This is a genomic window from Actinocorallia aurea, assembly GCF_054783995.1.
Window position 1 is genome coordinate 1185020 of the sequence record NZ_BAAGPQ010000002.1, and the last position, 56730, is coordinate 1241749.

Genomic DNA, 56730 nt, shown 5'->3' on the forward strand with positions numbered 1-56730 from the left:
TACCCGAGAGTAGGGTTCGGCGGCCGCCCGTTCAAGAGTCCGCCGATCACGCCCGAAGGAGTCCCTGAGCGGTGTCCGGCCCCTCCTATAAGGTCGGCCCCGTGACCGATCGCTCCACGTACGCGCCTTTCGTCTTCTTCGAGTACGACCACCGGCCGGGCACGTACTGCCTCATGCTCAGCGACGACTGCATGGCCGAGACCGCGCAGGTCTTCAAGGAGTGCGACCGCGAAGGCGACGGCACCGGCTGGAACGGCGTGGCCCGCTCGACCTTGGAGTCCCGCTCCCCCGACCTCGCCCCCCTCATCGCCCTGGAGTCGGAGCCGACCATGTTCGTCGCGCTCTCCGACGACCCCTTCGCCCTCCAGACCCTCGCCCGGTACCTCCAGGAGGCCTTCCAGACCCCGCCCATCCTGCGCGCCCTGATCAACACAGCCTCCCCCGCCTGGTTCGCCTGACCGACGCGCCAGGCGGGGAGCGGCGCGCGTCAGAGGTCGAGGACGTGCGGGAGACCGCGGGAGAAGCGGCGGGCGTCGAGGCGCTTCAGGCCGTCGAGCTGGGGCGGCTGGTAGAGGGGCCAGAGGGTGGGCGCGGACGCGGCGGAGCCGGCCTCTTCGAGGAGCGCCGCGACGGCCCTGCGCGCCGATTCGTTGGCCGACTCCATCGTGGCCAGGTCGGTGTGGGTGCGCAGGTAGTCGCCCGCCAGGAAGAGGTTCGGCACGCCGACCCGGGCCTCGGGCCTGTCGCGCCAGCTCCCGATCGTGTTGACGGTGAGGAGTTCGTCGTTGGCGTTCTGCCCGGTCGCGGCGTCCCAGGAGATCGCCGGGTCGATGAACCAGGAGTGCAGGATCGCGTCGGGCAGGACGGACGCGCCGGTGTCCTCCAGGTGCGCCTTCATCTGCGCCCAGCACTCGGCGATGATCTGCGCGGGAGAGCAGCGTTTGGCGGGCTTGCCGTAGACGATGCCGGGGGTGTCCCAGTCGGAGACGTCCAAAGACAGGCAGTCGGCTACCGAGCCGTCTCCGTAGTCGGCCTTGAAGTCCCTGTCCCACAGGCTGCTCTGGAGCACAGCGGTGATCTGCCACTGCGAGTCCATGAAGCTGAGCAGTTCGCCCAGGCCCCGCGGGCTCTCCCGCAGGTAGAACTGGACCCCGTTCATCCAGTCGGTCCTCAGCCTGCCGACACCCTCCAGCGAGGGCGCGAGCCGCAGCAGCTCCGGCGACCAGAGGCGCACCGCCCGGTCCGGGGGCACCGCGCACACGAACCAGTCGGCGTCGATCCGGTGCCGCCCGCCCGTCCCGTCGACGGCCCTGGCGGAGGTGATCCGGCCACCCGCGAGGTCGAAACCCTCGGCCGTCCGGTCCAGGACGAACCTGACGCCGCGCTCCTTGAGGAACCCCACCCAGGGGTCGATCCAGGCCTCGTTCGTCGGCCCGTTGAGCATCCGGGCGATCGCGGCGTCTTCGCCGTCCCTGCCCAGGCCGACAGCGGACAGGAAGAAGGCCTGGCCCATGTTGCCCACGGTGCGGGTGCTCGCCACCTCCTCCTTCACCGCGACGAGCCCCCGCGTCAGGAACTTCGCGACGATCGCCCGGTAATCGGCGGACTTGCCTTCTGCGCGCACGAACTCCCACCACGGGACGTCCTCCCACTGGCCGAACCGCCGCTCATCGCTACTGGTCAGGAACACCAGGTACCGGTTGACGAAGAAGGCGATCTCGGCCGCGGGGAGCGCGCCGATCTGCTGGACGAGACCCGTCAGGGTCTCGCGCAGCCAGGCGAGGTCCAGCCCTCCGTTCGGCCCGCTCAGGTCCGGGACGCCGAGGTCGGCGCGGCCGCCGCTGCGCGAAAGACGGCCGGCGGAGACGCCCACCAGGTTCCCCGCGACGTTCCCGCCGCCTTCGAGGGGGATGCGCCGCATCGTGTCGGTGACGTGCCGGTAGAACCCGGGGAAGAAGCGGAACCCGTGCTCGGCCGGAAGCGGCCCGCGTCCTCCCGCGCCCGTCCCGGGAACGGGGATGCTGCGCGCCTTTCCGCCGAGGGCCTTGCGCTCGTAGACCGTCACTTCGAAGCCGCGCTCGACGAGTTCGTGCGCGGTCGCCAGGCCCGACATCCCGCCCCCGAGGACCGCGACCCGCTTGCCGGGCGCCGCGCGAAGAGGAACGGGAGCGAAAGCCAGGGCGCTGGAGGCGAGGACTTGCCTTCGCGTCGGGCCGGTCACGGGTTCACCCGCCCGGCAAGGGTCCGGATGTGCTCGATGAGCCCTAGAGAGCCCGGACTGGTGCGTCCCAACGACTCCGGTAGCGCGAGCAGCCCTACGTCGAGGATGAACGGGTCCACCACGTGGAAGTCGACGTCGACTCCGGGGAGCTCGCCGACCAGGCCCTCGGGGGTGGCGAGCAGGGCCGTCGGGCACGACGCGTTCGTGGTGCCCGGGTAGGAGAACAGCCCCTTGGTCTTCCAGTCCGACAGCTTCAGGGTGGCCATGCACCCGTAGGTCTTCTCCGGCGTGGCCCGGCCGACGACCCCCTGCCAGGTGCCGTCGCCCTTCACGACACCGCCGAGGAGCGTCGCGGAGCCGTCGGGTTCGTGGGAGACACCCCATTCCCACCCGCTGTAGCGCTGGTCGACGACGTTGAAGTCGCCCCAGTTGTGGTCGTGGTAGCCGCGCCACCCGTCCACGCTGATGCGCTTGCTCGTACCGGGCGGCTTGAGCCAGCCCTGTGCCTTGCTCGTCGCGACCGGGGAGCTCCAGTACATCGTCTGGCCGCCCTCGTACTCGATCGGGCCGCCCGTGACGCCCGGGACGGCGTCGGTGAACCAGATGTCGGCCTCGGCGAAGCCGCCGTGCCACACCAGGTGGTACATGCCCTCGGCCTCGTCGTACACGAGGCTGCCCGCGCTGCTGTCCACGACGGGGCCGTCCGTGGCCGTCACCTTGGCCGTCAGGGCCGGGACGACGGTCTTCTGGCCCTTCTCCGGGTACCAGAAGATGAGCCCGGTCGGCACCGGCGCGGTGAACAGCATCGCGATGAACGTCCGCTGCGTGGCGGGGTCGACGACGTGGGCGTACCACCATTCCGTCTTCGAACCCGGGTGCGGGCCGTCGTCTGACGGCTCGGCGAGCTTGCCGGGCACGAGCGACAGGTCGGAGCGCTTGATGTCGGTGATCGGTATCTCGGGCGCGGCGGCCGCGGGCGCGGCCTGGCCGGGCACGAGCGCGGCGAGCAGGACTGCGGCCGCGGCGGCGGTGAGGCGGGTCGCCGTCGTGCGGCGTGCGGAACCCATCGGGCACCTCCTCGGATCGCCCGCCATTGGGGGGAGGGACGGGCGCCGCTCGGAGTGTCCGCCGACTCGGCCACACTGTCAACACTTCGTCGACACAGTGTCCGACGATGTGCCCGAGCCGGGGTTACACTGCGTCCGTGCCCTCCACCACGCGTTCTCGCGCGGCCCGCGAGCGCCGCGACGAGGTGGCCCGCCGGGTCCTCGCCGCGGTCCACGCGCTGGTCGCCGAAGGGACCCCGTACACCGAACTTCCCGTCCAGCGCATCGCCGAGGCCGCGGGCGTCGCCCGCTCGACGTTCTATCTGCACTTCCCCGACAAGAGCCGCCTGCTCATCGCCCTCGCCGCCCAGGGCGGCCAGGCCATGTTCGACGCCGCCATCACCTGGTGGCGCGGCGACCACTCCGACGGCCCCGCGGGCGTAGAGACCGCGATGGTCCGGATGCTCCAGGAGTACCGCGCCAACCGCTGGGTCCTCCTCGCGCTAAGCGAAGTCTCCGCCTATGACCCCGACGTCGCGGCCTTCTACCACGCCCGCCTGGAACGCTTCACCGAGTTGACCCGCCACCGCCTGGAGTCCGACCAGGCGTCCGGCGCCGTCCCCTCCGACCTAGACCCTTCGACCACCGCCTCCCTCCTCACCTGGATGGTCGAGCGGTCCATCTCCATGCACTGCCGTACCGAGCCCCCCGCTTCCGACCCCGCCCTCGCCCGCACCCTCGCCCGCTCCATCTGGCTCACTGTCTACGCCACGACCCCCTGATCCCACCTCCGACGGCGCTGACAGCCGCGTGAACACCCCGGGCACGGCGGAAGGCCGCCGGCGCCCCCCTGCGCCGACGGCCTTCTCCTACGGCGGACGCGGGACCAGAGTGGCGCCCCGCGTCCGTCGGTCTCCTACATCGGCGGGCGGAGCGGGCGGCCCGACGGGTCGAGGGACGACGGGTCGCCGTAGACCACCGGGTCGCCGTGGACCGGGTCGATGGTGCGGTCGGGGAATTCGGTGGCGGGCGGGAGGTGGCCGTTCGGGTCGTGCGGGACGGCGCCGCGGGCGTCGGGGTACGGGATCTCACCGCGCCAGGCGCCCGTCGCTCCCTCGCGGGACTCGATGAACTGCTTGAAGCGCTTCAGGTCGCCCTTGACGCGGTGCTCGACCAGGTGGAGCTTGTCGGCGGCCTGCTCGGCGAAGCCGTCGGGGGAGAACTCCATCTGCACCATGACGCGGGTCGTCAGCGGGTCGAGGCGGTGGAAGGTCACCACGCCGGCCTGCTGGGGTTCGGCGACGGACCTCCACGCGACGCGCTCGTCAGGGCGCTGCTCGGTGATCTCGGCGTCGAACTCGCGGTGCACCCCGGCGATGCTCGTCTCCCATCGGGTCCAGGTCGGCGTCACCTGCTCGATCCTGTCGACGCCCTCCATGAACCGCGGGAACTCCTCGAACTGGGTCCACTGGTCGTAGGCCGTCCGGACGGGGACCTCGACGTCGATCGACTGCTCGATCGTGCCCATCTGCTTCCCTTTCCTTTCGCTCGACTTCGTGTGCCGCATCCCCTTTCCTCGACAAAACTGGGCAAACAACATCACACGTGCGACGTGACGGCGTTCACTAAAACCGGCGCCCCGGGCCTAACGCGTGCGCCGACCCTGCGCGGACGGCGCACGCCCAGGTCAGAGCAGGGATTCGATGATGTCCGCGGCTCGTCCGGTGCCGCCCTCGGCTCGGCTGCGGGAAGCGAGGTCGCCGGAGCGGGCCCGCAACGCCGGGTCGCCGGTGAGCGACAGGAGCGCGGCTCGCAGCTCGTCCGGCGTCGCCGTCTCGGAGTCCAGCCGGACCGCGACGCCGAGTTCGACGAGCCGGTCGGCGTTGGCGGGCTGGTCGACGGCCTGCGGCACGGCGATCATGGGCGTCGCGGTGTGCAGGCCCTCGCTGCATCCGCCCATGCCGGCGTGCGTGACGAACGCGTCGGCCTGCTCCAGGACGGCGAGCTGCGGCACCCACGGGTGCACCTCGACGTTCGCGGGGACCGGCCCGAGCTCGGCGGGATCGACGTACCCGCCGATCTGCAGCACCACGTGCCAGCCGGGCAGGCCGCCGAACGCGGCCAGGCAGCGGCGGTAGAAATCCGGCCGACGGGTGTAGGCCGAGCCCAAGGAGACCAGCAAGACGTTCTCGACGCCTTCCGGACGGGTCCAGGAGCCCTGGGCGGCGCGGGTCCCGAAGCAGGGGCCGACGAACGTCACCACGGACTCGTCCACCCGGTCGGCGTTCGGCTGCATCGCGCGCGGCACCGTCGCCACGCAGCGCGGGGGCCTGCCGCTGAACGCGTCGGGATCCTTCGTGGTGGCCGGGGTGGACGCGAGCCAGGCCGCGAACCTCGCCCGGTAGGCGTCGGCCCCGGGCAGCGACTTGAGGTAGGCGCCCACCTCCTCCTCGTACCCCTTCCACGCGACGTAGGCCGGGGACAGCTGGACGAGGGGCCTGCCCTGGGCCTCGGCCAGGACGCGCGCGGAGTATCCCGCGATGTCCTGGAGGTAGAGGTCGGCGGGCTCTGCCGTGTAGAAGGGCGTGATCTGCTCCAGGACGCCCATCGCGTCGTCGAGGAAGACGCCGGAGGCGGCGATCGGGTCGTCCGGCCAGTCGTTGTCGGAGACGGGCAGCGTGGAGCGGTAGGCGACGAGCTCCGCGCCCGCGCCGGAGACCGCCTCGGCGATGGCGGGCTGGGCGGGGTCGTTGGCGTAGGTGACGCGGTGGCCTCGGGCGACGAGCTCGCGGATGATCTCGATGCCGGGCAGGACGTGGCTGATGGCGGGAATGCCGATCATGGCGATATGGGCCATGGGATCACTCGTTTCGGATGCGACGGGCAGGATCGGAGCCGGTGCGGCGGCGGGCGCGGCACCGGGCGGACGCGGCGGGCGCGCGGCCCGCGGCGCGATCAGCCGTACATCTGGAGCAAGTGCATGGCCCGACCGTATCCGGAGGCCTCCGGGGTGCCGCAACCGGTTTTCCCGGCCGTCGGCGCACCCTCGGACAAGCCTCCGGCCGTCAGCAACCCCTTGGACCGGCCTTCGGCCGTCAGTAGGCCTCGGACTGGCCTCCGTCGATGGCGATCGTCGTGGCGTTCACGAACGACGACTCGTCGGAGAGCAGGAACGCGACGAGGTGGGCGACCTCCTCGGGCCTGCCGAAACGCCGCATCGGGTTCATGCTGACGAACGCCGCGCCCGCCTTCTCCGGATCGTTCGGGTCCATCTGCCGCAACGAGTTCTCCACCATCGGCGTCATGATCGCGCCGGGCGCGACCGCGGTGACGGTGATCCCGTACCTGCCGTACTCGATGCCTGAGTTGCGGGTGAGGCCCACGACGCCGTGCTTGGAGGCGGCGTAGCCGGACTGGTTGCCGACTCCGCGCAGGCCGCCCACCGAAGCGGTGTTGACGACCGAGCCGTGCCCCTGTGCGCGCATCTGCTTCAGGACGTGCTTGAGCCCGAGGAAGACCCCGCGCAGGTTGATCGCCACGACCCGGTCGAATTCGGCTTCGCCGTAGTCCTCCGTAGGGTTCTGCTTGCCTTCGATGCCCGCGTTGTTGAAGAACGCGTCGATCCGCCCGAAGGTCTTCACCGTCTCGCCGACATACCGGGCCACGTCGCCTTCCTTGGCGACGTCGGCGACGATCTGCACGATGTCGGTGCCTTCGGCGGCGGCCATGACCGCCTCGGCCGTCCCGGCGAGGCCGTCGGCGCTGACGTCGACCAAGACGAGCCGCGCCCCTTCGGAGGCGACCTGCACCGCGGTGGCCCGGCCGAGGCCGGACCCGCCACCGGTGATGAGGACGACCTTGTCGGTGAACCTGGCGGTCATGAGCCCTGCCTCCCCGGCGTCGTGCGCCGCGCGACGACCGAGCGCGACATGTGCCCGTCTCATGCCCCGACCCGGTTCACGACGCCCTCCTCAGAAGGTCATCCGACGTCCCGCGCGAGCAGGTCGTCTTCGGTCTCCCGCCGGATGAGGAGCCTTGCCCGTCCTCCTCTGACGGCCACCACCGGAGCGCGCCGGACAAGGTTGTAGTTGGAGGCCATCGCGTGGTGGTACGCGCCGGTGCACGCGACGGCCAGGATCTCTCCCAGCCTTAGATCGGCCGGGAGGCAGGCGTCGGGGACGAGGACGTCTCCGGCTTCGCAGTGCCTGCCGACGATCGTCACGGGGCGTTGTCCGGCGAGGGTGGTGCGTCCGGCGAGGCGGGCGGTGTAACGCGCCTGGTAGAGAGAGGGCCGAGGGTTGTCGCTCATTCCGCCGTCCACGGTCACGAAGACCCTTCCGGACGCCGCGCGCTTCACGCCCACGACCCGGTAGAGGGTCACCCCGGCACGGGCGACGATGGCGCGGCCCGGTTCGATGGTGAGCCTCGGCGTCGGATAGCGGAGCCGTGCGCACAGGGTCGTCAGGGCCGCCTGGACGGCCGCGCCCACGGCGGCGGGCTCCATGGCGGGGTCCCCGGCACGGTAGGGGACGGCGAAGCCGCCACCCAGGTCGAGGCGGTCGAGAATGACGCCGTCCGACGCGCGCAGGCCCGCGAGGAACTCCATGACACGCTCCAGCGCGCGCACGTAGCGGCCGAGGTCGGAGATCTGGGAGCCGAGATGGCAGTGCGCCCCCGCGAGCCGCAGCCGGTGCTGGCCGAGGATCCTGCGGGCCGCCTCGGCGGCGGCGCCGGAGGTGAGGGAGAACCCGAACTGCTGGTCCTCGGTGCCGGTCGTGAGCGCGGCGTGGGTGCCGCCGTCGATCCCCGGGACCAGGCGCAGCAGCACGGACTGCGGACCGCTGGGCCCGCTCCCGGCCTGGACGGCGAGGCGGGAGATCTCGGCGGCGGAGTCGACGACGATCGTCCCGACCCCGTACGAGTAGGCGGCCCTCAGGTCCTCTCCCGTCTTGCCGTTCCCGTGCAGCAGGACACGGTCGGCGGGGAAGCCCGACCTGCGGGCCACGGCGAGTTCCCCCGCCGAGCTGGCGTCCAGGGACAGCCCTTCCTCACGGACCCATCTGAGCAGGCCCATGCAGGACATCGCCTTGCTCGCGTAGGCCACCTCCCCTGTCGGGAACGCCGCCCGGAAGTCGCGGCAGCGCCGCCGTACGTCGGTCTCGTCCAGCACGTGCAGCGGAGTGCCGAACCTGCGTGCGAGATCGGTTGCCCGCACTCCGCCGATCTCCAGCGCGCCGTCTCCGGTGAGCGCAGCGCTCAGCGGCCACACCTCGGCCTCCAGCCGTCCGGTCTCCGGAACCGCCTGCTCGACCTTCATCTCCTGCTCCTCCTTGGTCGGTCCTTCGTCGTGGCGGGATACGTCCCGGTCACGGAGGTGCGAGCTCGTGGAGGACGAGCGCGGTGTGGGTGGTCTGCGCGCCGCCCCTGTGCCGCAGCGAGGCGAGTTCGTCGTTGAGCGCGGGGAGGTTCGGGCAGGAGATGCGGAGCGTGTAGTCGTCGTCTCCGGCGATCGCCCAGAGTGTGCGCACCGAGGGGCGGCGCAGCGCCCAGCGCTCGAACGCCTCGGCCGCGGTGCCGTCGGTGAGCCGGACCCGGACGAGCGCGACGACGCTCACGCCGCGCTCCGCACGGGAGCAAGGATCCCGCTCGCGGCCGGGACGAGGACGGCCGGGTCGAGCGCCCCCGCGACGTCGACCCGGATCTCGGTGACGCCGAGCGGGGCGAGCATCGCGCGCAGCGCGGCCGGGGCGAGCCTGATCGCGGGGTGCCCGGTGCCGAGGACGCGGTCCAAGGCGTCGCGGCAGGTGAACGCCAGCGCGACGCGCGGGCCCTCGGGCAGTCGGCCGAAACGCAGGGTGACGGCACCCGACACGTTGTTACCGACGGGTATCCACAGGGGCGGTTCGCACGGGAGTTCGTTTCTTGCTGGGATGGGGTCCATGAGAGCGACGCTAGGCGCGCGAGGCGCGGATTTTCGGAGGTCATACGCCTTAAATACGGGCAGGCCGCCCATTCCTGACGGATCCCTGACGGGGTCCGCCAGGACGGTGCGGTCACGGCTGGAAGCGATAGCCCATGCCCGGTTCGGTCAGCAGCTGGCGGGGGCGACTCGGCTCGGGCTCCAGTTTGCGGCGGAGCTGCGCCATGTACTGGCGCAGGTAGTGCGTCTCGCGCGCGCAGCCGGGCCCCCAGACCTCGATGAGGAGCTGCCGGCCGCTCACCAGCTTGCCGGGATGCGCGGCCAGCACGTCCAGCAGCCGCCACTCGGTGGGCGTCAGCCGCACGGCGGACACCCCGTCGTCGCCGGTCACCGTCCTGGCGTCCAGGTCGACGCTGTGCCGCCCGATCCGCACGGTGCGCGGCAGCCCGTCCGGCGGCCGCCGCCGGATCACCGCCCCGATCCTGGCGACGAGTTCGGCCATCCCGAACGGCTTGGTCACGTAGTCGTCGGCGCCCGCCTCCAGCGCCCGCACCTTGTCGCGCCCTTCCGCCCGCCCCGACAACACGATCACAGGCACCGCGGTCCAGCCGCGCAGACTCCGCAGCACCTCCATCCCGTCCAGGCCGGGCAGCCCGAGATCCAGCACCACGAGTTCGGGCGCCGCCGCGGCCACGGCCCGCAACGCCTCCGTCCCGTCGGCGGCGACGACCACGTCATGCCCCCGCGCCCGCAGATTGATCCGCAACGCCCGAAGCAACTGCGGCTCATCATCGACCACCAGAATCCGGCTCATCGAACCTCCCAGGGAGCACAGAAGAAACTGTCGCGACAACGCCTTCGGAAACGCCTTCCAGGCCACCGCGCGGGTCCCACCACGAACGCGGGGCCGGACGACCGCCCAGGCCCCCGAGCACCCCGACCACGCGGGCCGGCCAGGTCGCGAGGCGGTGCCGCCCGGGTGCAGGAGGGCTTCTTTCGCACGGTGGCACGGGTCCGCTCCCGGACCTGCCTCGCAAGGCGTGGAACGCGCCGCGGGGAAGGGCCGCGTTCGTGTGGGGGCGGGCGGCGAGGCGACGGGCTCGGCGGCATTCGCCCGGGCGCGGAACCGCACTGGGGCGGAGCGGCACGTGCCCCGGCCCGGGAACGGGCCGGCCCGGGGCAGCGCCGTGGCGTGGTGGTGCGGGTCAGGTGGGCCCGTGGGGGACGGCGGGGAGGGAGATGATCATGGTGAGGCCGCCGCCGGGGGTGTCCTCGGGGATGAGTTCGCCGGACATGGCCTCGGTGAGGCCGCGGGAGAGGGCCAGGCCGAGGCCGACGCCGGTGTGGTTGTCGCGGTCGTCGAGGCGCTGGAAGGGGAGGAAGACCCGGTCGCGGTCGCCCGGGGCGATGCCCGGGCCGCGGTCGGCGATCCGCAGCTCCACCCGGTCGCGGATCGCGCTCGCGGTGACCAGCACGGGCTCGTCCGGCGGGCTGTGCCGCACCGCGTTCGCCAGCAGGTTCACCAGGACGCGTTCCAGGAGCGCCGGGTCGGCCTGCACTTCTGGAAGGTCCGGATCGAGGGAGATCAGGACGCCGCCGGTGCCCAGGTCGTCCAGCGCGGTTGGCACGAGTTCGGCGAGGGAGAGGGGGCTCAGCGCCATGCCGAGGACGCCCGCCTGGAGGCGGCTCATGTCCAGGAGGTTCACGACGAGCCGGTCCAGCCGGTCCAGCGATAGCCGCGCGGTGTCGAGGAGTTCGGCCCGCTCGTCGGGGGTCCAGGCGATCTCCTCGTTGACGAGGCTCTCGACGGCGGCCTTCGCCGACGCCAGCGGGGTGCGCAGGTCGTGGCTGACGGCGTTCAGCAGGGCGGTGCGCATCTTGTCGGCGGCCTCCAGCGGGCCGGCCTTCTCCGCCTCCGCCTGGAGCCTCTGCTGGCGCAGCGCGCCCGCGGACTGCACGGCGAACGCCTCCAGCACCCGCCGGTCGCGCGCCGGCAGCGGTCTGCCCCGGATCGCCAGGACGAGGCCCTCGCCGACCCCGATCTCGGTGTCGCCCTCCCCCGGCGCCGTGCACGGCCGCCCGCCGACGGTGGCGACGACCCGCCAGTCCTCGGGGTCGCCGTGGCTGCCGGGGGTGGCGGGCGCGGTGCTCTCCAGCAGCGTCACCGCGTCCAGCCCGAAGGTCTCGCGGAGCCGTCCGAGCAGGCTGTCCAGCGCGTGCTCGCCGCGCAGCACGTTGCCCGCGAGCGCCGACAGCGTCGCGGCCTCCACGCCGAGCGCGGCGGCCTCGCGGGTGCGCCGCGCCGCGACGTCCACGACGACGCTGACCCCGAGCCCCACCAGCACGAAGACGGCCAAGGCGATGAGGTTCTCGTTCGCCGAGATGGTGAAGCGGTGGATCGGCGGCGTGAAGAACCAGTTGAGGAGGAGGAACCCGAAGACCGCGGTGAACAGGGCGGGCCACATGCCGCCGATGAGCGCCACGCCCACGACCGCGGCGAGGAAGAACAGGATGTCGCTGGGCAGCGTCAGCACGTCCCCGGCGAGGTGGAGCCCGACCGTCAGCAGCGGCAGCCCGACCAGCGACACCGCGAAGGCGGCGAGCCTGCGCCGCGTCGAAAGCCCCCTGTCGGCGGTGGGGCGCCGCACCCCCTGGTGCACCTGCTCGTGCGTGACCATGTGCACGTCGATCGAGCCGGACAGCGCGGTCGTCGTCACACCGATGCCGGGGCGCAGGAGCTGGGCGAACCTGCCGCGCCGCGACACGCCGAGGACGAGCTGGGTGGCGTTGACGGCGCGGGCGAAGTCCAGCAGCGCCCGCGGCACGTCCTCGCCGACGACCTGGTGGTACGTCCCGCCGAGCCCTTCGACGGTCTCGCGCTGCCGGGCGAGGTGCCGCGGCCGGGATCCGCCCAGGCCGTCCCCGCGCGCCACGTGCACGGCCAGCAGGTCGGCGCCCTTGGTGCGGGCGGCGATCCGGGCGGCGCGGCGCAGCAGCGTGTCGCCCTCCGGACCGCCGGTCAGCGCGACGACGACGCGTTCGCGGGCCTCCCAGGTGCCGCCGATGCCGTGTTCGCTGCGGTATCTGTCGAGCTGGTCGTCGACGGATCCGGCGAGCCACAACAGCGCCAGCTCGCGCAGTGCCGTGAGGTTCCCGACACGGAAGTAGTTCGACAGCGCCGCGTCGACCTTCTCCGGCGCGTAGATGTTGCCGTGCGCCATCCGGCGGCGCAGCGACTCCGGCGCCATGTCGACGAGTTCGACCTGGTCGGCGCGCCGCACGACCTCGTCGGGCACGGTCTCGCGCTGCGGCACGCCCGTGATGCCCTCGACGACGTCGTTGAGCGACTCCAGATGCTGGATGTTGACCGTGGTGACCACGTCGATCCCGGCGTCGAGGACCTGCTCGATGTCCTGCCAGCGCTTGGCGTGGGCGCCGCCGGGGACGTTGGTGTGCGCGAGTTCGTCGATCAGCGCGACGGCGGGGGCGCGCCGGAGCAGTTCGGCGACGTCCAGCTCGGTGAACTCCGCGCCGCGGTAGGAGACGGTCTTGCGCGGCAGGATCTCCAGGCCGTCGAGCATCTCGGCGGTCTTCGCCCTGCCGTGCGTCTCGACGAACCCGACGACGACGTCGGTGCCCCGCTCCAGCCGGCGGGCGCCTTCGGACAGCATCGCGTAGGTCTTGCCGACGCCGGGCGCGGCGCCCAGGTAGATGCGGAGCTTCCCCCTGGCCATGGCGTCCGTCCTTTCCCGGCTCGTGGGGCCGTCCCCTGCGGGGCGGCCCCCTGTACTCCAAGCGCCGTCCGTCAGCGCGTGTTCCCTGCTCAGCCCTGGAAGGGCGCGGCCTTGTCCAGCGCGGTGTTCAACTCCAGCACGTTCACGACGGGTTCGCCCATGAAGCCGAGGGCGCGGCCCGTCGTGTGCGCGTCGATGAGCGCGGTCACGTCGGCGACGGGCACACCGCGGGTCTCGGCGACCCGCCCGGCCTGGAGCGCGGCGTAGGCGACCGAAATGTGCGGGTCGAGCCCGGAGCCGCTGGCGGTCACCGCGTCGGCGGGCACGGCGGGCTCGGCGGGCGCGTCGCCCCTGACCGGCACGATCTGCCCGGTCGCGTAGTCCTCGCCGTAGGCGGCGCACTCGACCTTGACGCCCTTGTACTCGCCGATGAAGGGCGCGGCCGGGCACGCCTGGTTGACGCTGACGACCCGGGTGGGCTTCGAGACGATTCCGGCGGCGTCGCGCGGCCCCATCACCGAGAGGACCGCGCCGACGCCGTCGCCGGTGCAGTAGGGCCGCGACCCGTCCACGCCTTCGAGCGCGCCGACGGCCGCGCTGCGGGCGCAGACCGTGGTCAGCAGGGACGTCCGGGCGTTCGCGTCCTCCTTGCCCGCCGCGGTGAGCGCGGGGTCGGGCAGGGTGTCCACGACGTCCTCGGGGCCGAGGTTGCTCGCGGACGTCGCCATCGGGTCGTAGCCGTCGCCCGCGTTGGACGCCCGGCTCTGGAAGTACTGCTTGAGCGGGTTGCCTTCGGCGTCGGTGAACGACTGGCCTATCAGGGCGCTGCCGGAGGAGATAAGGGAGCCGTCCGCCTTGTCCTTCAGGCCGGGCAGCTGGGCGATCGCCGTGATGGCGAGCGGGTACGCGAGGCCGAGGACGACGGTGAAGACGACGAGCGCCCTCAGTGCGGCGACGTGCTGGCGGAGCCAGCCGGGCATGGTGTTCATCAGGAGATCCCCGGGACGAACTGGATGAGAAGGTCGATGATCTTGATGCCGACGAAGGGGGCGATGACGCCGCCGAGCCCGTAGACCAGGAGGTTGCGGCTGAGCAGCTGCGACGCCGACGAGGGCCGGTACCGCACGCCGCGCAGCGCCAGCGGGATGAGCGCGATGATGACCAGGGCGTTGAAGATGACCGCCGAGAGGATCGCCGACTGCGGACTGGCCAGCCGCATGATGTTGAGGGCTTCGAGGCCGGGGAACAGCGCCACGAACATCGCCGGGATGATGGCGAAGTACTTGGCGACGTCGTTGGCGATCGAGAACGTGGTGAGCGCGCCGCGCGTGATGAGCAGCTGCTTGCCGATCTCGACGATCTCGATGAGCTTGGTCGGGTCGGAGTCCAGGTCGACCATGTTCCCGGCCTCCTTGGCGGCGGAGGTGCCGGTGTTCATGGCGACGCCGACGTCGGCCTGGGCGAGGGCGGGGGCGTCGTTGGTGCCGTCGCCGGTCATCGCGACGAGCCTGCCGCCCTCCTGCTCGGCCTTGATGAAGGCCATCTTGTCCTCGGGCTTGGCCTCGGCGAGGAAGTCGTCGACACCGGCCTCTTCGGCGATCGCCTTGGCCGTCAACGGGTTGTCGCCGGTGACCATGATCGTCTTGATGCCCATGGCGCGCATGTGGTCGAAGCGCTCGCGCATCCCGGCCTTGACGACGTCCTTGAGCCGGATGACGCCGAGGACCCGCGCCCTGCCGTCGGCGAGTTCGCCGACGGCGAGGGGCGTGCCGCCACTCGCGGCGATGCCGTCCACGACGTCGCCGAGCGCGGGCGTCACGGTGCCGCCGTTGGCCCGCACCCAGTCGGTGACGGCGCTGGCCGCGCCCTTGCGGAGCAGCCTTCCGTCGAGGTCGACGCCGGACATCCGCGTCTGCGCCGCGAACGGCACCCAGGTGGCCTGGGCGAGTTCGCCCGCGTGGCGTTCCCGTAGTCCGTGCGCCTCCTTGGCGTGCACGACGATCGACCTGCCTTCCGGCGTCTCGTCGGCCAGCGAGGAGAGCTGCGCGGCGTCGGCGAGTTCGGCGTCGGAGACCCCGCCCACGGGGATGAACTCCGAGGCCTGCCGGTTGCCGAGCGTGATCGTGCCGGTCTTGTCGAGCAGCAGCGTGTCGACGTCTCCGGCGGCCTCCACGGCCCGGCCCGACATCGCCAGCACGTTGCGCTGGACGAGCCGGTCCATGCCCGCGATGCCGATCGCCGAGAGCAGCGCCCCGATCGTGGTCGGGATGAGGCAGACGAGCAGCGCCACCAGGACGATGCCGGTCACACCGCTGGCGTCGAGCGAGGCGCTGTCGGCGACGCCCGGGTTGTTCGCCTTCGAGAAGATCGCCAGTGGCTGCATCGTCGCCACGGCCACCAGGAAGATGATCGTGAGCGCCGCGAGCAGGATGTTCAGCGCGATCTCGTTCGGCGTCTTCTGCCGGGACGCGCCCTCGACGAGCGCGATCATCTTGTCGATGAAGGACTCGCCGGGCTTCTGGGTGATCCGCACGATGATCCGGTCGGACAGCACCTTGGTGCCGCCCGTCACGGCGCTGCGGTCGCCGCCCGACTCGCGGATGACCGGGGCGGACTCGCCGGTGATGGCCGACTCGTCGACGCTGGCGATGCCCTCGACGACGTCGCCGTCACCGGGGATGATCTCCCCCGCCTCGACGACCACGACGTCGCCCTGGCGCAGTTCGGCGGCGGGCACCTGCTCGGCGCCCGTAGCCGCGTCGCCGGGCTTCCAGGAGCCCAGCCTCCGCGCGACGGTGTCCTTCTTGGCCTTGCGCAGCGTGTCGGCCTGCGCCTTGCCGCGCCCTTCCGCGACGGCCTCGGCAAGGTTCGCGAAGAGCACGGTGAGCCAGAGCCAGACCGCGATGAGGACGGAGAAGACCGAGGGGTCCGTGACGGCCAGGACCGTCGACCAGACCGCACCGATCTCCACGATCAGCATGACGGGGTTGCGCCACATGACGCGCGGGTCGAGCTTGCGCGCGGCGCCGGGCAGGGAGGTGAGGAGGAGCTTCGGATCGAGCAGACCGCTCTTGACCTGGGCGGACATCAGAGGTGGATCCCTTCCGCGAGGGGCCCGAGGGCGAGCGCGGGGAAGAAGGTGAGGGCGACGAGGATGAGGGTGACGCCCGCGAGCATCCCGACGAACTGCGGCCGGTGCGTCGGCAGCGTCCCCGGAGAGGCCGGGACCGGCGTCTGGCGGGCCAGCGAACCGGCCAGGGCCAGCGCGAGGATGAGCGGCAGGAACCGTCCGAGGACCATCGCCAGGCCGAGCGCGACATCGTAGAACGGGGTGTTCACGGTGATCCCGGCGAAGGCGGAGCCGTTGTTGTTGGCCGCCGAGGTGAACGCGTAGAGCACCTCCGACAGGCCGTGCGGCCCGGAGTTGAGCATGCTCGCGCGCGGTCCAGGGAAGGCCATCGCGATGCCCGTCCCGACGAGCACGAGGACCGGGGTCGTCAGGAAGTAGAGCGACGCGAGCTTCATCTCGCGCGCGCCGATCTTCTTGCCGAGGTACTCCGGCGTCCGCCCGACCATCAGGCCGGCGACGAACACGGTGATGATCGCGAGGATGAGCATGCCGTACAGGCCGGATCCCACACCGCCCGGCGCGACCTCGCCGACCATCATGTTGAGCATCGTCACCGCGCCGCCGAGCGAGGTGTAGGAGTCGTGGAACGAGTTCACGGCGCCCGTCGAGGTGAGGGTGGTCGCGGCGGCGAACGTCGCGGAGTTCGCGACGCCGAACCGCGTCTCGGTGCCCTCGGTCGCGGCGGCGACGGCTTCGGGAACCGTGCCGTGATGGGCGATCTGGGCGGCGTTCAGCGCGATGACACTGACCAGCGCCAGCGCGCCCATGGCCGCGAGGATCGCGTAGCCCTGCCGCTTGTCGCCGACCATCTTGCCGAAGGTGCGGGGCAGCGTGAACGGGATCACCAGGAGGAGGAAGATCTCGACCCAGTTCGTCCAGGAGGTGGGGTTCTCGAACGGGTGGGCGGAGTTGGCGTTGTAGAAGCCGCCGCCGTTGGTGCCGAGTTCCTTGATCGCCTCCTGCGACGCCACGGGGCCGCCGGTGATCGTCTGCGATCCGCCGGTGAGCGTCGTGACGGCGTGCGGATCGACGAAGTTCTGGATCGCGCCGCCCGCGATGAGGACGATCGCGGCGACCGCGGCGATCGGCAGCAGCACCCGGAGGACGGCGCGGGTCATGTCGACCCAGAAGTTGCCGAGTTCCTCGGTCCTGCGGCGTGTGAAGCCCCGCACGAAGGCGATCGCGACGGCGATCCCGACGGCCGCGGAGACGAAGTTCTGCACGGCCAGCGCCGCCATCTGGACGAGGTACCCCATGGTGTTCTCACCGGAGTAGGCCTGCCAGTTGGTGTTCGTCACGAAGCTGATCGCGGTGTTCCACGCGACGTGCGAGGTGACGTTCTCGAAGCCCAGGCTCAGCAGGAGGTGGCTCTGCAACCTCTGCAGCCCGTAGACGACGAGCACGGAGACCAGTGAGAAGGCGAGCACCGACCTGGCGTAGACGCTCCACGTCTGCTCGCCCTCGGGGTCCACCCCTACGGCCTTGTAGACGCCGCGCTCTATCCGGCTGTGCTTCTTCGTGGTGAAGACGCGGTGCATGTAGTCGCCCAGTGGCACGTGGACCAAGGCGAGGGCGAGGATGAGGGATCCGATGAAGAGGATCCCGGCGGTCGTGGGGCCCATCTAGAACTTCTCCGGACGCAGCAGGGCGATGACGAGGAGGACGACCAGCCCCGCGGCCAGCACCAGACCGACGATGTTGTCTGCGCTCACAGCCGGCCCACCGCCTTCACCACGAGGCCGAGGATCGCGAAGACCGCGAGGGTCAGCACGACCAGAGCGAGATCTGCCATGACTTCTCCTGGAACGGCCCGGTCGCCCGGGCTGCATGTGTTCTTGCCCTCGCAGACAACACCCGAAATCGCCCGTTCTGCGGCTCCCTGACGGCTTCCCTACGCACTCCGCCCGGAATCTTGACGCTTTCCCTACGCGGGCGCGCCGGGTCCGTCAGGTGATGCGAGATTCCCGGGCACACCGGGACGAGAGGCCCATGCAGGGGTGTCCCGCCCACAGCGACGATGGCCGCTGCGCGTTCGGCGAGGGGGAGCCGGGCGGCCAGGAAGGCCGCAGCGCGCGCGAGGGCTCAGCGCACGGGAGGCGAAGGATGGGCACGCAAGAAGAGATCACCGTACGGTTCAACCCCGCGATCGGCTGGGGATTCGTCGCGGGGGCCGTGATCATCCTGGGGATGACGCTCGTCACGATCGAGGACACCGGGATCGTCGGATTCGCGCCGGTCGTCACGATCCTGGCGGTGGGGGTCCGGTTCCTGACCCAGCGGAACCTCGCCTACGACCCGGCCATGAAGCGCCTGGTCGTCGGCAACGGCCGCGCCGAGCGGACCTACCAGCCCCACGGCACGGAAAGGCTCCTCGTCGAAGACGGGCGCATCGTCTTCGTCGGGTCCGACGGAGCCCGCAAGAAGGTGCCGGCCACCCGCACCTGGGCGGACCGGCCGCAATGGGACCGGGTCGTGGAGGCCATCGAGGCCGACGCGGCCTAGCGGGGCGGCCTCGCGGCGGACGGGCGGGAGTGTCGGCTCACCCGGCCCGCCCCGGCGGCCGGGCGGCGGGCGGGCTCCCCGTCCGCCGCCCCTCGCACCGGCACCGCCGCGCGCTCTAGCGGTAGTTCACGAACTGGAGGGCCACGTCGAGGTCCTCCTTGCCCTTCAGCAGCGCGATGACCTCCTGGAGTTCGTCGCGCTTCTTGGAGCTGACCCGCAGCTCCTCGCCCTGGATCTGGGCCTTGACGCCCTTCGGGCCTTCCTCGCGGATGATCTTGCTGATCTTCTTCGCGTTCTCCTGGGAGATCCCCTCCTTGAGGTTCACCCCGATCTTGTAGAGCTTGCCCGAGGCCTTCGGCTCCCCCGCGTCGAGGATCTTCAGCGACAGGCCGCGCTTGATCAGCTTCTCCTTGAACACGTCGAGGACGGCCAGCGCCCGCTCCTCGCTGTTCGCCTGGATCTCGATGGACTCGCCCGACCAGCGGATCCCGGCGTCCACGTTCCGGAAGTCGAACCGGTTCCCGACCTCCTTCACCGCCTGGTTCAGCGCGTTGTCGGTCTCCTGCTTGTCCAGCTTCGACACGATGTCGAACGAACTGTCCCCAGCCACACCCAACTCCTCACTCACAAACCTTGATCCCCCCAGTCTCTCAGCCCCGCCCGCGCCCCCGCCCCACAACCCGCGTGCCGACCACTCCCTACATCCGCTAGTATTTCTGACGTCGCAAGCGACGCAAGGCGGTTTGCCCGAGTGGCCAAAGGGAGCAGACTGTAAATCTGTCGGCGTAGCCTACGGTGGTTCGAACCCACCAGCCGCCACCTTGCGAAGAAGGGCCCCTGACCTGGGACAACGGGTCAGGGGCCCTTCGTTGTTCTGTCCGGGTGTCACCGGCCCTGATCGGCCCCCTACGGATGATCGTGCGCAATACGCGCGGAAGTTCTGTGCCTCATCCGCCGGGGCGCCGGTGCCGCTCCATGGCCTCCAAGATCCTGCGCTCGGACTCCTCCCGACTCCCAGAGATCACCTTGACGCGTCCTCCCAGGGGGAGGGAGGGGGCGCGAATCTTTTGTAGTGTGGCGGGAGGGCTTGAGGAAGGGTGATGATCATGGTGGACAGCGTCTTCGGGATGGCTCTCCGCATCCTCGCGGTCATCGCGTTCGTCCTGGAGGTGTGGGCGCTGATCGACGCGACCCGGCGGCCGGCCGACGCGTTCCCCGCGGCCAACAAGCAGACGAAGAAGCTCTGGCTCATCATCCTCGGTGTGGCGGTCTTCTTCGGCCTGCTCTCGGCCTTCGGGGGGATGGGCGCGCTCGCGATCTTCTCGCTCGCCGCGTTCGTGGCGGCGGTGATCTACCTGGCGGACATCCGTCCCGCGCTCAAGGAGTACGGGACGGGCGGCGGCCGCCGGATGGGCCCATACGGCCCCTGGTAGAAGGTCGGCGGAAGCGCGCGGTCAGCCTTCGCCGGGGTTCCGCTGCCCGAGGGCGGTGAGCGCCGCGGCGACACGGTCGGCGAGATAGGTGTGCCCGATGAGGGTCGGGTGGGTCTCGTCGCCTCCTATGTAGGCGGGCGCGTTTCCGGTGCCGTCGCTGACGTCGCCGGTGAACCACGCCTCGGCGAGCGGGTCGACGAACGGCACGCCCCGGCTCGCGGCGGCGTCCCGGACGGTGTCGCGGACGGCGAGGGCCCGCTCCGGAGGGGTGCCGCCCCAGATCGGGCCGATGACGACCAGGGGGACGTCCGGCCAGGTCCCGCGCACGTCGTCGAGGAGTCCGCCGACCGCCGTGCCGAGCGCTTCCGGGGCGGGGTCGCCCAGGGCGTCGTTGTGGCCGCCGACGATCAGTACGAGGTCGGGTGCGGGTCGCCAGCGGAGCTGGTCGGCGAACAGCCTGCCGAAGTTCTTGCCGATCTTTCCTTCGGCGACGAACCCCGTGCCCGCGTGGCCGCCGATGACGGGCTGCCAGCCCAGCTCCCGGGACAGGACCCCTGCGTACGTCTGTTCGGCTTCCACATCCCGGTATCCGGCCGTGTAGCTGTCTCCGAGGAACACGACGACGGGGGCCCGCTCGGGGGCCGCCTCGGTCGTGCTCACGCCCACCGGAATCGCCGCGCTACCTCCGCACCCGCTCAGGGCGAGCGCCAGCACCGATCCGAGCAACGCAACCCGCAAATCCCACGCTCCCGGGCCCGGACACCCGGTATCAGTCCGGGGATACCGAAAACCTACCGGGGCGATTCCGCCCGGGTTCTGCTCTTTCCGTAACTGCCCAGGAGGTGGGATCGGCGGTTGTCCACAGGGCGCGGAGCGATCTTGAAAAGTTTCGTGGAGGGTGGACCCATCCGGCCGGCGGGGAGGCCGGAGGTCAGTGGAGGGTCCAGAGCCCGAGCGGGCCGAGGACGAGGAGAAGGGAGGAGAACAGTGCGGCGGAACGTACCATCGTCGGCCGCGGCGCGGGATGCAGCAGGCGCTGGACGCGCGCCATGACGGCCCCGCCGTCGTGGGCCACGGCCAGGGCGCAGGAGGGGGCCGAGGCCGAGGGGGCGGTGGCGAAGCGGAGCAGGGCCTTGGCAAGTTCCTTCGGCGAGCGGTGCCGCAGGGCGCGGTCGTCGGCCCGCATCTCGATGAGCAGCGCCACCGAGTCAAGGATCCGGCCGACGAAGCCGATGCGCGGCAGGGAGGTGAAGGGCAGCAGCACCAGGTCGTGGCGCTCGCGCGCGTGGGCCACCTCGTGCGCGAGGACGGCTTCCAGCTCGCCGTCGTCGAGCAGTTCCAGCGTGCCGGCGCTGATCACGATCTTGGAGCGGACCCCGGGCACGCAGTAGGCGGCGGCGTCCGGGTGGTCGACGACCAGGGTGCCCTTGCGGCGGCCGCGGTCGGCGATCAGGCGCAGCAGCGCGCGGTGCCGGGCGCGGGCGCGCAGGACGCGCGCTCCGGACAGCAGGAGGGAGCCGATCAGCGAACCGGTGAGCGCCATGCCCGCGAGCAGCGCGAGCTGGCGGGGCAGCGACAGATGCAACCCGTCGTCGGGAAGGAGGAACAGGCCGTGCAGCACACCGCGGCCCAGCGGCTCAAGGGCGAAACCGAGCAGCGCCCCGATGGAGGCGAGGCCCCAGGCGAGGCCGAGCGCCTGCCACAGCAGGATGCCCGTGCGCGGGGTGCGCCAGGTCCAGCGGGCACGGGCGAGGAGATCGGCCGCGGGCACCGTCGCCAGAGCGATGAGCGCGAGCGCGACCCAGGTGCTCACGGGACGACCCGTGGGCTCTGGCAAGGGGACGGCGTGGTCACTCGAGCTCCTCAAGGACGCGCCGGAGCGCGGCCGCTTCGTCGCCGCTCACCGAGCGGGCGAAATGGGCGAGAGCGGCATCCCGGTCCCCGCTCATGGCCAGGGCGCCCAGCATCAGCTCGGCGACATAGCCCTCACGGGACTCGGCGGGGCGGTACGCCCAGGCGCGGCCCGAGCGTTCGCGGACGAGGAAGTCCTTCTTGGCAAGGCGGTCGAGCACCGTCATCACCGTGGTGTGGGCGAGGTCCCGATCGGCGAGCGCGCGGCTGACGTCGCGCGCCGTGGCCGGATCCTCCCGTGCCCAGAGGATCTCCATCACAGCGCGTTCAAGCTCTCCCAAACCCTTCACAAGCCGGATTCTACCTCCCGGTCACTACGCCCCGTAGTAGCCCTCGATCACACCCATATTAGATCCGATGTTCCATACCCGAACACCCCGAATCCACAACTATCCGCCCCTCCCCCCAAAGCAATATTACCGACGAGTAGCAGGTCACCGGCCCCTCCCGCCGGCCCCGCTCCGAACCTCCGAAGCCCGAGGCCAGGCCGCGCCCACCGCCGCGCAGGCACCCATGTGCCGAACCGCTCGCGGCCACGCCGAGGAAGGGGGCCGCCTGCACCTCCAGGTGCGCGGGCCTCTCGGTGGGCGCGTTTGGGCGCGGGTGTTCGGGGACGGGGTCAGAGGAGGGTGGGGGCGGGGTGGATGGAGCCCACGACGGAGGCGCCGCCGGTCACGGGGGTGGTGGAGCGGTGGTCGAGGACCGGGGAGGTGGTGCCCAGGAGGCGGAGGAGGGCGACGGTGACGGGGGTGCGGGCCCGGGTGGCGCCGTCGTCGATCTTGACGATGCCCGCGGAGCCGTCGGGGAGGGAGAAGGCGTCCACGCCTTCGGCGCCCGACTTCACGATGAGGCCGGGGACGTCGGACATGAGGGCGCGCTCGTCGCGGCGGGTGCCGGAGGTCCACTCGGGGTGGGCGCGCATCGCGGCGGCGACCCTCCCTTCGGGAGACTCCGGCGCGGCCTTCCCCAGCCTGTGGAAAGCGCGGGCGAGGCCGAGCGGGCTCAGCCCGAAGAGCGGCGCGCCGCAGCCGTCCACGCCGACCATGCCGACGCGCTCCCCCGCGAACTCCTCCAAGGTGTCTCGGACAGCGCGCTGGAGCGGGTGGGAGGCGTCCAGGTAGGAATCGATCGGCCAGCCGTTCGCCCGGCAGGTCGCGAGCATGGCCGCGTGCTTGCCCGAGCAGTTCATGTAGCGGCGGGCGGCCTCTCCCCCGTCGCGGACGAGGGCGCGTTCGACCTCGGCGTCCAGCGGCCAGTCCGGCGGGCAGCCGAGCGCCTCGAACGTCAGCCCCGCCGCCTCGAGGATCCGCGCGACGCCGGCGACGTGGAACGCCTCGCCCGAGTGGCTCGCCGCGGCCAAGGCCAGGAGTTCGCCTTCGAGTCCGAGGCCGTGCCGCAGCATCGCGACGGCCTGGAAGGGCTTCACCGTCGAGCGCGGGAACACCGCCGCGGTGACCGGCCCGAGCGCCCGGACGACCCGCCCGTCGCCGTCCAGCGCCACCGCGACGCCTCGGTGCCGCGACTCCACCACGCCCGACCGCTCGACCTCGACAAGGACCGGGTTCTCCGCATTCATGCCTCAAGATTAGGCGGTCTGCCGCGCCGGGACCGGCGTGGGAGACTTCTGTCATGCGTGCGGTGGTGCAGCGGGTCAGCGAGGCGGCGGTCCGGGTGGACGGCGAGGTCGTCGGCCGGATCGACGAGCCGGGCCTCATGGTCCTGGTCGGCGTCACCCACGACGACGACGCGGCCAAGGCCGCCAAGCTCGCCGCGAAGCTGTGGGGCCTGCGCGTCCTGGACGGCGAGAAGTCCTGCTCCGACGTGGCCGCCCCGCTCCTGGTGATCAGCCAGTTCACGCTCTACGGCGACACCCGCAAGGGCCGCCGTCCCTCGTGGCTGGACGCCGCCAAGGGCGACGTCGCCGAGCCGCTGGTCAACGCCGTCGTCGCCGAACTCCGCGCCCTCGGCGCCCAGGTGGAGACGGGCAGGTTCGGCGCCGACATGAAGGTCTCCCTGACCAACGACGGCCCGATCACCCTCGTCATCGACCTCTGACCGGCGCCCCCGAACGCTTCCGCGGCCCTCTTCGGCGCGGCCCGGACGGGCCGGCTGTGCCGCGCCGGAAGAAGTCCTAGAAGAAGAGGCCCCAGAGCATGCCGACCAGGGAGACGAAGAGGCCCGCGAAGGCCGCGTAGAGGATGTAGCGGTCCTGCTGGTCCAGGCGGTGGCGGATCTTCGGGGCGACGAGGACGACGCCTGTCGCCCGGTTAGGGTCCGACAGCTTCGGCTTGTAGAACGGGTTGGTGCGGCCGACGAGCTGCCAGAGGCCGTCGTTCTTGATGCCCTGGTGGTGGGCGTCGTGGGCGAACGCCCTGCCGCGGACGGGTTCGATGCATTCGTGGCCCTGCCGGGTCTTCACCCGGCAGCGGGTGCGCACCAGGCAGATCTCGTAGAAGCTCCACACCAGGAGGGTCAGGAGCAGCAGCCGCCAGCTCCAGGTGACGACGCCGAAGACGGCGAGCGCGGCGAACAGCAGCCACCACGCGATCTGCTCGACGTCCTGGCCGAATCCGCGCCGGGACGACTTCCGGGACACCATGACCGCGTACCGCCTTCTTCTCGAAGCGCTACCTCGATCTTCTCTTTATCCCATATTGACCGTCGACAATCACCTGCGACGCCCGCGCAGCGCCGGATCGATGGTCACGTTCGCCCCGGTGTCCGGCGACACGACGACCTCCTGGGCCGCCGCGATGCCGTCGGCGACGAGGGGCGCGTCCACCGGGAGCGCGCGCTTGACCAGCGCGAGGGCGATCGGCCCGAGTTCGTGGTGGCGGGCCGAGGAGCCGACGAAGCCGATCTGGCGGCCGTCGGCCTCCACCGCGGCGCCCCGGGCGGGCAGCCTGTCCTCGCTGCCGTCGAGGTGCAGGAACACCAGCCGGCGCGGCGGCCGGCCGAGGTTGTGGACGCGCGCGACCGTCTCCTGGCCCCGGTAGCAGCCCTTGTTGAGGTGCACGGCGGTGTCGATGAAGCCGATCTCGTGCGGGATGGTGCGGTGGTCGGTGTCGACGCCGAGGCGGGCCTTGTGGGCGGCGATCCGCAGCGCCTCGTACGCCCAGATCCCGGCGTCGGCGCGGCCGCTCGCCGTCCCGGCCGGGACGATCAGGCTGGTCGTGCCGGCGACGTCGGGCAGGCTCAGGGGGCCTTCCAGACCGGCTCCGGTCACCACGTCGTACTCGGCGGAGACGTCGGCGACCTCGACGCGCAGCAGGAACCGCATCCGGTCGAGGAAGGCGGCGAGGTCGGCGGCGGTGCCCGGCTCGACGTGCGCCCAGACCGACTCGCCGTCGTCGACGAGGTGGAGGTGGTGCTCGATGTGCCCGTTGGGCGACAGCAGCAGCGCCTCGCTGGCCTCCCCCGGAGCCAGGGCGGTCAGATGCTGGCTGAGCAGGCTGTGCAGCCACGAAAGGCGGTCCGGGCCACTGACCCGCACGACGCCCCGGTTGGACCGCACGACGGCGGCCTCACCGCTCTCCAGGCCCTTCTGCTCGGCGTAGGGGTCTCCAAAATGGGCGGCCAGCGCCTCATCCGGGGGATCTGCGTGAAACGTCATGAACGGCACTCCCTGCATCGGCCGAAGACCGTCAGATGGGGGACGTCGGTCTCGAACCCGTGACCCGCATCCAGGGCCGCGACGAGCCCTTCGGCGACGGACGGGGCGACGTCCTCGACCTTCCCGCATCCGCGGCAGCACAGATGGACGTGATCGGCCTCGTTGGCCAGGTGGTAGTTGGGCGGCCCGTGCCCGACGTGGGCGTGTTTGACCATGCCGAGCTCCTCCAGGAGCTCCAGCGTCCGGTACACCGTGGAGATGTTGACGCCCGTGGCGGTCCGCTGCACCTGGGCGCAGATCTCCTCCGGGGTCCCGTGCTCCAGCGCGGCCACGGCCTCCAAGACGAGCTGGCGCTGGGGCGTCACCCGGTATCCGTGCGCCCGCAGCTCCTCCTGCCACGTCGTCTCACCCATGCCACGATCCTATGTCCGGAAAAACCGTTTGCCTGCATGCCGGAACGTCGCATAGTTTCGGTCTCACGCAGGAAAGGAGGTGGTCCACGAAATGATTTCTTCGAGGACTTGCGAGGTGGCTGCTCGCTAGGAGCGCCGCAGCGGGACAAGCAGTCTCCTGGCGAATCTCCAGCAGACACCGGGTCCCCGGACCGCCGTCCAGTCCTGACGGCACCCGCCCCAAGGCGGAAGGTCCGGGGATTTTCCCTTTTCCGGCTGCTGCTCCGGGCTACTGCTGCGCCGGGGCCTTCTTGAGCTGCGCTGACATGTGGACCTGGAGGGGGTGGCCCAGGGCCGCCATCTCGTAGACCCAGCCGAGGTCGCGCTCGTCGTTACCCTCCTGGGCCGGGAAGAGGCCGTAGAGCCGCTTGCCGCCGGTGATCTCCTTGGCCGTCTCGGTGCGGGCGACGACGTCGGTCACCAGCTCGATCTTGTTGAAGGCGACCTCGCCGGTGTAGATCTCCTGGACCCCGGTCGGGTGCGACAGCAGCACCTCCACGTTCCGGCCACCGCCCGGCACCCGCCAGAACCCGGTCTCCATGGCCAGGGCCTCGCGCTGCTTGAAGTCCTCGTCCAGACGCCAGGTCCGGCTCGTGTAGATCAGGTAGGGCTTGCCGATGTGCGTGAAGGAGATCTGCTGGGTGAAGCGGAACTGCTCGATGCCCGGGTAGTCCCCGACGCCATCGCCCTCCCACGTCCCCACCAGCCACTCCAGGGCCTTCAGGTCGGGGTGCAACTCATGCTCGAACACGATCTCCATGTGACCAAGCGTAGCGTCGCGGAAGGGCTGCTCAGACGGGGGCGTCGTCGCGCAGGAGCGGATCGATGGAGCTGTGGAGGTGGCGGCGGAACCGGGCGACGGTCTTGCGGTCGCCCGTGCCGACGTGGCCTCCGTCGGCGGACGGGATCCCGCCGAACACGAAGGTCTGGACGCTCCACACGATGCTCCAGATCACCAGTTCCATGTCGATCTCCGGACGGACGAGGTCGGCCGTCAGCTCGGAGACCGCGGCGATCTGCGGGCTGGAGTAGAGGCGTTCGATGTCGCGGAGGTCTGCCGCGTCGTGCATCCGGCGCTGCATCCAGAGGGCGGCCTCGCGCGGGTGGTCGACGAAGTGGTCGAAGTACTGGTCGATCAGCCGGTGGATGCCCGCGGCGTCGTGGGTGTAGGTGGCGACCATGCCGTCCAGGAGCGCCTGCTCCTCCTCGTGGACGTGCTTGACCACCGCCAGGTAGACCTCTCGTTTGCCGCCGAACTCGGTGCGGATCGCCGCGACGGGCAGGCCCGCCACGTCCGCGATGAGCTGGCTCGTGGTCTGGTCGTAGCCCAGTTCGGCGAACAGCCCGAGAGCCGCGTTGAGCAGCCGCTCTCCGGTTTCCGAGGTCGGCTCGGTCACCCTGCTGCACCTCCTTGTCCGGCTCCTCCGAAGGATAACAACGAGATAACGGAGTTCGGACGGGCGGGGTCGCGGCCGGGTGGGCGGACGGGCGGGGCGCGGAAGGCTAGGGTCGGCCCATGGGACTGGTGAACGTTGTGGTGGTGGCCGGGGTGTGCGGTCTCGTCGCGCTGGCCTGCGTGGGGCTGATCAGGGTGCTCGGCCGCCTGGGCTGACCCCGGACCCGCCCCCACCCCGGAAACGGGGAAGGGCCCCGTCCTCGCGGACGGGGCCCTTCACACGGTGCTGAGGGATCAGCGGTTGTACTGGCCGAAGTCGTACTCCTCCAGCGGGACGGCTTCGCCGGAGCCCGTGCCGAAGGTGTACTCGCCGGCCTCGTCGTAGGAACCGACGCTGTAGACGGCCGCCTTCGCCTCTTCGGTCGGCTCGACCCGGACGTTGCGGTACTGGGGCATGCCCGTACCGGCCGGGATGAGCTTGCCGATGATGACGTTCTCCTTGAGGCCCAGCAGGGAGTCGCTCTTGGAGTGCATGGCGGCCTCGGTGAGGACGCGGGTCGTCTCCTGGAAGGAGGCGGCCGACAGCCAGGACTCGGTGGCGAGCGACGCCTTGGTGATGCCCATGAGGACCGGACGGCCCGCGGCGGGGGTGCCGCCCTCGGCGACCACCGAGCGGTTGGTCCGCTCGAAGATCGGCCGCTCGACCAGGTCACCCGGCAGCAGCGAGGTGTCTCCGGCCTCCAGGATGTTCACGCGCTTGAGCATCTGGCGGACGATGATCTCGATGTGCTTGTCGTGGATCGACACACCCTGCGAGCGGTAGACCTCCTGGACCTCCTGGACCAGGTGGAGCTGGACCGCGCGCGGGCCGAGGATGCGCAGCACCTCGTGGGGGTTGACCGCACCCTTGATCAGCTGCTGGCCGACCTCGACGCGGGCGCCCTCGAAGATGCCCTCCTCGAAGCGCGAGCGCATCGAGACGGGGTACGCGATCTCCTCGGAGCCGTCGTCCGGCACGATGACGATCTTGCGCGTGCGCTCGGTCTCGTCGATCTTGACGCGGCCGGCGACCTCGGTGATCGGGGCGACACCCTTGGGGATGCGCGCCTCGAACAGCTCCTGGACACGCGGCAGACCGTGCGTGATGTCGCCACCGGCCACACCACCGGTGTGGAAGGTGCGCATCGTCAGCTGGGTGCCGGGCTCACCGATCGACTGCGCGGCGATGATGCCGACGGCCTCGCCGACGTCCACGCGCTTGCCGGTGGCCAGCGAGCGGCCGTAGCAGGCGGCGCAGACACCGATCTTGGCCTCGCAGACGAGGGCGCTGCGGGTCCTGACCTCTTCGACGCCCGCCTCGATGAGGCGGGTGATGACCGCGTCGGACAGGTCGGTGTCGGCCGGGTAGATGACCGTCCCGTCGACCTCGACGTCCGTGGCGATCGTCCGGCCGATGAGGCTGGACTCCGACGTCCCGAGCTTGATCAGCGAGCCGTCCGCGGCGCGGTCGTTCTCGGCGATCCGGAACGGGATCGTGCGGTCGGTGCCGCAGTCGAACTCGCGCACGATGACGTCCTGCGCGACGTCCACCAGACGACGGGTCAGGTAACCCGAGTCGGCGGTCCGCAGCGCGGTGTCGGCAAGACCCTTGCGGGCGCCGTGCGTGGAGATGAAGTACTCCAGGACGGTCAGGCCCTCGCGGAACGAGGACTTGATCGGCCGCGGGATGGTCTCACCCTTCGGGTTGGACACCAGACCGCGCATACCGGAGATCTGCCGGACCTGCATCGGGTTACCGCGCGCACCGGAGTTGACCATCATCCAGATGGGGTTGTCCGGGTTGCTCTTGAACTCGTCCATCATGTCGTTCGCGACCTCGGTGGTCGCGTGCGTCCAGATCTCGATGAGTTCCTGGCGGCGCTCGTCGTCGGTGATCAGACCGCGCTCGTACTCGCGCTGCACCTTCTCCGCGCGGCGCTCGTAGCCCTCGAGGATGCCCGCCTTGTTCGGCGGCGCGATGACGTCGCCGATCGAGATGGTGACACCGGAGCGGGTCGCCCAGTGGAAGCCCGCGGCCTTGAGCGCGTCCAGCGCGGCGGCCACCTCGACCTTGGGGTAGGTCTCGGCGAGCTCGTTCACGATGACCGACAGCTGCTTCTTGCCGACCTCGTAGTTCACGAAGGCGTAGTCCGCGGGCAGCGTCTCGTTGAACAGGGCGCGGCCGAGCGTGGTCTCCAGCCGGAACGGCTGGCCCTGCTCGTAGGACTCCGGCGCGACCCAGCCGCGCGGCGGGACGATGTCCTTGAACCGGATCTGGATCTTCGCCTGGAGCGAGAGCTCGTTCCGGTCGTAGGCCATGATCGCCTCGGACACGTTGGTGAAGGTGCGACCCTCGCCCAGCGCTCCTTCGCGCTCGCCGGTCAGCCAGTACAGGCCGATGACCATGTCCTGGGTCGGCATGGTGACGGGCTTGCCGTCCGACGGCTTCAGGATGTTGTTCGTCGACAGCATGAGGATCCGGGCCTCGGCCTGGGCCTCCGCAGACAGCGGCAGGTGCACCGCCATCTGGTCGCCGTCGAAGTCCGCGTTGAAGGCGGTGCAGACCAGCGGGTGGATCTGGATGGCCTTGCCCTCGACGAGCTGCGGCTCGAACGCCTGGATGCCGAGCCGGTGCAGCGTGGGCGCGCGGTTCAGCAGGACCGGGTGCTCGGTGATGACCTCTTCCAGCACGTCCCACACGACCGGGCGGGCCCGCTCGACCATCCGCTTGGCGGACTTGATGTTCTGCGCGTGGTTGAGGTCGACCAGCCGCTTCATGACGAACGGCTTGAACAGCTCCAGCGCCATCTGCTTGGGCAGACCGCACTGGTGCAGCTTCAGCTGCGGGCCGACGACGATGACGGAACGGCCCGAGTAGTCGACGCGCTTGCCGAGCAGGTTCTGGCGGAACCGGCCCTGCTTGCCCTTGAGCATGTCGGACAGCGACTTGAGCGGGCGGTTGCCCGGCCCGGTGACCGGACGGCCGCGGCGGCCGTTGTCGAACAGCGCGTCGACGGCCTCCTGGAGCATCCGCTTCTCGTTGTTCACGATGATCTCGGGCGCACCGAGGTCGAGAAGGCGCTTGAGGCGGTTGTTCCGGTTGATCACGCGGCGGTACAGGTCGTTCAGGTCGGAGGTGGCGAAGCGGCCACCGTCGAGCTGGACCATCGGCCGCAGGTCCGGCGGGATCACCGGGATGCAGTCGAGCACCATGCCGAGCGGGCTGTTGGTGGTGTTGAGGAACGCCGAGACGACCTTCAGCCGCTTGAGCGAGCGGGCCTTCTTCTGGCCCTTGCCCGTGCGGATGATCTCGCGGAGGCGCTCCGACTCCTCGTCGAGGTCGAAGTTCTGGAGCCGGGCCTGGATGGCCGCGGCGCCCATGCCGCCCGCGAAGTACTTGCCGAAGCGGTCCCGCATCTCGCGGTACAGCATCTCGTCGCCCTCGAGGTCCTGGACCTTGAGGTTCTTGAACCGGGTCCACACCTCGTCGAGGCGGTCGATCTCGCGCTGCGCGCGGTCGCGCAGCTGCTTCATCTCGCGCTCGGCGCCCTCGCGGACCTTGCGGCGCTGGTCGGCCTTGGCGCCGGCCTGCTCCAGCTCGGCGAGGTCCGCTTCCAGCTTCTGCTGGCGGGACTCCACGTCGCTGTCGCGGCGCTGCTCGAGCTGCTGGCGCTCGACGGAGACGTGCGCCTCCAGCGTCGGCAGGTCGCGGTCACGGCGCTCGGTGTCGACGCTCGTGATCATGTAGGCCGCGAAGTAGATGATCTTCTCGAGGTCCTTCGGGGCGAGGTCGAGCAGGTAGCCCAGCCGCGACGGAACGCCCTTGAAGTACCAGATGTGGGTCACCGGAGCGGCGAGCTCGATGTGGCCCATCCGCTCGCGGCGCACCTTGGCCCGGGTCACCTCGACGCCGCAGCGCTCACAGATGATGCCCTTGAACCGGACGCGCTTGTACTTGCCGCAGTAGCACTCCCAGTCCCGGGTCGGACCGAAGATCTTCTCGCAGAAGAGCCCGTCCTTTTCCGGCTTGAGGGTCCGGTAGTTGATGGTCTCGGGCTTCTTCACCTCGCCGTGCGACCACTGACGGATGTCGTCGGCGGTCGCCAGGCCGATGCGCAGCTCGTCGAAGAAGTTGACGTCTAGCACTGGCTACTCCTCTCAGACTTCCTCGACGCTGGACGGCTCACGCCGCGACAGGTCGATTCCCAGCTCTTCTGCGGCCCGGAACACGTCCTCGTCGCTGTCCCGAAGCTCGATGTTCATGCCGTCGCTCGACAGCACCTCGACGTTCAGGCAGAGCGACTGCATCTCCTTGATGAGCACCTTGAAGGACTCGGGGATGCCGGGCTCGGGGATGTTCTCGCCCTTGACGATGGCCTCGTAGACCTTCACGCGGCCGAGCACGTCGTCGGACTTGATGGTCAGCAGCTCCTGGAGGGCGTAGGCGGCGCCGTACGCCTCCAGCGCCCACACCTCCATCTCGCCGAACCGCTGGCCGCCGAACTGCGCCTTACCGCCCAGCGGCTGCTGGGTGATCATCGAGTACGGGCCGGTGGACCGGGCGTGGATCTTGTCGTCCACGAGGTGCAGCAGCTTCAGGATGTAGATGTAGCCGACCGAGATCGGGTCCTTGAACGGCTCGCCGGAGCGGCCGTCGAACAGCCGCGCCTTGCCGCCCGGGCCGACCATGCGGTTGCCGTCGCGGTTCGGGATGGTGCTGTCCAGCAGACCCTGGACATCCTCCTGGTGCGCGCCGTCGAAGACCGGCGTGGCCGTGTTGGTCCACGGCTCGGCCTCTTCCAGGCCGATGGCCTTCAGCTGGCGCTTCCAGTCGGCGTCGTCGCCCTCGATCTTCCAGCCGCGGGAGGCGACCCAGCCGAGGTGGGTCTCCAGGACCTGGCCGACGTTCATACGACCAGGAACACCGAGCGGGTTCAGAACGATGTCGACGGGGGTACCGTCCTCCAGGAACGGCATGTCCTCGACGGGCAGGACCTTGGAGATGACGCCCTTGTTGCCGTGGCGGCCGGCGAGCTTGTCGCCGTCGGTGATCTTGCGCTTCTGGGCCACGTAGACGCGGACCAGCTCGTTCACGCCGGGGGGGAGTTCGTCGCCCTCCTCGCGGGAGAACACGCGAACCCCTATCACCTTGCCGGACTCGCCGTGCGGGACCTTCAGAGAGGTGTCGCGGACCTCGCGGGCCTTCTCACCGAAGATCGCGCGCAGCAGCCGCTCCTCGGGGGTCAGCTCGGTCTCGCCCTTGGGCGTGACCTTGCCGACGAGGATGTCGCCGGTGACGACGTCGGCGCCGATGCGGATGATGCCGCGCTCGTCGAGGTCGGCCAGGACCTCCTCGGAGACGTTCGGGATGTCCCGGGTGATCTCTTCGGGGCCCAGCTTGGTGTCGCGGGCGTCGACCTCGTGCTCCTCGATGTGGATCGAGGACAGGACGTCGTCCTGCACGAGGCGCTGCGACAGGATGATCGCGTCCTCGTAGTTGTGGCCTTCCCACGGCATGAACGCCACGAGGAGGTTCTTGCCCAGCGCCATCTCGCCCTGGTCGGTGCAGGGGCCGTCGGCCAGGACCTGGCCCTGCTCGACCCGCTGGCCCTCGTTGACGATCGGCTTCTGGTTGAAGCTGGTGCCCTGGTTGGACCGCTTGAACTTCGCGACGCGGTAGGTCTGGCGGGTGCCGTCGTCGTTCATGACGGTCACGTAGTCCGCGGAGACCTCTTCGACGACACCGGCCTTCTCGGAGGTGATGACGTCGCCGGCGTCGGTCGCGGCGCGGTACTCCATGCCGGTGCCGACCAGCGGCGCCTCGCTGCGCAGCAGCGGGACGGACTGGCGCTGCATGTTGGAGCCCATGAGCGCGCGGTTGGCGTCGTCGTGCTCCAGGAACGGGATCATCGCGGTCGCGACAGAGGTCATCTGGCGTGCCGAGACGTCCATGTAGTCGACCTCGCTGGCGCGCGCCAGTTCGGTCTCACCGCCCTTGGTGCGGACCAGGACGCGGCCTTCGGCGAAGGAGCCGTCGGCGTTGAGCAGCGAGTTGGCCTGCGCCTTGACGTAGCGGTCTTCCTCGTCGGCGGTCAGGTAGTCGATCTGCTCGGTGACCTTGCCCTCGACGACCTTGCGGTACGGGGTCTCGATGAAGCCGAACGGGTTCACCCGGCCGAACGCCGCGAGCGAGCCGATGAGGCCGATGTTCGGGCCTTCCGGGGTCTCGATCGGGCACATGCGGCCGTAGTGCGACGGGTGGACGTCACGGACCTCCATGCCGGCGCGCTCACGGGACAGACCGCCCGGACCCAGCGCCGACAGGCGGCGCTTGTGGGTCAGGCCCGCGAGCGGGTTGGTCTGGTCCATGAACTGCGACAGCTGCGAGGTGCCGAAGAACTCCTTGATCGACGCCACGACCGGGCGGATGTTGATCAGGGTCTGCGGGGTGATCGCCTCGACGTCCTGGGTGGTCATCCGCTCGCGGACGACGCGCTCCATGCGGGCCAGGCCCAGGCGGACCTGGTTCTGGATGAGCTCGCCGACCGAGCGCAGGCGCCGGTTGCCGAAGTGGTCGATGTCGTCGACCTCGACGGGGAGGCTGCGGCCGTCGGGAGTGGTGAACTCCTCCTCGCCGGCGTGCAGGCGGACCAGGTACTCGATCGTGGAGACGATGTCGTCCTCGGTCATGGTGCCCTGGTTCATGTCCAGGTCCAGGCCCAGCTTCTTGTTGACCTTGTACCGGCCCACCTTCGCCATGTCATAGCGCTTGGGGTTGAAGTACAGGTTGTTCAACAGGGTCTGCGCCGACTCCTTGGTCGGCGGCTCGCCCGGGCGCAGCTTGCGGTAGATGTCGAGCAGCGCCTCATCCTGGTTGGCCGTGTGGTCCTTCTCCAGGGTGATGTTCATCGACTCGTACGAGCCGAAGCGCTCCCGGATCCGCTCCTCGTCCCAGCCGAGCGCCTTGAGCAGGACGGTGACGCCCTGCTTGCGCTTGCGGTCGATGCGCACTCCGACGTTGTCGCGCTTGTCGATCTCGAATTCCAGCCAGGCGCCCCGGGACGGGATGACCTTGCAGCCGTAGATGTCCTTGTCGGACGTCTTGTCGAGCTGGCGGTCGAAATAGACACCGGGGGAGCGCACGAGCTGCGACACGACGACGCGCTCGGTGCCGTTGATGATGAAGGTGCCCTTCGGGGTCATGAGCGGGAAGTCGCCCATGAACACCGTCTGGCTCTTGATCTCACCGGTGGTGTTGTTGATGAACTCCGCCGTGACGAACATCGGGGCGGAGAAGGTCATGTCCTTGTCCTTGCACTCGTCTACCGAGTACTTGGGCGGCTCGAACCGGTGATCCCGGAACGAGAGGGACATGGTCCCGGAGAAGTCCTCGATGGGACTGATCTCCTCGAAAATCTCTTCAAGACCGGACTGAGTCGGTACATCCCTGCGACCTGCATCCTGGGCCGCCTTGACCCGGTTCTTCCAACGCTCGTTCCCGAGCAGAGTGTCGAACGACTCTGTCTGGAGAGCAAGAAGATCCGGGACTTCCAGCGGCTCATTGATGCGCGCGAAGGAGACGCGGTTCGGACCGGTCAGGGTCTTCGAGGCGTTGCGCGAGGCTGCCAAGAGTGGTCCTTCCGAGGGCTCGCGGCGGTACGGGCGTGCACGCCAATGCATCCCCGAAAAACCCGTGGTGCTCGATAGGGTCCCGGCCTTGTGATGACCGGCGGCCGGACCAAGATCACGGCATGGTTGCACGGAGGATAGCTAAAGGGCAGCGCAAAGGGGCAGTGTAGCCGACTGCCACACCGCTTGCAAGCCTACATTCGCTATGCACATCACAGTTGCCTCGCAGCATCGTCCTTCGAGGCGGCCAAGTCAAGGCCGCACAGGGACTTTTCGGGCCCTGATCAGCAGTGACAAGCCTCATAGTTTAGAGACGTGGGTCACATGGAATAACCACAAACCCGCAGGTTCCGAAACGGCGAAGGACCCCCCAGATTGAGGGGCCCCTCACAGTACGGGAAAAGATCTTTGACCGGGCGGTCCCGATCTCCGTCAGCCGAGAACGTCCAGCTTGGAGACGAGCCACTCGCCGTCCTCGTCGACCATGGTCAGGCGCAGGCGGTGCTGCTCGATGTGCGCCTCGGCGTCCTTGCTGGTGGTCTGCTGGTTGAGGAAGACCAGCACGGTCACCGAGCCGTCGTCCTTGACCGACTCGATCCCGGCCTTGCTCGTCGAGCCGACGGTGACGGCCTCCTGCTCGGGCGCGGACTGCAGCAGCTTCGCGGCGCTCGCCTCGTACACCTCGTGGAAGTCGCCGGTGGTCTCGTCCAGGACCGCGTCGATGTCCTGCTGGATCGTCCGGTAGTCCCACGAGGAGATGTGCTGGGCCGCCGCGGCGGCCGAGCGGACCGCCTTGTCGATCTCGTCCTGGGACGGGGTGCCGCGGCCCGCCGTCCACAGCCACGCCGTCGACGCCCCCAGGGCGACCACCAGGACGCCCAGGACGGCCAGGACCCAGACGGGCACCTCCGGGCCCGAGGAGGCGCGCTCGGCCTTCTGCGCGGACTTGGCGGCCTTCTTCGCCTTCTTCTGCCCGGCCTTGGCCGCCTTGCCGGCCTTCTCGCCGGACTCCTTGCCGGACTCCTCTGTCGCCACGACGGCTTCCGCGTCGTCCGCCTCGTCGGCGGCGGCCTCGGCATCGTCGGCTTCAGAGCCGGCTTCGGGGTCGGTGTCGGTCTCGGGGTCGGTGTCGGTCTCGGGGTCGTCGGTCACCGTCGCGCCCGAGGCTTCGTCCTCGACGAGGTCGCCCAGGGTGAGCTGGCCGTCGACCTCCTCGACCTCCGTCGCTTCGGCCTTCGCGGCCTCCGGGTGCGCCGCCTCGGCCTCTTCGAGGGTGTCGGGCCGCGCGGTCTCGGTCGCTTCGCTCACAGCGCCACTCCGAACTTCGAGACGAGCCACTTGCCGTCGACCTTGGCCACGTCGAGCACGAACCGCATGTAGCGGGGCGTGCCCTCGGGGACCGACGGGCTGGTCACCAGCGCCGACACCGCGACGATCACCTCGGCGGAGTCGGCGTCGCCGCCGGTGAGGCCGGCGCTGAGCACCTCGGCCTCGGACTTCGCCTGGGTCTTGGTGACCTCGTCGATGAAGGTCTGGGAGTTCTCGGCGTACTGGTCCTTGAAGGTCCCGGTCGTGCCGGCCAGCACCCGCTGGATGTCGTCGTTGATGGTCTTGTAGTCGAGCGTCATCATGTTGAGCGCGGTCTGGCGGGCGGCGTTCACCGCGCCGTCGCGGTCGCGTTCGGCCTCGGCGGCGTCCATCGCCTGCTTGCCGAGCACCACGGTGCTCGCCAGGAGCACGGCGGCGAGGAGCGCGAGGACCACCGCCGCGCCCATCCGGAATCTGCCGCCTAGGACAGCGGACCGAGCAGCAGCCACTTCCATGACTCCTCCCCCAAGAGGTTCTGGGCTCCCCCGGAGGAACCGATCGTGTAGGTCACGCCGTCAGGGCCGGTGTACTTTCCGGAGGTCGGATCGTAGCCGGTGACAAAGACGGAGTTCGAGCTGTTCGTCTGGTAGACGGTGGTTTCGTCATCGTCGGCCGAGACGTTCTGCCGCGTGCTCGCGGCGGGCGGCTCGCCCGCGCCGTCCAGCGCGCCGGGGGGAAGCGCGATGTTCGGGCGGGGCTTCGGCGTGTTCTTGGAGCCGCGGACGCTCACCGACTTGTCCTTGGACGTGCAGCCGATGTCCGTGCGGGCCGGAAGGTCCTTGGTCTGCTGCGGCCAGCGCGGATCGGTCTTCTCGTAGCCCTCGGTGCAGGGCGCCGGGTCGTCGATGTTGAGGGCGAGGCCGAAGTGCTGGTAGCCGTCGCCCGGCATGACGGTCTGGGCGCCCGCCACGGTGAACGGGAACATGATCAGCATCGAGCGCAGGCCGTCCTGGCGGGCGGTCAGCACCTGGCCGGTGCCGGTGAGGTTCGCCAGCAGGACGGGCAGGTCGTCCGAAAGGCCGTCGATCAGGGCGTCGGCCTGGTCCACGGCGGGCTCGACCGCGTCGATGTCGGCCCGGATCGACGGGTCGTCCTTGCGGATCGACTCGGTCAGCGCGGCGAGGTTGCGGGCGAAGGTCTGGATCGCGCCGCCGTTGTCGCGCTGGGAGTCCAGGAAGGTGCCGCCGCTGTCGAGCAGCCGGGAGGTGGTCTCGAAGTTCTCGTCCGCCTCCTTGATGATCTTCCCGCTGTCGTCGAGGATCGACTGGAGGTCGCCGCCCGCGCCGTTGAAGGCGAGGTCGAGCTCGTCCACGATCGTCTTGAGGTCGTCGGCGTTCACCGACGTGACGGTGTTGTCGAGGTTGCGCAGCAGGTCGGCGGTCTTCACCGGGATCCGCGCGTCGGTGATCGTGAACGGATCGCCCTCGTCCAGGTAGGGCGCCTTGTCGCTGCGGGGCTGGAGGTCGACGTACTGCTCGCCGACCGCCGACCGGTTGGCCACGACCGCGACGGTGTCGCGCGGGATCCGGTACCCCTTGTCGAGGACGAGTTCGATCCGGACCCCGCCGTCGACCAGGTCGATCGGGCCGACCTTGCCGACCGGGACGCCCTGGTAGGTGACCTCGGAGTTGGTGAACGCGCCGCCCGAGTCCGGGACCTGCACGTACGCCTTGTAGGTCTGGTTGAACAGGCCCCCGCCGATCCCCACGTACCGGACCAGCGTGTAGCTGACGCCGAGCACCGTGACGATCAGGAAGACCACGAGCTGGATCTTGACGCCGCGCTTGAGGATCACGACAGGCCTCCCGTGAGCAGGGACTGGACGGCCGGGTCCACGTCGTCGCCCATGCCGATCGAGGGCAGGATCGACGTGCCGGCCCCGGCCTCGTCGCCGACGCCCAGCACCCCGGGCGGGGTCTGGTTCACGCTGATGCCGGGCGGGCTGACGAGGTCGCGCAGCGCCTCGGCCTGCTTGTCCAGCGACTTCTTGAGCGTCTTGTCGTACTCGGTGCCGGTGAGCAGGTTGTGCGCCAGCTCCTCCATGTCCAGCGAGATCGTCATGTTCATGTTCGCGAAGTCGCCGCGGACGGTGTTGGAGAACGCGTCGGAGAACGGGAACGTGAAGATCGTGCCGAGGTGCTCGGGCAGCTTGTCGCCGGTCTTGTTGAGGTTCTTCAGCACCGGCTGGAGGTTGCGCAGGTTGGTCAGCATGTCCCGCTGCGAGGCCTTGATGACCTTGGTGCTGATGTCGCCGAACTTGTCGAGGCCGACCAGCATCTTGGTGAGGTCCTTCTGGTTCTCCTCGAGGACCGCGATCGCCGGCTCGGTCTTCTCGATCGTGTCGGCGATCGTCTCCTTCTCGTTCTCCAGCTTCACGAGCAGGTCGTCGATCTTGTCGAGCGCGTCGGTGATCGTGTCGCGCTGGCGGTCGAGGGTGCCGACGAAGGTGTCGATCCGGCGCAGCACCGACTTGATCGACTCCTCGCGGCCCGACATCGCCGCGTTCAGCTCCTTGGTGATCGTCGAGATCTGCTCGATGCCGCCGCCGTTCAGCAGCAGCGACATGGCCGACAGCACCTCCTCGACCTCGGTGGAGGAGGACGTCGCGGCCATCTCGATCTCGTCGCCGTCGCCGAGTTCGCCGGTGGCGCCCTGCTCGGGCGGGCTGATCGCCACGTACTTCTCGCCGAGGAGGCTGGTCTGGCTGATCGTCGCGACGGCGTTGTCGGGCAGTTTCACCGCCTTGTTCAGCCGGACGGTGACGAGCGCGCGCCAGCCTTCCAGCTCGATGTCCTCGACCCGGCCCACGTTGACGTCGTTGACCTTGACCGTCGACTGCGGGACGAGGTCGAGCACGTTCTCGAACTCGATCGAGACCTCGTAGGGGTCGTCGCCGAGGTCGGGGCCGCCCGGCAGCGGGATCGACTGCACGCCCTGGAAGCCGCAGCCGGCGAGGGCCAGCGACGTCCCGGCGAGCGCGAGCGCGAACCGTCTCATCAGTTGCCACCTCCGAGCAGCAGGCCGCCGAGGGACGGGTCGGTGGTGGTGGACACGCCACCGGTACCGAGCCCCTGCCCCTTGCCGTCCTTGCCGTCCTTGCTGGAGCCGCCGGTCTTGCCCTTGGGCTTGCCGTTCGGCCCGTAGGCGTCCGGCGGGAGCGGCTCGGGGTTGTACGTGGTGGTCATCGCCGTGATCCAGGAGATGTCCAGCGAAAGGTCGATCGGCAGGCCGCCGCTGATCGGCGCGAGGGTGTCGAGGCACTCGTCGGCGGGGGTGCCGAGCGAGTAGGCCAGCGAGCAGATCCAGTCCGCGGGGTTCTTCAGCATCCGGAAGTTCGTGCGGGTGTGCAGGGTGCCGGAGATCGGGTCGTAGGCGCGCGTCATGTTGCTGATGCCGATCGGCGCGGTCTCCAGGAACTCGGCGAGCTCGTCCTGCCGCTTGACGAGGATCGCGGTCACCTCGGCGAGGTCGTTGACGTCGTCGGACAGGGCCTCGCGGTTGTCCTTCACGAACTCGGTGACGTTGTCGAGCGTCGGCGCGAGGATCTTCAGCGCCTGGCTGAGCTCCTCCTTCTCGCCGTTCAGCTGGACCGACACGTCCGACAGGTTCCGGGTGAAGCTGCGGACCGCGTCGTCGTTCGCGGCCAGCGCGCTGGTGACGCCTTCCAGGTTCTCGATCGTCGCGGTGATGTCCTCGCGGTTCTCACTCAGCGTGGACAGCACCTTCGCCGAGTCGTCGAGGGTGCCGCGGATGTCGGAGCCGGTGCCGTCGAGGTTCTTGGCGGTGACCTCCAGCAGCCGCGACAGCGAGCCGTCGGCGTTGGCGCCGTCGGGGCCGAGCGCCAGCGACAGCTCGTTGAGGCTCTGCGCGACCTGGTCGACCTCGACGGGGACGTCGGTCTGCCCGATCGGGTAGGTGCCGCCGTCCTCCATCGCGGGACCGGTCTTGTAGACCGGCGTGAGCTGGACGAACCTGTCGGACACCAGCGACTGGGAGACGATGACGGCCTTGCCGTTCGCCGGGACCTTGTACTTCGACGCGTAGTTCAGCACGACCTTGACGGAGGCGCCCGCCGGCGTCACCGACTCGACCTCGCCGACCGGGATGCCGAGGATGCGGACGTCGGCCCCCGCGTACAGGCCGACCGCGTTGGAGAAGTAGGCGGTGACGCGGTTGCGGGGCTCGCCGGGCCAGAACAGCACCGCCGCCGTCACGGCCACGGCCGCGACGACCAGCGGCACCAGGGCTTTGAAGAAGGTTCGCACGGGGGACCTCACGGGAGCAGCGGGAGCAGGCCGTCGCCGGCCGACTCGGGCTTGGAGTTGTTGCCGGACTGGCCCTTCTTCTTGCCGGTCTTCTTGTCTGACTTGTTCTTCTTGTCCGTCGAGGCGTCGCCGATCGAGACCGGCACCGGCAGCAGGTTCTGGATGTAGCTGTCGAACCAGCGGCCCTGGCCCGTCGCGTCCGTGAACTGCCTGCCGTAGACGGCCATCAGCTCGATCGTCCGGTCCAGGTTGTCGCGGTTGTCGAGGAGGATCCCGGTGACCTTCTTCAGGTTGGCCAGCAGCGGCTTGATCTCGTCCTCGTTCTCGTCGATCAGCGCGTTGAGCTGCTGGGCGAGCGCGTAGGTGTTGACCAGGAGCTCGTGGATCGTCTGCCGCCGCGCCTTGACCGCCTGGAGCACCCGGTCGCCGTCTTGGACGAGCTGGACCAGATCGTCCTGCCGGTCGTTCAGCACGCCGGTGACGTCCTTGGCGCGGTCGATCAGCTCGCTCAGGTCGTCGTCGCGGCTGGAGATCGTCTCGGAGATCCGGCGCAGGCCCCGCAGGGACGCCTTGATCTCCTCCGGCGAGTTCTCGAAGGTCTCCGACAGCGTGTCGAAGGACTGCGCGAGCTGGTCGGTGTCGATGTCCTCGACGGTCGTCGCCAGGTCCGAGATCGCCGGGACCACCTCGTAGGGGGTGGTCGTCCGCGAGATCGGGATGGCCTGGCCCGGCTTCTGCTCGGTCCTGCCGCGCGGGTCGAGCGCCAGGAAGTGTGCGCCGAGCAGGGTCTTGATCTTGATCTCGACCCGGGTCGCGTCGCCGACGCGGACGTCCTCGGTGACCTTGAAGTCGACCCGCACGTGGTCGCCCTCCAGTTCCATGCCGGTCACCTTGCCGACCTTGACGCCCGCGATCCTGACCTCTTCGCCTTCCTTCAGGCCGGCCGCCTCGGCGAACTGCGCGTGGTAGGTCGTGCCGCCGCCGATCACCGGAAGGCTGTCGAGGTTGAGCGCGAGGGTGATGCCCACCGCGATCCCGGCCAGCGCCACACCGCCGAGGACCGCGGGGTTCCTCTCTCTGAACGGCCTCACTGCTTGCACCTCGCGTTGTCGTTGACGAGCTTCGGCGTGTAGTAGGCCGGCGCCCCCGGGAGCACGATCCGCGCGTCCATCGAGCAGAGGTAGTAGTTGAACCACGAGCCGTAGGAGGAGGTGCGGCCGAGCTTCTCCAGCCGCTCCCGGGTCTGGCCGAGGCTCGTGTCGATCACCTTGCCGTTGTCGGCGAGAGTGCGGGTCAGCTCGTTGAGCCCGTCGATATCGGTCTTCAGCGACGGGCGGGCGTCCACGAGCAGGTTCGCGGTCACGTCGGAGAGGGTGTTCAGCGAGTCCAACGCGTCGAAGATCGCCGTCCGGTCGCCGGCCACGCCGCTGACGAAGCCGTTCAGCTCCTTGATCAGGCGGCTGGTCTGGTCGGTCCGGTCGGAGACCGTCGACAGGACCTCGCTCAGGTTCGTGATGACCCGGCCGATGACCTCGTCGCGGTCGGCGAGCGTGTTCGTCAGCGACGCCACGTGCGACAGGAGGCTGTTGATCGTGCCGCCCTCACCCTGGAGGACCTTGATGATCTCCATGGACAGCTGGTTGACGTCACCGGGCTCCAGCGCCTGGAACAGCGGCCGGAAGCCGTTGAACAGCACGGTGAGGTCGAGCGCCGGGGTCGTCTGCCCGACCGGCAGCGCGCCGCCGGGCTTCAGCACGTCGCCCGGCGTGCCCGCGCCCTCGGAGAGCGCGAGGTAGCGGGTGCCGATGAGGTTGCGGTACCGGATCTGCGCCTTGGTGCTCTTCGGCAGGCCCTGCACGAACGGCCCGGTCTTCTCGACCGTGAAGGACACCTCGGCGTACTGCTCCTCGCCCTGGGACACCAGCTCGATGCCGGTCACCTGGCCGACGCGCACGCCCGACACCCTGACCTCGTCGCCGTCCAGGAGGCTCGTGGCGTCCTGGAAGACCGCCTTGTACTCGACGGTCGGGCCGAACGCCCGGTTCGCGATCGCCACGCCCAGCATGCCGGTCAGCACGGACGCGACCGCCACGAACACCAGCAGCTTCACGCCCGCCACCGCGGTGCGCCTGTTCTCACTCACTTGAGGGTCACCACCTTGCCGCCGACCAGGGGGCCCAGCAGCAGCGTCGCGAAGTCGGGCACCGTGGAGGCGTCCTGCTGGAGCGTCGGCGCCGCGACGGCCTTCACCAGGTCCTCCTGGCTCATGTCAGCACCCGGCTGCACGAACATCTCCGACATCCCGCGCTGCTTCCACCAGATGTCGTCCTCGGTGCCGTCCAGCGCGACGTAGTCGGGGAACGGGACCTCGGGGTTCGGCAGGCCGTAGCACCGCGGCTTGCGGTAGTCCTTGGCCTCCGGCAGGTCCAGCGGGGCCTTGTAGGCAGGGCGCGGCTTCACGATCTCGATGTAGAGGTTCGAGGAGGGCCGCTTGTTGTCGCCGAACGCCTCGTTCGCGCGCGGCGCCATGACGTCGATGCCGTCGAAGATGCACGGGAACGACGGGGAGTACGTCGCGAGGAGCTGCAGCACCTGCTTGGACGCGATGTTCACGCCGACGATCTTGTTCCCGTTGTCGAACATGAACCGGGTGCCCTTGTCGGCGACCGCGGTGACCGCGGGGATGAGCGCCTCGATGGCGTCCTCCTTCTCCACGATCGTCGACGACGTCACGTTGATGTTCCGCAGCGCCTGCATGAGGTCCGGGGTCGCGTTCGCGTACACCTGCGACACGTCGCCGGCCGCCTCGAAGTCGTAGAGCAGCTTCTTCAGCTTCGGGTTCACCTTGCCGAGCAGCCCGTCGAGCTGCTCCAGGTTGTCGCCGAGCTGGTCGCCGCGGCCGTCGAGGGCCGTCGCGATCGCGTTGAGCGTCGCGTTCAGCTTGGCCGGCTCGACCGCCTGCAGCAGCGGCATGACGTCGTCCAGGACCTTGTTGATCTCGACGGTCTCCTGCGAGGTGTCCTGGCGCAGCACCACACCGCTGCGCACCGGCTCGCCCGGCTGGGCCGGAACCGCCAGGTCGATGTACTTCTCGCCGAACAGCGTCTTGGGCAGCAGCCTGCCCGTCGCGTTCGACGGGACGTACTTGGCCTTGTCCTCCTGGATCGCCAGCTCCATCACGGCCCCGCCGCCGTCGGCCGAGATGGAGCGCACCTCGCCGACGATGAGGCCGCGGATCTTCACGTCCGAGTGCTCCAGCAGCTGCAGCCCGGCCCGGTCGGTGGTGAAGCGCACCTTCACGACCGGGGTGAACGCCTTCTGGTAGAAGGCGGCGCACAGTGCGAGCAGCAGCAGGCACACGACAATGAAGGCGACTCCGAGGGTCCGGAGCCTGATCTTCTCGCTCATCTACCCCGCCACTCTCACGCTCGTGGTGGTGCCCCAGATCGCCAGGCCGAGCAGCAGGTCCAGCACGTTGATCGTGACCAGGCTCGTGCGCACCGAGCGCCCCACCGCCACGCCGACGCCCGCGGGGCCGCCGGAGGCGTGGTAGCCGTAGTAGCAGTGGATCAGCATGACCAGGGTGGCGAAGATGAGCACCTTGCCGAACGACCAGAGGATGTCGTAGGGCAGCAGGAACAGATTGAAGTAGTGGTCGTACGTCCCGCCGGACTGGTCGAAGAAGAACGTCACGATCACGCGGGTCGCGACGTACGACGACAGTAGGCCGATGACGTACAGCGGGATCACCGCGATGAGGCCGGCCACCAGCCGCGTCGACACCAGGAACGGCAGCGACGGGACCGCCATGACCTCCAGCGCGTCGATCTCGTCGGAGATCCGCATCGCGCCGAGCTGCGCGGTGAAGCCGCAGCCGACCGTCGCCGACAGCGCGAGCGCGCTCACCAGGGGCGCCAGCTCGCGGGTGTTGAAGTAGGAGGCGATGAAGCCGGTGAACGCCGAGGAGCCGATCTGGTCCAGCGACTTGAAGCCCTGCAGGCCCAGCTCCGCGCCGGTGAAGAACGTCATGAAGCCGACGATCACCGCCGAGCCGCCGATCACCGCGAGGCCGCCGGTGCCGAGCGACACCTCCGCGAGGAGCCGCAGCACCTCGGTGCGGTAGCGGGTGATCGCCTTGAAGAACCAGGCGAACGCGCGCCCGTAGAACGACAGCTGCCTGCCGAGGTCGTCCAGCCGCTCCAGCGGCTTGCCGAGAGTCGACATCACATGCCCTTCGCCGGGACGAGCTGGAGGTACAGGGCAGAGATGAGCGTGTTCTCCAGGAACAGCAGCATGAACGTGATGACCACCGTCTGGTTCACCGCGTCGCCGACGCCCTTGGGGCCGCCCTGCGCGTTCAGGCCCTTGTAGGCGGCCACCAGGCCCGCCGTCAGGCCGAACACGAACGCCTTGAACTCCGCCTGGTACAGGTCGGGAAGCTGCGCGATGCCGCTGAACGACGCGAGATAGGCGCCCGGCGTCCCGCCCTGCAGCATCACGTTGAACACGTAGCCGCCGACGATGCCGACGACGCTCACCAGGCCGTTGAGGAACAGCGCGATGAAGGCGCACGCGAGGGTGCGCGGGACGACGAGGCGGTGCAGCGGGTTGATGCCCAGCACCTCCATCGCGTCGATCTCCTCGCGGATCTTGCGCGCGCCGAGGTCGGCGCACATGGCCGAGCCCGCCGCGCCCGCGATGAGCAGCGCGGTGACGATCGGGCTGACCTCGCGGACGATCGCGATGACGCTGGTGGCGCCGATGTAGGACTGCGCCCCGAGCTGGCGGACCAGCCCGCCCATCTGGAGGGACAGGATTCCGCCGAACGGAATCGCCACCAGCACCGTCGGAATCACCGTGACCCCGACGATGAACCAGGCCTGCTGGATGAACTCGCGCCACTGGAAGGGCCGTTGGAACATCGCGCGGAACACGTCGAGAGACAGGGCGAAGAACCGCCCCGGCTCCTTCACCAGGAGGTTGAACGCGCCATCGGCGACCGGGCGCAGCCCCGAGGGGGCTGCGCCATGTCGTGCCGTCTTCATGGGTTACAGGCCTTTCCCGACGGGTCCTGCCGCGTCGGCGGTGGTGGCGCCCATGCTGGCCACGTAGCGGGGCCACTCCTGGACCCAGTCGCGGCCGAGGTCGTCGATGAACGATCCGGGCGGCGGGGTCACGCCGTTGGCGCGCAGCCACGCGCCGGGCGCGTGCTGGGTACGGCGCACGCGGCCGTCGGAGGGCATCAGCTGGGGGGCGATCGGGGGGAGTTTGCCGGGGTCGCTGCCGAGCTTGGCCTCGGCCTCCAGCTCGCTGACGTCCTTCTCCTCGGACATGCCGATCGGCCCTACGCGCCGCGCGTTGAGGAACTGGCGCACGACCGGCTCCTCCGACGACAGCAGCATCTCGCGCTGCCCGAACATGATCAGCTCGCGCCGGAACAGCAGGCCGATGTTGTCCGGGACGGTCCGCGCGGTGTTGATGTCGTGCGTGACGATGAGGAACGTCGCGCCGATCTGCGCGTTGAGGTCGACGATGAGCTGGTTGAGGTAGGCGGTGCGGACGGGGTCGAGGCCCGAGTCCGGCTCGTCGAAGAGGATGATCTCGGGGTTCAGCACCAGCGCGCGGGCCAGGCCGGCGCGCTTGCGCATACCGCCGGAGATCTCGCCCGGGAGCTTGCCTTCGGCGCCGAGGAGACCGACCATCTCCATCTTCTCGAGGACGATCTTGCGGACCTCGGTCTCGTTCTTCTTCGTGTGCTCCCGCAGCGGGAACGCGATGTTGTCGAAGAGGTTCATCGAGCCGAAGAGCGCGCCGTCCTGGAACAGGACGCCGAACAGTTTCCGGGTCTCGTACAGCAGGTCCTCGGGGAGCTGCGGCAGGTTCCGGTCCCCGATCCAGACGTTGCCGCGGTCGGGCTTGAGCAGCCCGACGAGGGTCTTCAGGAACACGGACTTGCCCGTGCCCGAGGGACCCAGGAGAACCGAGATCTCGCCTTCGGGCAGCGTCAGCGAGACGTCTTCCCAGATGGTCTGTCGGCCGAAGCGCTTGGTCAGCCCTTCAACACGGATTTCGACGCCCACTCGTCACCTCTCGTCCAGCCGGGGGGATTCCGGAACCATGAGCGAGTAGCAGCTCCGTCGTCACGCGGTGTCAACTCGGCGTGACTACCGGCCAGTAGCCTGTGTCCGGTTTCACTAATCTAGTGCCGAATCATCAAAAGGGAAGGGCCGGGACCCCGTTTTCGAGGTGGAAGACGACGACGTAAGACAATCGTTACTTACGGAACTCCAGTGATTATTGGGCAGTGATAAAACACGTTCCGCCGATGTGCGCCCACCGCACACCGGAGACGGTCCCGGCGCTCGCGATCCGGGTCGCCGGATGTCCGGCACCGGTCACCGCCGGTGACCCAGATCACCTGCTCTTTCTTTCGCCGGGCGACGCTCCGGCCCCGCGGCGCCGCACCGCTTCGCCCGCGAAAAGCAGAACGGCCGGCCGCCCCAGTGGGGCGACCGGCCGTTTCCGTGCTGCAGCAGCACGAACGCTCTGAGAGCGGGGGCCTTACTTGACCGAGACGGTGGCGCCGGCGGCCTCAAGGGCGGCCTTGGCCTTCTCCGCGGTCTCCTTGTTGACCTTCTCCAGCAGCGGCTTGGGAGCGCCGTCCACCAGGTCCTTGGCCTCCTTGAGGCCGAGGGAGGTCAGGCCACGGACTTCCTTGATGACCTGGATCTTCTTGTCGCCGGCGGCCTCGAGAATGACGTCGAACTCGTCCTTCTCCTCGACCTCGGCGGCACCGGCACCGGCGCCACCGGCGGCGGGGGCGGCGACCGCGACGGGCGCGGCGGCCTTGACGTCGAAGGTCTCCTCGAACAGCTTCACGAACTCGGAGAGCTCGAGAAGGGTCATCTCCTTGAACGCGTCGAGCAGCTCTTCGGTGCTGAGCTTCGCCATGATTTTTCCTCCGGGTATGGCTTCTTGCTTATGGTCTGTAGACCACGGGGATCGAGAGGTCCGGCCCTATTCGGCCGGAGCCTCCTCGGTGACGGTGTCGGTGGCACCCTCGGCGCGCTTGGCGCGCAGGGCCTCCGACAGCTGGGCGAGCTGCGTCGGCAGCGCGTTGAACAGCGCCGCGGCGTTGCTCTGCGAAGCCTTGAGCGCACCGGCGAGCTTCGAGAGGAGAACCTCACGAGACTCGAGGTCGGCCAGCTTGGTGACCTGGTCGGCGTCGAGCGGCTTGCCGTCGAGGTAGCCGCCCTTGATCACCAGCAGCGGGTTCGCCTTGGAGAACTCACGCAGGCCCTTGGCGGCCTCGACCACGTCGCCCTTGACGAACGCGATGGCCGAGGGGCCGACGAGCAGGTCGTCCAGGCCCTCGACGCCGGCGTCCTTCGCGGCGACCTTGGTCAGCGTGTTCTTCACAACGGAGAACTTCGCGGTGTCACCGAGGCTGCGGCGCAGCTCCTTGAGCTGAGCCACAGTGAGCCCGCGGTACTCGGTCAGCACGGCGGCGCTGGAGCTGGAGAAGTCTTCCTTCAGCTCCGCGACGACCGCGGACTTGTCCGCCCTCATGGGACTCCTTCATTCACGGGGACCACTCCTCGCTTTCGCGGGGAGCCGACCGCCGGAGCAAAGGCCCCTGAAACACACAAAGCGCCCCGGCGCAGATGCACACGGGGCGTCACAGGAAAAAACCATGTGAAGCTCGGGTTCACCTACGCGGGCCGCCCTGAGATGCCTCAGGACTCTTCGACTGCCATGCGGCAGTGACCGGCGGTCTTCGGTTGCACCACACATTACGTCATCGCGCCGCGACCGCCAAATCGAATCCCGCGGCACCCGGACGCGACACGGCAGCGACAGCGTTCGAGGGCCCGGCGCACCCGCCGGGCCCTCGGAGGACGGGGATCCAGGGTCAGGGGATCTTGATGTCGCCGACCTGGTCGGCGGGGGGCGCGGCCACCGAGACCTTCGAGCCGTAGTCGCGGAAGACCACCTGGACGTCGAAGGTCTTGTTCTCGCTGGTGGTCACGTGGGTGACGACCTTGCGCGGCAGGTCCTCGCCGTCGGTCCAGATGTCGAAGGACAGCTTCTCCGAGCCGTTGCTGAGCTGCTCGGCGGCCTGCTTCAGCTCGGGGTCGTACTTCGTGATCGCCTGCTTGATGTCGACGGTGCCCTGGTAGTGCACGGTCTGGACGCCGTCGATCTCCTCCTCGCCGACGCGCTTCACGTCGGTCGAGTCCGAGACGATCTTCGCGAGGTTGCCCGGGTCGGCCTGCTGGAACTGCTTGACCAGTTCGTCCGGGTCGAAGCCTGCCGCGCTCGCGACGTCCCCGACGCCGATCTTCATCCACGGCTTGCCGCCGCCGAGGAACTGGGCGAGCTGCTGGTTGCGGACGTAGACCGTCTCGTCGAGCAGGACCACCTGGGTGCCCGCGGCGGGGATGTCCACCCCGGCGACGGCGAAGGAGTCCATGTCCACCGAGAAGGCGGGGGCGGGCTTGAGCCGGAACGAGCCGGTCGCGTGGGCCTTGCCCGCGCCGGAGATGGTCAGCTCCGCGGTGAAGGTCTCGACCTTCTCCGCCTCCACGGCAACCTGGTCGAGGGCGGTGACCGCGCTGACGTTCTCGGCCGGGAGCCCGGAGTCGGACGCCGAGCCGGAACACGCGCTGAGCGCCAGTACGAGGGAGGTGCCTACCGCGGCACCGGCAACGAGCTTCTTCATGCCACGCAGTCTGCCCGCCCGACCCGCCCCGCCACATCCCCCGCCGGAACCAACCGGCGGCTCTTCCCGTCAGCCTCCCGGCGTAGGGGCTCCCCCGTGAGGGCCCCGGAAACCCCGGGGCCCTCACGAAGGTCAGGAGGCGGGCGTGGAGGCGACCTGGTCCGCAGGCGGCGCGGTGACCTTCACCGGCTCGCCGAAGTCGCGGAAGAGCATCGTGAGCTCCGCGGGGACGCCGTCGGCCGTGATCGACGCGACGGCCTTGCGCATCAGGTCGTCGCCGTCGATCCAGATCTCGAACGAGACCACGCCGTCGGCGCCGAAGGAGGTGGCGGCCTCCTTGGTGGCGGGGTCCGCGGCCAGCGCCGTCGCGTCGATCGTGCCCTTGTAGCGCACGGTCTGCACGCCCTCGACGCTCTCCTCGCCGACGCGGACGACGTCGGTGGACGCCGCGAACAGCGTGGCGAGCGTGTTCGGGTTCGTCTGGTTGACCGGGGCGAGCGCGTCGTCCGCGCCGGCCGCGGCGGCGGCGTCCGCGAGGTCGACCTTCATCCACGTCTTGCCCGGGACGATCTCCTCGCCGCCCATGTTCATGTACATGACCCCGTCGACCACCACCATGGAGATCGACCCCTCGGCCCCGGCGTTCATCTCCAGGGAGACCGCGGCAGTGGGCTTGGTCCGGATGTGCCCGACGCCCTTGACCGTCGTCCCCTCGGAGACGACCGTCAGGTCCATCACGAAGGACTCCACGCCCGCGGTGCGCGCGGCGACCTTCTGCACCGCTTCGACTGCTTCGGCCGCACCGGCCGGCGCGGCCGGAGCGGCGGCCGAGGGAGCCCCGGCCGTCGTTTCCTCGGAGCCGGACTCGGTGGAGCAGCCCACGAGCCCGAGAACGAGACATGTACCGGCGACGGTGCCGGCAACCCACTTCTTCATGCCCGAATTATCCTTTTCGGGCATCTCAAGATCCCTTCAGACCAACCCTGATTATAACGAATTCACGCAGAACTCATCTTCATCCGCTCAGGCCGCGGACGGGCTCGTGGGGGTGGAACCGCCGAAGGCTCTTCGCCCCGGTAACGCGGAAGGCCCGCGGGGGTGAACCCCCGCGGGCCTTCGGTGACGCGGTGTCCTTCGCGGGCGAAGGACGGGCGCCGGAGACTTACTCGCCGTCGAGCTCCGCGGTGAAGCCGCGGGTGACCGACGGGTCCACCGGGATGCCGGGGGCCATCGTCGAGGTGACGGTGACCTTCTTCAGGTAGCGGCCCTTGGCGGCGGACGGCTTGAGACGCAGGATCTCCTCGATCGCGGCCGCGTAGTTCTCCACGAGCTGGCGGTCGTCGAAGGACGCCTTGCCGATGATGAAGTGGAGGTTGGCGTGCCGGTCGACGCGGAACTCGATCTTGCCGCCCTTGATCTCGGTGACGGCCTTGGCCACGTCCATCGTCACGGTGCCGGTCTTCGGGTTCGGCATGAGGCCGCGCGGACCGAGGACGCGGCCGAGGCGACCGACCTTGCCCATCATGTCCGGGGTGGCGACCACGGCGTCGAAGTCGAGGAAGCCGCCGGAGATCTGCTCGATCATGTCGTCGGCGCCGACGAAGTCGGCACCCGCGGCGCGGGCCTCGTCGGCCTTGGCGCCACCGGCGATCACGAGGACGCGGGCGGTCTTACCGGTGCCGTGCGGCAGGTTCACGGTGCCGCGGACCATCTGGTCGGCCTTGCGCGGGTCGACGCCGAGGCGGGTGTTCACCTCGATGGTCGGGTCGAACTTGGTGACCTTGGTCTCCTTGGCGAGACGGACGGCGTCGAGCGGCGTGTACAGCTCGTCGGCGTTGATCTTCTCGGCGGCGGACCGGTAGGCCTTGCTGCGCTTCATGCTGCTCCCCTTTCTCGGGAGTTCGTGGTGTTAACGGACCGCGCAGGCCCTACCACTGGGTGACGGGCCGTGCCGGACGGCACGGCCCGGGGGTGCTACTTGACCTCGATGCCCATGGAGCGGGCGGTGCCGGCGATGATCTTCGCGGCGGCGTCGATGTCGTTGGCGTTGAGGTCCTTCATCTTGAACTCGGCGATCTCGCGGAGCTGGGCCTCGGTGATCGAGCCGACCTTGGTCTTGTGCGGGACCGCGGAGCCCTTGTCGATGCCGGCGGCCTTCAGGATCATCTGCGGCGCCGGGGGCGTCTTGGTGACGAAGGTGAAGGAGCGGTCTTCGTAGATGGTGATCTCGACGGGGATCACGTTGCCGCGCTGGGCCTCGGTCGCAGCGTTGTACTGCTTGCAGAAGTCCATGATGTTCACACCGTGCGGACCGAGCGCGGTACCGACGGGCGGCGCGGGGGTCGCGGCGCCAGCGTTCAGCTGGACCTTGACGATGGCGCTGACCTTCTTTTTGCGGGGAGGCATGGCGCCTTCCTTTCGTTCCAGATTGCTTCGGCTCCGACTCCTGCTTCACAGGCAACATCCCCGGCTGGAACGTGAGCCGGGGATGTTGGAGCCCTTGGGCCCCGCGCCTAGAAGGCGCGGAAGACTTATACGAGGGTACCTGCCAGGTCAGATCTTCGAGACCTGGTTGAAGGAGAGCTCGACCGGGGTCTCGCGGCCGAAGATCGAGACGAGCACCTTGAGCTTCTGGGTGTCGAGGTTGATCTCGTTGACCGTGGCCGGGAGCGTCGCGAAGGGGCCGTCCATGACGGTGACGGACTCGCCGACCTCGAAGTCGACGGTCGCGGCGGCCTTGGCGGTGGCCTTGGCCGTCTGCGCCTGCTCGGGGGCCTCGGGCGCCAGCAGCTTGGCGACCTCTTCGAGGCTGAGCGGCGACGGCTTGTTCGACAGGCCGACGAAGCCGGTGACGCCGGGGGTGTTGCGGACGGCGCCCCAGGACTCGTCGGTCAGTTCCATGCGGACCAGGATGTAGCCCGGCAGGACCTTCTCGTTGACCTTCTGGCGCTTGCCGCCCTTGATCTCGGTGACCTCGTGCTGAGGGACCTCGATCTGGAAGATGTAGTCCTCCATGTTCAGGGTGCCGGTCCGGGTCTCGATGTTGCTCTTGACCCGGTTCTCGTACCCCGCGTAGGAGTGGATGACGTACCAGTCGCCCGGAAGCATCCGCAGCTCGCGCGTGAACTCGGCGACCGGGTCGACCACGGGGGCCGGCTCGGACTCCTCGTCCTCGTCGGACTCGTCGGCTTCGCCGGACTCCTCGGCTTCGCCGGACTCGTCCGCGTCGTCGGCCGGGGTCTGCTCGCCCTCGTCGTCGAACCCGGTGTCCTCCGCCTCAGCGTCCTCTCCCTGCGGGAGAACCTCATCCGACAGCGGCTCCTGCGGGAGCTCGTCGTGGAACTGCGAGGACTCGGACACGGCGGTGACTCTCTCTCTACGGGGACGGGTGGTGGAGCGCTTCGCTCGTCTCTTCTAGGCGAAGAGGGCGAAGATGGCCTCCTGAAGTCCCCAGTCGAGCAGCGAGACGATGCCGATCATGACGAGGACGAAGACCAACGACACGATCGTGTAGTTGATGAGTTCCTTGCGAGTCGGCCAGATGACCTTACGCAGCTCGCCGATGACCTGGCGGATGAAAAGAGCAGGACCGGTGCGCTTGCGCTTCGCGGGCTTGCCCTTGTCCTCGGTCGCGGCGTCGCGGATGTCAGTCGCCATCTCACCCTCGTTCGGATTGATCGTCCGACACGGCGTGGTATCCGCCGCGCGTGCATTTCACTCTATGCGCGCTCACGTGCGGCTGGGAACGTGAAGCTGCTCCGCAGGGCAAGAGGGACTCGAACCCCCAACCGCCGGTTTTGGAGACCGGAGCGCTACCAATTGCGCCATTGCCCTACAGCGGGCGTGCTCGCGCACCGCCCCGCTAGGGCAGCAGCATACGTGCCAGAGCGCGCCACGTCGAACCGGGACGGCGGCGGCGCGTCTAGTCCTTCCGGGTGGTTCCGCCCCGACAACCCCATGAACCCCTGTCTGATCAGGCAGGATTGGGAGATGGAGCGCCGTGACCTGACACTGTTGCCCAAGGCACATCTGCATCTGCACTTCACCGGATCGATGCGGCACAGCACCCTCGTGGAGCTGGCACTCCGGCACGGCGTGCGCCTGCCGGACTCACTCGTCACGGAGTGGCCGCCCGCTCTGCGCGCCACCGACGAGCGCGGCTGGTTCCGCTTTCAGCGGCTGTACGACCTGGCCAGGTCGGTCCTTCAGAAGCCGGAGGATCTGATCCGGCTCGTCCTGGAGACCGCCGAGGACGAGGCCGCGGAGGGCTCGGGCTGGCTGGAGATCCAGGTGGACCCTTCGGGATACCAGAGCCGCTTCGGCGGGCTGACGCCGACGCTGGAGCTGGTCCTGGAGGCCGCCCGCCGGGCCGAGGAGGCCACCGGGGTCGGCATCGGGGTGATCGTCGCGGCGAACCGGACCCGGCATCCGCTGGACGCGAAGATCCTCGCGAGGCTCGCCGCGCAGTACGCCGGCCGGGGCGTCGTCGGCTTCGGGCTGTCGAACGACGAGCGGCGGGGCAGGCCGTACGAGTTCGAGGGCGCCTTCCGCATCGCGGGCCGGGCGGGGCTGCTGCTGGCGCCGCACGGCGGTGAGCTCCAGGGCCCCGAGTCGGTGCGGCCGTGCCTTGACCTGCTGCACGCCGACAGGCTCGGCCACGGCGTGCGCTCGGTCGAGGACCCCCGCCTGGTCGAGAAGATCGCCCGGCTGGGGGTGACGCTGGAGGTCTGCCCGGCCTCGAACGTGTCCCTGGGGGTGGCCCCCAGCGCCGCGGAGGTGCCCGTGCGGAGCCTCTTCGAGGCCGGCGTGCCGATGGCGCTGGGCGCCGACGACCCGCTGCTGTTCGGCTCGCGGCTCGTCACCCAGTACGAGCTGGCGCGCAGCGAGCACGGCTTCACCGACGAGGAACTCGCAGAACTCGCCCGCTCCTCCATCCGCGGCTCCGCCGCCCCCGACGCGGTCCGCAAACGGCTCCTGGGCGGCGTCGACGACTGGCTCGCGGCCCCCGCCTAGCGAGCGCCGAGGCCGTCCTCGTCGAGGCTGAGGCCGATGAAGACCGGCTCGTTGACGAGGGTCACGCCGAAGGCCGCGCGGACGCCTTCGCGGACCTCGCGGGCGAGGGCGACGAGGTCGGCGGTGGTCCCCTCGGGGCCGGGGTTGGTGAGCGCCAGGGTGTGCTTGGTCGACAGCCGGACCGGCCCGCGGGCATGGCCCCTGGTGAATCCCGCGCGGTCGATGAGCCAGGCCGCGGACGTCTTGGTGCGGCCGTCGGGCTCGGGGAAGGCGGGGAAGCCCTCCGCGCGCTCGGTGAGGGCGGCGAGCTCGGCGGGGGTGAGGATCGGGTTGGTGAAGAAGCTGCCCGCGCTGCGCGTGTCGGGGTCGGCGGGGTCCAGGACCATGCCCTTGCCCCTGCGCAGTTCCAGGACCGCCGCGCGCACGTCGGCGAGCGGCGCGCACTGCCCCGCCTCGACGCCCAGGCGGCGTGCGAGCTCCGCGTACTTGACGGGCCTGGACTCGCCCGTCTCGGCGAGCTCGAAGGTGACGGACAGCACGACGTGCCTGTCGTCCCCCTTGAAGGCGCTGTGCCGGTAGGTGAAGGCGCACTCTTCGGCCTTCAGCGTGCGGATGGCGTCGTCCTCGCGGTCGTAGACGCGGACCTCGGTGATCGTCTCGCTGACGTCCTGCCCGTAGGCGCCGACGTTCTGGATCGGGGTGGCGCCGACCCTGCCGGGGATGCCGGACAGGCATTCGAGCCCGGCGAGCCCTTCGGCGACGGTCCTGGCGACGAGCGCGTCCCAGTCCTCGCCCGCCTGGGCGGTGACGGTGCCGCCGTTGATCGCGACGCCGCGGGTGGCGACCCGCACGACGGTGCCGGGGAAGCCCGCGTCGCTGACGACGAGGTTGCTGCCGCCGCCGAGGACGAGGACGGGCTCGCCGTCCCGGTCGGCGGCGCGCACCGCGGCGACGAGGTCGTCCTCGGTGGTGACCTCGACGAAGGTGCGGGCGGGCCCGCCGAGGCGCAGGGTGGTGTAGCCGGACAGGAGGACGTCCTGGCAGTGGACGTTCATGTCTCCCCCTCGGTCGCGCGGGCTTGGGTGGATCGCCGTTCAGTGGATCCGGCTGCAGTCGATCGCGGCCTCAGGAGGCCGGGGGCGAGGCGCGCACGCGCGAGAGCCGCGTGCGCGCACGACCCGGGTTCAGGCTAGCCGGACGACGGCCTTGGCCTGGCTGAGGACCTTCTGGTCACCGGAGCGGGCGGTGAGGCCGACGACGACCTTGTTGTCCTCGAGCTTCTCCTCGACGACCCCGCTGATCACGATGGTGTTCCCGGCCTGGTGCGGCACGGGGACCATGCCGGCGAAGCGGACGCCGTAGTCCAGGACGGCCCCGGGGTCGCCGACCCAGTCGGTGACGAACCTGCCGCCCTGGGCCATGGTGAACATGCCGTGCGCGATGACGTCGGGCAGGCCGACGGACTTGGCGAAGTGCTCGTCCCAGTGGATGGGGTTGAAGTCGCCGGACGCGCCGGCGTACATCACGAGGTTGAGCCGCTTGACGTCGTACTCCCGCACCGGGATCTCGGTGCCGACCTCGACCTCGTCGTACTTGACGGTAGCCGCCATGATCACGCCCCCCGCTCGACGATGGTGTTGTAGGTGGTGACGACGAGTTCGCCGGCGGAGTCCCGGATCTCGGTGACGATCTTCAGCAGCTCGTTGCGGCCCGCCTTGCGGATGTCGGCGATGGTCGCCTGGGCGGTGAGCGCGTCGCCGGCGACGATGGGGCGCTTGTACTCGAAGCGCTGCTCGCCGTGGACGACCATGGCGTAGTTGAGGCCCAGCTCGGGGTCGGCGAAGTAGTCGCCGCCGAGGGAGAACGCGATGGGGAAGGTGGGCGGGGCGACCACGTCGGGGTGGCCCGCGGCCTTCGCCGCCTCGGTGTCGCGGTAGATCGGGTTGCGGTCGCCGATCGCGTCGGCGAACTCGCGGATCTTCACCCGGGAGACCTCATAAGGAGGACTGGGCGGGAAAGTCCGCCCGATGAAATCGGTGTTGAGTGCCATGCCGCTTTCCTTCCGAGTCTCTTCGGACCTCGGTCCCCGGGGGTGGCGAGGGAACCGTTCGCGCCTAGTGGGGAAGGTAACAGAATGACGTTCGGCCCGTCCCCGGCGGGTGCGCCTGGGAACGGGCCGAATTAGGCAAGCGCTCGGTTTACCCGAGCCATCGCCGACCGCGACTAGCGGGTCTCGCGGTGGGCCTGGTGGCACCGGCAGTTGGGGCAGTACTTCTTCAGCTCCAGGCGGTCCGGGTCGTTGCGCCGGTTCTTCCGCGTGATGTAGTTGCGGTGCT

55 protein-coding genes and 2 tRNA genes (1 of these 57 running past the window's edge) are annotated in these 56730 nt (G+C 69.7%); 7 read left to right on the forward strand and 50 right to left on the reverse strand.

Annotated features, from left to right (window positions below):
- Positions 1–101: 101 nt before the first annotated feature.
- A complete protein-coding gene (locus ACYVOM_RS05695; protein ID WP_460302142.1) occupies positions 102–458 on the forward strand; it encodes an Imm51 family immunity protein in 357 nt (118 codons plus the stop codon).
- A 29-nt stretch (positions 459–487) separates the two neighbouring features.
- On the opposite strand, the gene ACYVOM_RS05700 is transcribed toward ACYVOM_RS05695, so the two are convergent.
- The gene (locus ACYVOM_RS05700; protein WP_460302143.1) at positions 488–2221 is read right to left on the reverse strand and encodes a hydroxysqualene dehydroxylase; all 1734 of its coding nucleotides are present in this window, start codon (positions 2219–2221) and stop codon (positions 488–490) included.
- Positions 2218–3288: a hypothetical protein gene (locus ACYVOM_RS05705; protein ID WP_460302144.1), complete on the reverse strand. Its 1071-nt coding sequence runs from the start codon at positions 3286–3288 to the stop codon at positions 2218–2220. Before ACYVOM_RS05705 ends, ACYVOM_RS05700 begins: the two co-directional genes overlap by 4 nt.
- A gap of 137 nt (positions 3289–3425) precedes the next feature.
- Between ACYVOM_RS05705 and ACYVOM_RS05710 the strand changes: the two genes are divergently transcribed.
- Positions 3426–4049: a TetR/AcrR family transcriptional regulator gene (locus ACYVOM_RS05710; protein WP_460302145.1), complete on the forward strand. Its 624-nt coding sequence runs from the start codon at positions 3426–3428 to the stop codon at positions 4047–4049.
- Between the two features lie 134 nt (positions 4050–4183).
- Here ACYVOM_RS05710 and ACYVOM_RS05715 read toward each other — a convergent pair whose 3' ends face one another.
- From ACYVOM_RS05715 to kdpF, 12 genes are all read right to left on the reverse strand, one after another.
- On the reverse strand, positions 4184–4795 hold the full coding sequence (locus tag ACYVOM_RS05715) for an SRPBCC family protein (protein ID WP_460302146.1): 612 nt from the start codon (positions 4793–4795) through the stop codon (positions 4184–4186).
- 159 nt (positions 4796–4954) lie between these two features.
- Positions 4955–6124 carry a macrolide family glycosyltransferase gene (locus tag ACYVOM_RS05720; protein WP_460302147.1) on the reverse strand — a complete coding sequence of 390 codons (1170 nt, stop codon included), beginning with the start codon at positions 6122–6124 and terminating at the stop codon, positions 4955–4957.
- Between the two features lie 238 nt (positions 6125–6362).
- Entirely contained in the window at positions 6363–7211 is an 849-nt protein-coding gene (locus ACYVOM_RS05725) for a glucose 1-dehydrogenase (protein ID WP_460302148.1), read from the reverse strand.
- A gap of 35 nt (positions 7212–7246) precedes the next feature.
- The gene (lysA, locus tag ACYVOM_RS05730; RefSeq protein WP_460302149.1) at positions 7247–8584 is read right to left on the reverse strand and encodes a diaminopimelate decarboxylase; all 1338 of its coding nucleotides are present in this window, start codon (positions 8582–8584) and stop codon (positions 7247–7249) included.
- 49 nt (positions 8585–8633) lie between these two features.
- On the reverse strand, positions 8634–8882 hold the full coding sequence (locus tag ACYVOM_RS05735; protein ID WP_460302150.1) for an Lrp/AsnC ligand binding domain-containing protein: 249 nt from the start codon (positions 8880–8882) through the stop codon (positions 8634–8636).
- Positions 8879–9139, reverse strand: a complete 261-nt coding sequence (locus tag ACYVOM_RS05740) for an SAV_915 family protein (RefSeq protein ID WP_460302151.1) — start codon at positions 9137–9139, stop codon at positions 8879–8881. Before ACYVOM_RS05740 ends, ACYVOM_RS05735 begins: the two co-directional genes overlap by 4 nt.
- A gap of 181 nt (positions 9140–9320) precedes the next feature.
- Positions 9321–10001 (reverse strand): response regulator, encoded by a 681-nt coding sequence (locus ACYVOM_RS05745; protein WP_460302152.1) that lies wholly within the window; start codon positions 9999–10001, stop codon positions 9321–9323.
- Between the two features lie 391 nt (positions 10002–10392).
- Entirely contained in the window at positions 10393–12921 is a 2529-nt protein-coding gene (locus tag ACYVOM_RS05750) for a DUF4118 domain-containing protein (protein WP_460302153.1), read from the reverse strand.
- Positions 12922–13010: 89 nt separating this feature from the next.
- Entirely contained in the window at positions 13011–13910 is a 900-nt protein-coding gene (locus ACYVOM_RS05755; RefSeq protein ID WP_460302154.1) for a potassium-transporting ATPase subunit C, read from the reverse strand.
- The gene (kdpB, locus tag ACYVOM_RS05760; RefSeq protein ID WP_460302155.1) at positions 13910–16009 is read right to left on the reverse strand and encodes a potassium-transporting ATPase subunit KdpB; all 2100 of its coding nucleotides are present in this window, start codon (positions 16007–16009) and stop codon (positions 13910–13912) included. Before kdpB ends, ACYVOM_RS05755 begins: the two co-directional genes overlap by 1 nt.
- Positions 16009–17673, reverse strand: coding sequence for a potassium-transporting ATPase subunit KdpA (kdpA, locus tag ACYVOM_RS05765; protein WP_460302156.1), 1665 nt, complete (start codon positions 17671–17673; stop codon positions 16009–16011). The genes kdpB and kdpA overlap by 1 nt, the downstream gene beginning before the upstream one ends.
- Positions 17674–17763, reverse strand: coding sequence for a K(+)-transporting ATPase subunit F (gene kdpF / locus ACYVOM_RS05770; protein WP_460302157.1), 90 nt, complete (start codon positions 17761–17763; stop codon positions 17674–17676).
- 391 nt (positions 17764–18154) lie between these two features.
- On the opposite strand from kdpF, the gene ACYVOM_RS05775 reads away from it, so the two are divergent.
- Entirely contained in the window at positions 18155–18553 is a 399-nt protein-coding gene (locus tag ACYVOM_RS05775) for a hypothetical protein (RefSeq protein ID WP_460302158.1), read from the forward strand.
- Between the two features lie 115 nt (positions 18554–18668).
- On the opposite strand, the gene ACYVOM_RS05780 is transcribed toward ACYVOM_RS05775, so the two are convergent.
- Positions 18669–19163 (reverse strand): YajQ family cyclic di-GMP-binding protein, encoded by a 495-nt coding sequence (locus tag ACYVOM_RS05780; protein ID WP_460302159.1) that lies wholly within the window; start codon positions 19161–19163, stop codon positions 18669–18671.
- A 127-nt stretch (positions 19164–19290) separates the two neighbouring features.
- Here ACYVOM_RS05780 and ACYVOM_RS05785 point away from each other — a divergent pair.
- Together ACYVOM_RS05785 and ACYVOM_RS05790 are read left to right on the forward strand one after the other, a co-directional pair.
- A tRNA-Tyr gene (locus tag ACYVOM_RS05785) sits at positions 19291–19372 on the forward strand.
- Between the two features lie 281 nt (positions 19373–19653).
- Positions 19654–19986, forward strand: coding sequence for a DUF2516 family protein (locus tag ACYVOM_RS05790; protein ID WP_460302160.1), 333 nt, complete (start codon positions 19654–19656; stop codon positions 19984–19986).
- A gap of 21 nt (positions 19987–20007) precedes the next feature.
- Here ACYVOM_RS05790 and ACYVOM_RS05795 read toward each other — a convergent pair whose 3' ends face one another.
- The 4 genes from ACYVOM_RS05795 to ACYVOM_RS05810 form a co-directional block, all read right to left on the reverse strand.
- Positions 20008–20646 (reverse strand): SGNH/GDSL hydrolase family protein, encoded by a 639-nt coding sequence (locus tag ACYVOM_RS05795; RefSeq protein ID WP_460302161.1) that lies wholly within the window; start codon positions 20644–20646, stop codon positions 20008–20010.
- 271 nt (positions 20647–20917) lie between these two features.
- Positions 20918–21799: a M56 family metallopeptidase gene (locus ACYVOM_RS05800; protein WP_460302162.1), complete on the reverse strand. Its 882-nt coding sequence runs from the start codon at positions 21797–21799 to the stop codon at positions 20918–20920.
- A 37-nt stretch (positions 21800–21836) separates the two neighbouring features.
- Positions 21837–22187: a BlaI/MecI/CopY family transcriptional regulator gene (locus ACYVOM_RS05805; protein WP_460302163.1), complete on the reverse strand. Its 351-nt coding sequence runs from the start codon at positions 22185–22187 to the stop codon at positions 21837–21839.
- 329 nt (positions 22188–22516) lie between these two features.
- Positions 22517–23473 (reverse strand): asparaginase, encoded by a 957-nt coding sequence (locus ACYVOM_RS05810; protein ID WP_460302164.1) that lies wholly within the window; start codon positions 23471–23473, stop codon positions 22517–22519.
- A gap of 53 nt (positions 23474–23526) precedes the next feature.
- Here ACYVOM_RS05810 and dtd point away from each other — a divergent pair, with 53 nt between their 5' ends.
- Positions 23527–23952, forward strand: coding sequence for a D-aminoacyl-tRNA deacylase (gene dtd, locus ACYVOM_RS05815; protein ID WP_460302165.1), 426 nt, complete (start codon positions 23527–23529; stop codon positions 23950–23952).
- A 76-nt stretch (positions 23953–24028) separates the two neighbouring features.
- Here the strand turns inward: dtd and ACYVOM_RS05820 are convergent, their stop codons facing one another.
- From ACYVOM_RS05820 to ACYVOM_RS05950, 27 genes are all read right to left on the reverse strand, one after another.
- The gene (locus ACYVOM_RS05820) at positions 24029–24496 is read right to left on the reverse strand and encodes a hypothetical protein (RefSeq protein WP_460302166.1); all 468 of its coding nucleotides are present in this window, start codon (positions 24494–24496) and stop codon (positions 24029–24031) included.
- Positions 24497–24565: 69 nt separating this feature from the next.
- Complete coding sequence (gene ygfZ, locus ACYVOM_RS05825; RefSeq protein WP_460302167.1) at positions 24566–25510, reverse strand: CAF17-like 4Fe-4S cluster assembly/insertion protein YgfZ; 945 nt, start codon at positions 25508–25510, stop codon at positions 24566–24568.
- Positions 25507–25923, reverse strand: a complete 417-nt coding sequence (locus ACYVOM_RS05830; RefSeq protein WP_460302168.1) for a Fur family transcriptional regulator — start codon at positions 25921–25923, stop codon at positions 25507–25509. Before ACYVOM_RS05830 ends, ygfZ begins: the two co-directional genes overlap by 4 nt.
- A 268-nt stretch (positions 25924–26191) precedes the next feature.
- On the reverse strand, positions 26192–26722 hold the full coding sequence (locus tag ACYVOM_RS05835) for a heme-binding beta-barrel domain-containing protein (RefSeq protein ID WP_460302169.1): 531 nt from the start codon (positions 26720–26722) through the stop codon (positions 26192–26194).
- A 31-nt stretch (positions 26723–26753) separates the two neighbouring features.
- On the reverse strand, positions 26754–27359 hold the full coding sequence (locus tag ACYVOM_RS05840) for a TetR/AcrR family transcriptional regulator (protein WP_460302170.1): 606 nt from the start codon (positions 27357–27359) through the stop codon (positions 26754–26756).
- 293 nt (positions 27360–27652) lie between these two features.
- A complete protein-coding gene (locus ACYVOM_RS05845; RefSeq protein ID WP_460302171.1) occupies positions 27653–31543 on the reverse strand; it encodes a DNA-directed RNA polymerase subunit beta' in 3891 nt (1296 codons plus the stop codon).
- 12 nt (positions 31544–31555) lie between these two features.
- A complete protein-coding gene (gene rpoB, locus ACYVOM_RS05850) occupies positions 31556–35026 on the reverse strand; it encodes a DNA-directed RNA polymerase subunit beta (protein ID WP_460302172.1) in 3471 nt (1156 codons plus the stop codon).
- Positions 35027–35458: 432 nt separating this feature from the next.
- Positions 35459–36334, reverse strand: coding sequence for a hypothetical protein (locus ACYVOM_RS05855; protein WP_460302173.1), 876 nt, complete (start codon positions 36332–36334; stop codon positions 35459–35461).
- The gene (locus tag ACYVOM_RS05860) at positions 36331–36801 is read right to left on the reverse strand and encodes a hypothetical protein (protein ID WP_460302174.1); all 471 of its coding nucleotides are present in this window, start codon (positions 36799–36801) and stop codon (positions 36331–36333) included. The genes ACYVOM_RS05855 and ACYVOM_RS05860 overlap by 4 nt, the downstream gene beginning before the upstream one ends.
- A gap of 14 nt (positions 36802–36815) precedes the next feature.
- The gene (locus tag ACYVOM_RS05865) at positions 36816–38189 is read right to left on the reverse strand and encodes an MCE family protein (protein ID WP_460302175.1); all 1374 of its coding nucleotides are present in this window, start codon (positions 38187–38189) and stop codon (positions 36816–36818) included.
- The gene (locus ACYVOM_RS05870; RefSeq protein WP_460302176.1) at positions 38186–39391 is read right to left on the reverse strand and encodes an MCE family protein; all 1206 of its coding nucleotides are present in this window, start codon (positions 39389–39391) and stop codon (positions 38186–38188) included. The genes ACYVOM_RS05865 and ACYVOM_RS05870 overlap by 4 nt, the downstream gene beginning before the upstream one ends.
- A complete protein-coding gene (locus tag ACYVOM_RS05875; RefSeq protein ID WP_460302177.1) occupies positions 39391–40659 on the reverse strand; it encodes an MCE family protein in 1269 nt (422 codons plus the stop codon). Before ACYVOM_RS05875 ends, ACYVOM_RS05870 begins: the two co-directional genes overlap by 1 nt.
- An 8-nt stretch (positions 40660–40667) precedes the next feature.
- Positions 40668–41750, reverse strand: coding sequence for an MCE family protein (locus ACYVOM_RS05880; RefSeq protein WP_460302178.1), 1083 nt, complete (start codon positions 41748–41750; stop codon positions 40668–40670).
- The gene (locus ACYVOM_RS05885; RefSeq protein ID WP_460302179.1) at positions 41747–42802 is read right to left on the reverse strand and encodes an MCE family protein; all 1056 of its coding nucleotides are present in this window, start codon (positions 42800–42802) and stop codon (positions 41747–41749) included. The genes ACYVOM_RS05880 and ACYVOM_RS05885 overlap by 4 nt, the downstream gene beginning before the upstream one ends.
- Entirely contained in the window at positions 42799–44067 is a 1269-nt protein-coding gene (locus tag ACYVOM_RS05890; protein ID WP_460302180.1) for an MCE family protein, read from the reverse strand. Before ACYVOM_RS05890 ends, ACYVOM_RS05885 begins: the two co-directional genes overlap by 4 nt.
- Positions 44068–44883: an MlaE family ABC transporter permease gene (locus tag ACYVOM_RS05895; RefSeq protein ID WP_460302181.1), complete on the reverse strand. Its 816-nt coding sequence runs from the start codon at positions 44881–44883 to the stop codon at positions 44068–44070.
- Positions 44883–45704, reverse strand: a complete 822-nt coding sequence (locus ACYVOM_RS05900; protein ID WP_460302182.1) for an MlaE family ABC transporter permease — start codon at positions 45702–45704, stop codon at positions 44883–44885. Before ACYVOM_RS05900 ends, ACYVOM_RS05895 begins: the two co-directional genes overlap by 1 nt.
- Positions 45705–45707: 3 nt before the next feature.
- Positions 45708–46739 carry an ABC transporter ATP-binding protein gene (locus ACYVOM_RS05905; protein WP_460302183.1) on the reverse strand — a complete coding sequence of 344 codons (1032 nt, stop codon included), beginning with the start codon at positions 46737–46739 and terminating at the stop codon, positions 45708–45710.
- A gap of 481 nt (positions 46740–47220) precedes the next feature.
- Complete coding sequence (gene rplL / locus ACYVOM_RS05910; protein ID WP_460302184.1) at positions 47221–47610, reverse strand: 50S ribosomal protein L7/L12; 390 nt, start codon at positions 47608–47610, stop codon at positions 47221–47223.
- A gap of 66 nt (positions 47611–47676) precedes the next feature.
- Positions 47677–48228 (reverse strand): 50S ribosomal protein L10, encoded by a 552-nt coding sequence (gene rplJ / locus ACYVOM_RS05915; protein ID WP_460302185.1) that lies wholly within the window; start codon positions 48226–48228, stop codon positions 47677–47679.
- Positions 48229–48571: 343 nt separating this feature from the next.
- A complete protein-coding gene (locus ACYVOM_RS05920; protein WP_460302186.1) occupies positions 48572–49381 on the reverse strand; it encodes an LppX_LprAFG lipoprotein in 810 nt (269 codons plus the stop codon).
- A gap of 132 nt (positions 49382–49513) precedes the next feature.
- Positions 49514–50317: an LppX_LprAFG lipoprotein gene (locus tag ACYVOM_RS05925; protein ID WP_460302187.1), complete on the reverse strand. Its 804-nt coding sequence runs from the start codon at positions 50315–50317 to the stop codon at positions 49514–49516.
- A gap of 226 nt (positions 50318–50543) precedes the next feature.
- A complete protein-coding gene (gene rplA / locus ACYVOM_RS05930) occupies positions 50544–51260 on the reverse strand; it encodes a 50S ribosomal protein L1 (RefSeq protein ID WP_460302188.1) in 717 nt (238 codons plus the stop codon).
- A 95-nt stretch (positions 51261–51355) separates the two neighbouring features.
- Positions 51356–51787: a 50S ribosomal protein L11 gene (gene rplK, locus ACYVOM_RS05935; protein ID WP_460302189.1), complete on the reverse strand. Its 432-nt coding sequence runs from the start codon at positions 51785–51787 to the stop codon at positions 51356–51358.
- A gap of 147 nt (positions 51788–51934) precedes the next feature.
- A complete protein-coding gene (gene nusG, locus ACYVOM_RS05940; protein WP_460302190.1) occupies positions 51935–52741 on the reverse strand; it encodes a transcription termination/antitermination protein NusG in 807 nt (268 codons plus the stop codon).
- A 54-nt stretch (positions 52742–52795) separates the two neighbouring features.
- Positions 52796–53038, reverse strand: a complete 243-nt coding sequence (secE, locus tag ACYVOM_RS05945; RefSeq protein WP_460302191.1) for a preprotein translocase subunit SecE — start codon at positions 53036–53038, stop codon at positions 52796–52798.
- A 104-nt stretch (positions 53039–53142) separates the two neighbouring features.
- Positions 53143–53215: transfer RNA gene (locus tag ACYVOM_RS05950), tRNA-Trp, on the reverse strand.
- A 156-nt stretch (positions 53216–53371) separates the two neighbouring features.
- Here ACYVOM_RS05950 and ACYVOM_RS05955 point away from each other — a divergent pair.
- On the forward strand, positions 53372–54394 hold the full coding sequence (locus tag ACYVOM_RS05955; protein WP_460302192.1) for an adenosine deaminase: 1023 nt from the start codon (positions 53372–53374) through the stop codon (positions 54392–54394).
- Here the strand turns inward: ACYVOM_RS05955 and ACYVOM_RS05960 are convergent.
- From ACYVOM_RS05960 to rpmG, 4 genes are all read right to left on the reverse strand, one after another.
- The gene (locus tag ACYVOM_RS05960; RefSeq protein ID WP_460302193.1) at positions 54391–55449 is read right to left on the reverse strand and encodes a UDP-N-acetylmuramate dehydrogenase; all 1059 of its coding nucleotides are present in this window, start codon (positions 55447–55449) and stop codon (positions 54391–54393) included. The genes ACYVOM_RS05955 and ACYVOM_RS05960 overlap by 4 nt on opposite strands.
- Before the next feature lie 129 nt (positions 55450–55578).
- Positions 55579–56004: a MaoC family dehydratase gene (locus ACYVOM_RS05965; RefSeq protein WP_460302194.1), complete on the reverse strand. Its 426-nt coding sequence runs from the start codon at positions 56002–56004 to the stop codon at positions 55579–55581.
- Between the two features lie 2 nt (positions 56005–56006).
- Positions 56007–56444: a MaoC family dehydratase N-terminal domain-containing protein gene (locus tag ACYVOM_RS05970; protein ID WP_460302195.1), complete on the reverse strand. Its 438-nt coding sequence runs from the start codon at positions 56442–56444 to the stop codon at positions 56007–56009.
- Between the two features lie 173 nt (positions 56445–56617).
- Positions 56618–56730 carry the 3' portion of a 50S ribosomal protein L33 gene (gene rpmG, locus ACYVOM_RS05975; RefSeq protein ID WP_106397297.1) on the reverse strand. 52 nt of this gene lie beyond the right edge of the window, so only the last 113 of its 165 coding nucleotides appear in the window; its start codon lies off the right edge, out of view; its stop codon occupies positions 56618–56620.

Coding starts and splice junctions, on each gene's coding strand:
- ACYVOM_RS05705 (WP_460302144.1), bottom strand. CDS start 3,288: ATGGGTTCCGCACGCCGCACGACGGCGACCCGCCTCACCGCCGCCGCG.
- ACYVOM_RS05715 (WP_460302146.1), bottom strand. CDS start 4,795: ATGGGCACGATCGAGCAGTCGATCGACGTCGAGGTCCCCGTCCGGACG.
- ACYVOM_RS05720 (WP_460302147.1), bottom strand. CDS start 6,124: ATGGCCCATATCGCCATGATCGGCATTCCCGCCATCAGCCACGTCCTG.
- ACYVOM_RS05725 (WP_460302148.1), bottom strand. CDS start 7,211: ATGAGACGGGCACATGTCGCGCTCGGTCGTCGCGCGGCGCACGACGCC.
- lysA (WP_460302149.1), bottom strand. CDS start 8,584: ATGAAGGTCGAGCAGGCGGTTCCGGAGACCGGACGGCTGGAGGCCGAG.
- ACYVOM_RS05745 (WP_460302152.1), bottom strand. CDS start 10,001: ATGAGCCGGATTCTGGTGGTCGATGATGAGCCGCAGTTGCTTCGGGCG.
- ACYVOM_RS05750 (WP_460302153.1), bottom strand. CDS start 12,921: ATGGCCAGGGGGAAGCTCCGCATCTACCTGGGCGCCGCGCCCGGCGTC.
- ACYVOM_RS05755 (WP_460302154.1), bottom strand. CDS start 13,910: ATGAACACCATGCCCGGCTGGCTCCGCCAGCACGTCGCCGCACTGAGG.
- kdpB (WP_460302155.1), bottom strand. CDS start 16,009: ATGTCCGCCCAGGTCAAGAGCGGTCTGCTCGATCCGAAGCTCCTCCTC.
- kdpA (WP_460302156.1), bottom strand. CDS start 17,673: ATGGGCCCCACGACCGCCGGGATCCTCTTCATCGGATCCCTCATCCTC.
- ACYVOM_RS05775 (WP_460302158.1), top strand. CDS start 18,155: ATGGGCACGCAAGAAGAGATCACCGTACGGTTCAACCCCGCGATCGGC.
- ACYVOM_RS05790 (WP_460302160.1), top strand. CDS start 19,654: ATGATCATGGTGGACAGCGTCTTCGGGATGGCTCTCCGCATCCTCGCG.
- ACYVOM_RS05810 (WP_460302164.1), bottom strand. CDS start 23,473: ATGAATGCGGAGAACCCGGTCCTTGTCGAGGTCGAGCGGTCGGGCGTG.
- dtd (WP_460302165.1), top strand. CDS start 23,527: ATGCGTGCGGTGGTGCAGCGGGTCAGCGAGGCGGCGGTCCGGGTGGAC.
- ACYVOM_RS05820 (WP_460302166.1), bottom strand. CDS start 24,496: ATGGTGTCCCGGAAGTCGTCCCGGCGCGGATTCGGCCAGGACGTCGAG.
- ygfZ (WP_460302167.1), bottom strand. CDS start 25,510: ATGACGTTTCACGCAGATCCCCCGGATGAGGCGCTGGCCGCCCATTTT.
- ACYVOM_RS05830 (WP_460302168.1), bottom strand. CDS start 25,923: ATGGGTGAGACGACGTGGCAGGAGGAGCTGCGGGCGCACGGATACCGG.
- ACYVOM_RS05835 (WP_460302169.1), bottom strand. CDS start 26,722: ATGGAGATCGTGTTCGAGCATGAGTTGCACCCCGACCTGAAGGCCCTG.
- ACYVOM_RS05860 (WP_460302174.1), bottom strand. CDS start 36,801: ATGGGCGCGGCGGTGGTCCTCGCGCTCCTCGCCGCCGTGCTCCTGGCG.
- ACYVOM_RS05870 (WP_460302176.1), bottom strand. CDS start 39,391: ATGAGACGGTTCGCGCTCGCGCTCGCCGGGACGTCGCTGGCCCTCGCC.
- ACYVOM_RS05890 (WP_460302180.1), bottom strand. CDS start 44,067: ATGAGCGAGAAGATCAGGCTCCGGACCCTCGGAGTCGCCTTCATTGTC.
- ACYVOM_RS05895 (WP_460302181.1), bottom strand. CDS start 44,883: ATGTCGACTCTCGGCAAGCCGCTGGAGCGGCTGGACGACCTCGGCAGG.
- ACYVOM_RS05900 (WP_460302182.1), bottom strand. CDS start 45,704: ATGAAGACGGCACGACATGGCGCAGCCCCCTCGGGGCTGCGCCCGGTC.
- rplL (WP_460302184.1), bottom strand. CDS start 47,610: ATGGCGAAGCTCAGCACCGAAGAGCTGCTCGACGCGTTCAAGGAGATG.
- rplJ (WP_460302185.1), bottom strand. CDS start 48,228: ATGAGGGCGGACAAGTCCGCGGTCGTCGCGGAGCTGAAGGAAGACTTC.
- ACYVOM_RS05920 (WP_460302186.1), bottom strand. CDS start 49,381: ATGAAGAAGCTCGTTGCCGGTGCCGCGGTAGGCACCTCCCTCGTACTG.
- ACYVOM_RS05925 (WP_460302187.1), bottom strand. CDS start 50,317: ATGAAGAAGTGGGTTGCCGGCACCGTCGCCGGTACATGTCTCGTTCTC.
- rplA (WP_460302188.1), bottom strand. CDS start 51,260: ATGAAGCGCAGCAAGGCCTACCGGTCCGCCGCCGAGAAGATCAACGCC.
- rplK (WP_460302189.1), bottom strand. CDS start 51,787: ATGCCTCCCCGCAAAAAGAAGGTCAGCGCCATCGTCAAGGTCCAGCTG.
- secE (WP_460302191.1), bottom strand. CDS start 53,038: ATGGCGACTGACATCCGCGACGCCGCGACCGAGGACAAGGGCAAGCCC.
- ACYVOM_RS05955 (WP_460302192.1), top strand. CDS start 53,372: ATGGAGCGCCGTGACCTGACACTGTTGCCCAAGGCACATCTGCATCTG.
- ACYVOM_RS05960 (WP_460302193.1), bottom strand. CDS start 55,449: ATGAACGTCCACTGCCAGGACGTCCTCCTGTCCGGCTACACCACCCTG.
- ACYVOM_RS05965 (WP_460302194.1), bottom strand. CDS start 56,004: ATGGCGGCTACCGTCAAGTACGACGAGGTCGAGGTCGGCACCGAGATC.
- ACYVOM_RS05970 (WP_460302195.1), bottom strand. CDS start 56,444: ATGGCACTCAACACCGATTTCATCGGGCGGACTTTCCCGCCCAGTCCT.